This window comes from Helicobacter sp. (assembly GCF_014799995.1).
Classification (GTDB): Bacteria; Campylobacterota; Campylobacteria; order Campylobacterales; family Helicobacteraceae; genus Helicobacter_D.
On the sequence record NZ_JAAVGY010000040.1, the window covers coordinates 1 to 56,231 of the forward strand.

Below are 56,231 nucleotides of genomic sequence, written 5' to 3' on the forward strand. Positions count from 1 at the left end.
AGCACTCATTGCTGCTAATTCTGTGCGGGGGGGGGGCGAATATTTGCCTATTTGCAATTTTTTCAAAAAGTGCGTGAGCTAAGAAAAGAGTTTAAGGAGAAAAAGAAATGAGATTTCACTTGTCATTGCGAGGAGCGAATGAAATGAGTAACGAAGCAATCCATAATAAAGAATCTCACTTATTTATTTTGGATTCATTATTTGACTTACTTCAAGTGCATTATTATAGATTGCCACGCAAGTTTTGCAAACTTGCTCGCAATGACAAAATAGCATACGCTCTGATTCCTAGTCATTGCGAGGCTTTAGCCGAAGTAATCCATAATCCAACTTGTTTTTCAAAATTCTAATCATTTGCTTGCAATGGGAAATTTCAACATTTTTATTGGTTTGTTATGATTTAAAGCTTATAATCTCTCTTGCAAAAGTATTAGAAAGGCGCAAGGTTGCTAAGTCTTATTATCCCTGTATTTTATAAAAACGAGCATTCTTTTATTTATAAAAGAGCGGTAGAGCTGATAGAAAAGTTTAAAAACAAAGAGGGATTTGAAGCGATTTTTGCTGATTCTAGCAAAGCTCCTTTGCTCCAAAGCCCTTATACAAATATTAAAATTATTCATACTTTTATAAGCGAACAAATCTTTTCTCCTGCACACGCTAGAAACGAAGCCGCCAAACTCGCAACGCAAAAATATTTATTTTTTTATGATGTAGATATGGATTATGCCGCAGGTTTTGAAGCCTTGTTGTTACGACAAATAGAATCGCAATTAGAAAAAGGACATACGAAATTTCTCTCTCTTCCTTTTTTGTATCTTACCCAAGAGGGAACGAAGTTTTTTGAGAAAACAAGAGATTTGCAAGGTTTAAAGACTAGCTTTTTAAGAGGCGAAAATCATTGGGTGGAGAGTCTTTCTGCAAATAGTTCCGCTATCATTATAGAAAAGCGATATTTTGAATCTTTGGGAGGATTTAGAGAAGATTTTTTTGGACATGGGGGAGAAGATTTTGAGTTTTTGCATAGACTTGCTGCGCTCAATCCACATAGTATTAAGCCAGAGGATTATTACCTTGATGTGCGTCATCAGTTTTTGGGAAATGCTAAGGGCTTTAGGAAATACCTTGCTTATTATTCCTTACCCCTCTTTTTTAAAGACTTGATGTTGCTTCATAGATGGCATCCACGTCCGCTGACGAATGCCTTTTATTTCAGGCGCAAACCAAATGAATCCCTTTTAAAAGAAAAAATGCAAGCTTTTGACCAAGTAAATAAATCTGAAGTTTGGCTCTCTACTACCCCATTACAAGAATTTAAAAAATGGATTACTTCATTGATGCATCAATATGGCTATACACCTTTAGAATACACAGGATTTTTTAGTTTGGGTAAAGGTGTCAAACCCATTAAAAAACCAATAGGTAATAAGATAAGAAAATTTCTCACAAGACCCAAAGAATTTTTTAATGATATGCCATATTTGCGACGATTAAAAAATTGGCAGATTCTTAATACTTATATTTATCTTTGGGCTTTTTATCGTTTTTGGCAACCACAAAAATCTCGCTCCAATCAATTTTTAAAGGATTCTTTGCCAATTTTTCCAAGAAAATCAAAAATCACAAAAGATTCTGTGTTTTATGGTTGGGGGCGCAAAAAATCAGGATTTAATGCCATAGCATTAGCGAAGAAACACCATTGCAAATATTTATTGCTTGAAGATGGCTTTATTCGCTCAATCGGGCTTGGGGTGGAAAATTCTCCCACTTTTAGCATTGTGGAAGATGAGCTTGGAATCTATTATGACGCGACAAGTCCTAGCACATTAGAAAACCTCCTTACAACTTACGACTTTGATTCCAATCCCGCGTTGCTCGCAACTGCTAGGGAAGCAATGCAATTCATCGTGAGGCATAATATTTCTAAGTATAATTGCGCTAAGAATGTTCCTCAAGACTATTTTGCAAAGGATTCTAACAAGAAAAGAATCTTGATTATCGCCCAAACCAATCACGATTCTAGCCTATTGTATGGCTATGGGGAGGAATTTAGCACAAGCGAAATGATAGAATCCGCAAGGCTAGAGAATCCTAATGCTGCAATTTATCTTAAAATCCACCCCGATGTTTTAAGCGGCAAACGACAATCCGACATTGCCCTTGATGAGATTCCAGACTTTTGCGAAGTGATTCAAGAGGACTTTAATCCGATTTCTTTGCTGAAATTTTTTACCAAAGTCTATACTAAAACTTCTCAAATGGGCTTTGAGGCTTTGCTCTTGGGCTTGGAATGTGTGTGCTTTGGAATGCCCTTTTATGCAGGGTGGGGGCTGACACAAGACAAACAAACTTGCCCAAGACGAAATCGCAAATTAAGCTTGGAAGAGGTTTTTGCCGCAAGTTATATTCTCTATCCGCGGTATTTCAACCCTATTTATCAGAGGGAGAGTGATATTTTAGATACTTTGCACACGATAGAGCAATATAAGCATTTTTATGAGAAAACTGCGTGCAAAGCTTATTTGTTTGGTTTTTCAGCTTGGAAACATCATTTTATCAAGCCTTTTTTGCCAAATTATGCCCCAAGCAATCTTATTTTCATTAATGCAATTGGGAGAAGCCCGCTAGAGGCTGCACTCCAAAAGGGTTTGGATTCTAAGAGTGAGATTTTCATTTGGGGACGCAAAAGTTTCCCAGAAATAGAATCCTATGCTAGGGCAAACCAGTTAAAAATTACACGCGTAGAAGATGGCTTTATCCGCTCACTCTCTTTGGGTTCGGACTTAACGCGACCTTTTTCTCTCGTCTTTGATGACATTGGAATCTACTTTGATTCTACCGCACCAAGTCGCCTAGAGACAATCTTGCAGCAGACGCAATTCTCCCCCTCTCTTTTGCGGGAGGCAGAGGCTCTAAAAGAGCAAATTTTAAAGAACAAAATCAGCAAATATAATACCAGCTCCCACGCGCAACTCCAGCTTCCAAAGGATAAGCGAAAGATTCTAGTCAGCGGGCAAGTAGAAGACGATGCTTCCATAGCTTATGGTGCGCCCGGTCAAACCAATCTTTCCTTATTGCGACAAGTAAGAGAGGAGAATCCGCGAGCCTATATCCTCTATAAGCCGCACCCAGATGTCTTAAGCGGCAATCGTGTAGGGCATATCAAGCCACAAATTGCTTTAGGGTATTGCGATGTAATTCTTGAAAATGTGAGTTTGCCCTCTGCAATAGAAGCCGTAGATGAGGTACATACACTCACTTCGTTGAGCGGATTTGAGGCTTTGCTATATGGCAAAAGGGTTGTAACTTATGGAATGCCCTTTTATGCAGGGTGGGGGCTGACACAAGACAAACAAACTTGCCCAAGACGAAATCGCAAATTAAGCTTAGAAGAACTGCTTTGTGGGGCTTACATTCTCTATCCGCGTTATATTCGCCCGCAAACTTTAGATTTTTGCGCCCCAAATGTATTAGTAGAAGCCTTGGAGAATGAGCGGCAAAGAATCGCAAAGAATCCCTTGTATGCCTTGAGGATTCGGCTTTATTCGCTTGTTTCAAGAAAAATCCAAAGGCTTTTGAGAGCTTTTAAGCGGTAGTAAATACTTTTGTCATCACAAGCGAAAATTACGACTTTGCGTCATTGTGAGACTTTAGCCGAAGCAATCTATAATTCTGTAAAAAGCAAATGTTATAATAGAATCTTTAGGCGAGACTTTAGATTATGGATTGCCACAGCCCCTAACGCGGCTTCGCAATGACAAAAGAGCCGAATTTGCTTGCAAGGACGCAGTGGCAGAATTTGCCGATGATTGCCACAATTCCAAGAATAGAATCTCACAATAGTAGAACGGTAGAATCTTAGATTGCCACAACTTTTTATGCGCTTGTAAAGACAAAAGCAGAATTTGACTGCCAAATACCTAAAAATCTTTGCAAAGAATACTACTTCAAGATTCTAGGCAGAGTAATCCCTGTTTGGTTTTGGTATTTCCCACTTTTGTCTTTATAGCTTACTTCACAGGGTGCGTCTCCTTCTAAAAACAACACTTGCGCGATTCCTTCATTTGCATAGATTTTAGCAGGGAGTGGTGTAGTATTGCTAATTTCAATCGTGATATGCCCCTCAAATTCTGGCTCAAAAGGCGTAACATTGACGATAATTCCGCAACGCGCATAAGTGCTTTTGCCTAGACAAATTGCCAAAATATTGCGCGGGATTCTGAAATATTCAATCGTCCGCGCAAGTGCGAAAGAATTAGGAGGTACAATGCACACATCACCCACGAAATCCACAACATTTGCCGCGTCAAAATTTTTTGGGTCTACCACCATTGCATTGATATTGGTAAAAATCTTAAACTCATTGCTTACGCGAATATCATAGCCATAGCTTGATAATCCAAAGCTCACAACCCCTCGTCCCACTTGATTTTCACAAAATGGTTCAATCATTGCGTGTTTCTGCGCCATTTCACGAATCCATCGGTCTTCTTTTAATCCCATTTGATTCCTTATTTATTTTTTTAATTAGTTATGGTATTATAACAGATTAAACAAGCAAAACTCTTTGGAAAATCCAAAGGAATGTTTGAGAATCTACTTTTAAAAGGCTTTAAAATGAATTTTAAAGAGATAAAAGAGCTCATAGAAATCTTTGACGCAAGTAATCTGAATCGTTTAAGTATTTCGCAAGAAAATTCAAAGATTAAACTTGAAAAAGGGCAAAGTTGCGCCACAGCAGTAGTTGTAGAATCACAAAATACACCCCTTAACGCACCTATTCAAACCTCACAAAGCCTTCCACAAATTGCTCCTGTTGCGTCTGCACCTGCTGCGCCACTTCCAACGGGAGAGACAATTAATTCTCCAATGGTTGGGACATTTTATCGTTGTCCTTCCCCTGATACTCCTGCGTATGTGAATGTAGGCGATAAAGTTAAAAAGGGGCAAACATTGGGAATTATTGAAGCAATGAAAATTATGAATGAAATTGAAGCAGAATTTGATTGTATTATTAAGGAAATTATCCCTAGTGATGCGCAACCTGTGGAATATAATTCTCCTTTATTTGTGGTGGAGAAAATCTAATGCAAGACACACCAAAAGAGATTCAAACCATTTTGATTGCCAATCGGGGTGAAATTGCTTTAAGGGCTATTCGCACGATTAAAGAAATGGGAAAAAAAGCCATCGCAGTGTATTCCACAGCGGATAAAGACGCACATTATTTGGATTTGGCAGATGCAAAAGTATGTATCGGTGGAGATAAATCTAGTGAAAGTTATCTCAACATTCCTGCAATTATTTCTGCGGCAGAACTTTTTAACGCAGATGCGATTTTTCCGGGATATGGATTTTTAAGCGAGAATCAAAACTTCGTTGAGATTTGCAAGCACCATAAAATTGAGTTTATAGGACCAAACCCTGATGTAATGGCTCTAATGAGTGATAAGAGCAAGGCAAAAGAAGTGATGAAAAATGCAGGAGTGCCTGTGATTCCCGGAAGTGATGGCGCAGTTGCTTCCAAAGAAGAAGCCCTAAAACTAGCCAAAAAAATCGGGTATCCCGTGATTTTAAAAGCCGCAGCAGGAGGTGGCGGGCGCGGTATGCGTATCGTAGAAAAAGAAGAAAATATGTTTAATGCTTATTTGGCAGCAGAGAGTGAAGCTATTAGTGCGTTTGGTGATGGCACAATCTATATGGAAAAATTCATTGACAAGCCAAAGCATATTGAAGTGCAGATTCTAGCAGACAAGCACGGGAATGTTTTACATGTAGGGGAACGTGATTGTTCTTTGCAGCGGCGACATCAGAAATTAATTGAGGAATCTCCAGCTCCGACATTAGAGCCAAAAACGCGTGAAAAGTTATTGCAGACAGCCATTACCGCGACAAAGGCAATCAAATATGTGGGTGCAGGCACTTACGAATTTTTGTTAGATTCTAATCAAAATTTTTATTTTATGGAAATGAATACGCGTTTGCAAGTGGAACACCCTGTGAGTGAATTAGTTAGCGGATTGGACATTATTGAGTTGATGATTCAAATTGCAGAGGGACAGAGTTTGCCAAAGCAAGAGGAAATCAAATTCAGTGGTTGTGCAATGGAATGCAGAATCACAGCAGAAGACCCTGTGAAATTTTACCCTTCAGCGGGTAAGATTACCAAATGGATAGCACCCGGTGGAAACAATGTGCGCTTTGATAGCCACGCGTATGCGGGTTATGTTGTACCAATGTTTTATGATTCTATGATTGGCAAATTAATCGTTTGGGGGCGGAATCGTAAAGAGGCAGTCGCAAGAATGTCGCGAGCTTTAGACGAGTTTTGCGTAGAGGGGATTAAAACTACGATTGCTTTTCATCAAGAGATGATGAAAAACGATGATTTCAAGAGAGGAGTGATTCATACGAAATATTTAGAGCAAAAAATGGCAAATGATTCTGGGAAAAAATAAAAGTGGAACACAAAGTGCTTGTAATTTTTAAAAATTGCAAGGATGCAAATTCATTATTTAAGGAGATAAAATGAAAATTGGAAATGCACAAATCGCAAATGAAAGTTTGATTAGCTTAAACAAAGCAAAAAATGATGAAAAAGACGCACTCAAAAAAATCTCTTCTGCTCGTCCGATAGAGGCAACAGATGGTGCAAGTTTGGCTTTGGCAAATGTGCTTTTATCACAGGCAAATTCAATGTCTCAAGGAATCCGTAACGCAAATGATGCGTTAGGCGTGATGCAAATTGCCGATGCAACACTTTCTAATATCACAGATTCTGCAATGCGTATGAATGAACTTTCTGTTGCATTGGGGAATCCTGCATTAAATAATGAACAAAGGGCAATGATTGAGGGAGAAGCCAATGCGCTCACACAAGCAATGAGTGATGCGGCGAATCAAGCAATCTTTAATGGTAAAAATGTTTTTAGCGGGCAAATGAGTTTCGTAACCGGCAATGGAACAGAAAGCATTAATATGCAAGCCCCTAATGTTGCGGGATTGAGTGTGAATAACCAGCAAAGCATTTTGGATTTTATTAACAATGTTAATATGAGTCGTGCTAATATTGGTTCTGCGATGAATGGAATCCAATCAGGAGTTAATGCGAGTATGAACACAGTAGTCAATCTAAAAGCCGCAGAGGGTGGATTAATGAAAGATGATGTGGCAGAAAACTACAACCAACTAAATGCAGCAAAACTAAAAGAAAATGCCTCTCTTTATGTCGCGTCTTTTAATGCACAATATCTACAAAGTCGTTTAGACGCATTACTCGGCTAGTCTTTATTTAAGAAGGGGGATTCTCCTTTCCCCCCAATTCCACTAGAAGAAGTGGATTAATCTCAACATTGCCCCCACGCTTAAACAAATCAGCGAAACACCCCAAACCCAAAAGAAGCTTTTGCTAATGTGCTCTTTGATACTGACTCCACTGATTCCGCAGCCTAAAAGCGTTGCCGGGACAACAGGAGAAATAAAGGTTGCACAATTTCTAGCGACAACCATAATGATTGCGATACTCATCGGGTCAATTCCTAGTGCAGAGGTGATTCCAACGACAATAGGCATAATGCCAAAAAAGTAGGAATCTGTACAGAAAATTAAAGCCATAGGAACGGCACTAATTCCTACGATAAGAGGAATGAGGATTAAAGCCCAATCGGGTAAAATTTCTAAAATCACATTTGCCATTACTTTCATAATTCCGGTTTTATCAAAGACGCCAATAAGAATCCCAGCTCCAAAAAGTGTTGTTGCCATTAAAATCGCACTCTTGGAGTATTTGTCAATCAGTTTTTGCGCTACCTCTAACTTAGGGTAATTAATAAATAAAGCGAAGCAAAATCCAAGCATAAACAAAAAATAACTCGGAAAGATGTTTGCAATGAGAAGCACTAAAATGCTTAAGAGCAAGAGAATATTCAAAAAGAATCTATTGCTTGTGTGGTGCTCGCCAAGTTCTAGTTGGTGAAAATTCTCGTTGCTTGCGATATTTCCCGCTCCTCTTTGGATTTCTTGTCTTGCGAGGAGAATCGCAACACCCAGAGCCAAGAAAAGTCCCGTGATTTGAATCGGGATTAGTTGATGCCAAATTTCATTTGCTTCTGTATTAATGATAGTTGCCGCTCGCAATGTAGGACCACCCCAAGGGAGAAGATTCATCACTCCAAGTGAAATTGCCATAATCGTCATTAAGGTTGTTTTGCGCATTCCTAGTTTTTCATAAATGGGCAACATAGCGGGAATCACGATTAAGAAGCTAGAAGCTCCAGAGCCGTCCAAATGCACGACAACAGAAATAACCACCGTTAAAATGCAAATACTATACACATTGTTTTTGCTAAATTTTAGCAAATAATTAATCATCGTATTAAATACGCCTGCTTCATTCAAAAGCCCAAAAAACAGAATCGCAAAAATAAATAAAACCGCTGTGGAGCTTACACTACTGATTCCTTGCCGAATGAAATATTTGAGTGCATTAAAATCAAAAATGGGATTCTCCATCTTCGCAAAATATGCGATGTCAAACTTTTCTTTTAAAAGACTTCCGATTCCTAGATGAAAGTTTATTTCTAGCAAAACAAGCAGAATCGCACTTATGCCAGAAACGACAATAAATGCGACAGATGGGGTTGTTTTGTCTGTTAAAAGGAGATAGACGATTAAAATCAGTGAAGCAAAACCCACAAAAGCGAGAAAAAATTCCATAAATATCCTTTTGGAGAAAATCTAGCTATAATAATAGCAAACAAATAGATAGAATCGCAAACTAAATATTTTAAGGAAAGAAACCTTATGTATTGCCAAAAGCAATGTAGAGATTAAATTTCAAGGAGATGTTATGTTTTTTAGCAAATATTCCGCAAGTGGCAATGACTTTATCATCACGCATATTTTTGGTGCGCAAAAGCACGCATTTGATAAACTTGCACAGAGAATTTGCAATCGTCATCAAGGGGTGGGGGCAGATGGTTTGATTATCTTAAAGCCACACTTGGAATATGATTTTGAATGGGAATTTTATAATTGTGATGGCAGTGTGGCGCAAATGTGTGGTAACGGAAGTCGTGCAGCGGCAATGTATGCGTATCATTTAGGAATCGCAGGCGTCAAACAGAGATTCCTAACACTTGCGGGCGTGATTGACGCGACCATAGAAAACGAGGAAGTAGAGAGTGCGTTAAGCGGAGTAAAGATATTGCAAGAAAACATTTGCGAGTTTGGGAATACTTGGGTGTTAATTGATACCGGAGTGCCGCATTTGGTTTGTGAGAAAAAGGGCGAATTGGGCAAGGAGGACTTGCGTTTTTTGCGTCATAAATACAATGCGAATGTCAATATCGCTAGTATAGAGCAAGATAGAGTGATTGCGCGTACCTTTGAACGTGGGGTAGAGGACGAAACACTTGCGTGTGGCACGGGAATGGCAGCAATGTTTTATTATTTGTTTTATGCTGGCAAGATTCCAAATCCTTGCCTTTTTAATCCTGCAAGCAAAGAGGATTTGTATCTAAGAGAATACCAACAGAGGCTTTATCTCAAAGGCAAAGTGCATAAAATCTGCGATTTTGTGTTTAGCTGATTTGGCAGTGCGAGATTATGGATTGACCGCAAGTTAAAATTTGCTCGCAAAGACGAATCTTAATAGATTGCTACACCAATTAATCAGCTTGCAAGGGCGCAGTGGTAATTTGTCTAAACTTTTGGTATGATTTTGAAATTTTATTATTTTAAGGAAGTATTGTGAATTTTTGTATTTTATTTGGCGGAAAGTCCTATGAGCACGAAATCAGTATCGTAAGTGCGATTGCGATTAAAAAGCTGTTTCCGCAGTTGAAGCATTTTGTCTTTTTGGATTCCTCGCATAATTTTTACCTGATTCCAGCGCAAAATATGCAATCCAAATTTTTTAGCTCCAAAGATTATACAAAAGCACAGAGAATTTACCCCCAAAAAGACGGGTTTTATTTGCGCACATTCTTTGGAGAGAAGCCACTGCACCTACCGATTTTGATTAATTTGATTCACGGGGGAGATGGAGAAGACGGAAGCATAGCAAGCTTATTAGATTTCTATGGGATTCCTTACATTGGTCCGCGCAATCCTGCTTGTGTATTGAGTTTTGACAAGGAATTGACGAAGCTATTAGCCCAAAGTCGTGGAGTAAAAAGCCTTGAATATCGTGTGCTTTATCGTGAAGAGCCTATGCCGGAGGGTTTGACTTTTCCACTGATTATTAAGCCTGCAAGACTTGGAAGCTCTATTGGAATCAGCATTGTAGAATCACAAGAAAAACTGCAATATGCGTTAGAATCTGCCTTTGAGTTTGATGAGAAAGTCCTCATTGAGCCTTTTATTGAGGGGATTAAAGAGTATAATTTGGCAGGTTTTAAATCTAAAGAGGGAATGCAGTTTTCTTTTATTGAAGAGCCAGAAAAGAAGAGATTTTTAGACTTTGAGAAAAAATATTTAGACTTTTCACGCACAGGAAATGCAAAAGAAGCAGAGATTAGCGAGGATTTGAAATCCTCTTTGCAGGAGAATTTTAGCAGACTTTATCAGAATTTATTTGAGGGTGCTTTGATTCGTTGTGATTTTTTTGTCAAAGACAATCAATGCTATCTCAATGAGATTAATCCAATACCGGGAAGTCTCGCAAATTATTTATTCAAAGACTTTCAAGGTGCTTTACAAGAACTCTCTAAAGCACTTCCAAAGCCAAATGAAATACGCGTTGCCTATGAATTTTTACACCAGATTCAATTTGCAAAAGGCAAATAGTGGCGCAAAAGAGATTGGAGTATCAAGGACAAACTTTTACACTCTCTTATGAGATAAAAGAATCCAATGAAGAAAGTGCGCCCATTCTCGTTATTTTACACGGTTGGGGAGCTAGTAAAGCTTTGATGAAACAGGCTTTTGGAATGCTATTTCAAGGATTTAAACATTACTATATTGATATGCCGGGATTTGGTAATTCCCCCACTCCTCCTTTTGCGCTTAATACCTATGATTATGCCGAAATTTTAAGGATTTTTTGCAAACAACTTTCGCTCAATCCTCATCATTGCACGATTATGGGGCATAGCTTTGGAGGCAAAGTCGCGACTTTATTAGAGCCAAAGGAGTTGATTTTATTGAGCAGTGCAGGGATTTTAGTGCCAAAAAGTCTCAAAGTGCGCCTTAAAATTACGATTGCTAAATCTCTAAATCAATGCGCACCCAAGTTTAGCAGAATCTTCAAACATTTTTTGCGTTCTAAAGATGTAGAAAATATGGACGAGGTGATGTATCAGACTTTTAAAAATGTTGTAGATGAGGATTTTTCAAGTGTTTTTGCAGAATTTAAGAATCCAAGCTATGTTTTTTGGGGTGAAAGCGACCTTGCAACCCCTCTAAAATCAGGAAAAACAATCCACACATTGATAAAAAATTCTGAATTTTTTGTGCTAGAGGGCGACCATTTTTTCTTTTTAAAAGGCGCACAAGAGATTGAAAAATTGTATTTAAACACCAAAAATAAATAAAATTTATCTAAAATTCGCTAGAATTGCGTAATTTTTCTTTAAGGACTTCTTTTGCAAAGCATTGATATTTTTATTATGGCGACCCGCTGGATTTTTCTTATCGCATTAGGTTATTATGTAATGATAAATCTTCAGTGGTATCATTACAAAATCACGCGCGTATTATTTAGACATCACAAACAAAAATGGCATTTGTTCTATTTCGTGCTACCTGTGATTTATTTTATTTTGATTCCAAATAATCTTTATTTTCATCTTGGTTTATATCTTTACCTGATTTTATTGGGTATATGGGCTTTTCATCTTAATAAGCGGCTCGTTTTTACAAGTAGAGTTTTACGATTTTTTAGCCTCTATATTGCCTTTATTTTGTTTAATGCGTTGTTGATTTATAGGATTGAGGAATATTCGTTTTGGCTTCAAATCGTGCGTTTATTCCCGCTTTTTATCTCTATCGCGCTTTCGTCTTTGATAGAAAGAATCTTGTTGAGTCGCTATAAAAAACTTGCTTTGGATAAGCTAGAGAGTATGCCAAATCTCGTAATTATTGCAGTTACAGGAAGTTATGGCAAAACAAGTCTTAAAAACTTTTTATTCCAAATGTTGCAAGAGAGTTTCAAGGTTTATGCCACACCAAGAAGCGTGAATACGCTCACAGGAATCATCGCAGATGTGAATCAGCATCTTTCCCCCTTAACAGATATTTATATCGTGGAAGCTGGAGCTAGAGGGGCAGGGGATATTAAAGAGATTGTAGATTTGCTTTCGCCGCAAATTGCAGTAGTTGGAAAAATTGGTGAGGCACACATTGAGTATTTTAAGAGTATAGAAAATATTTATAGCGCAAAATACGAGATTTTAGAAAGCAAGGCATTGAGCCGTGCTTATATTTATGAGGGTAATGTTCAGCCCGCTAATAGTTTCGTTAAAATCATCAATTTCCCTCGTGATGCAAGTGAGATTGTCGCGACTTTAGAGGGAACGAGTTTTACCCTAAAAGTTAAGGGTAAAAAGTTAGAATTTAAAACCCGCATTCTAGGTGCGTTTAATGTGATTAATATTAGTGCTGCAATCGCAGTAGCAAAAGACTTGGGTGTCAGTGATGAGCAGTTAGTCAAGCGGGTGCAGAAGTTAGAGCCTATCAATCATCGCCTAAGCAAGATTATCGTGAATGAAAAAGTCATCTTAGATGATAGTTACAATGGGAATCTTGATGGAATGTTGGAGGCGATTCGTCTATCTTCTTTGCATAAAGGCAAAAAAGTCATTGTAACACCCGGTCTTGTTGAGAGCTCCAAAGAGGCTAATATTGCACTTGCTGAAGCGATTGATAAGGTGTTTGATTTAGCGATTATTACAGGAGAACTCAATTCAAAATTATTGCGTAAGCATATCTCTAAGCCTCAAAAAATTGTCCTTAAAGACAAGGCACATATTGAACATATTTTAAAAACTACCACAAACGATGGCAATCTGATTCTTTTTGCTAATGACGCACCAAGTTATATTTAAAAATAAGGATATGGGATAAATGGAATATTTGTATGCGCCTTGGAGAAGTGGTTATTTCACACAAAAGAATGTAGAATGTGTTTTTTGTGCGGTTTCTAAGGGGGTGCAATCTTCCCTTGATGTAGAATCTCTAAACTCTAATGCAGCAGGGGATTCTGCTTCTTTACCCAATCTACAACAAGCAGACCTTGCCAATCGTGTTTTTTATCGCGATGATAAAGTCTTTTGTGTGATGAATAAGTTTCCCTATACGCCCGGACATTTTCTCATTATTCCTCATACGCATACAAATTCTCCAGAACTCTTAGAGATGGAGATTTGGTTACATTTACAAAAGATTGCACATAAGAGCGTAGCACTTTTGAAAGAATTTGGAGCGCAAGGGATTAATCTAGGAATGAATATTGAGCGCGCAGGGGGTGCTGGGATTCCAGAACATTTGCATTTGCATTTGATTCCACGTTTCATTGGGGATACAAATTTCTTCACCACAATTGGAGATAGTCGCGCCTATGGGGTGGATTTTGATGTAATCTTTCAACGCATTTGCAAATTGGCACAGGTTTATTTGAAAGAAAATTAGTTAATTTGGTAAATATTTGGAATCTGTGTTTGGGATTCCAAGAAGGAGTAACGAATGGATAGAATCTCTAGTCTAGCTTTGGGTGTTTGTTTGATTGTGTGTAGCGTGGTGTTTGGCATAGGTGCGAAGTCTGTTGTCCAAGAATTGCGTGCAGGCGAACGTAGCGTGGTTGTCAAAGGGTTAAGCGAGCAAGAAGTTTTTGCCGATGTGATGATATTGCCCTTTAGGTTTAATGTCGCAAGCAATGATTTGCAGGCAATTTATACTCAAGTAGAATACAATTCTAAAAAAATCGTAGAGTTTTTAGAGAAAATGGGATTTGACAAGAAAGATATTACAATCGGTTCTCCCAATGTTTCGGATAGACTTAGCAATAATTATGGGGACGATAGAAAGGTAACTTATCGTTATTCTGCGCGTGGGGAAGTGATTTTATATACCCAGCAAGTAGAGCTTGGAAGACAAATATTTGGACGCATTCCCGAGCTTGGGCAAGAGGGAATCGCAATTAATATTAATGCTTATGATGTGGTGTATAGCTATACGCAACTCAATGCGATTAAGCCGCAAATGATTGAGGAATCTACTTTGAACGCAAGAGAGGCGGCGCAGAAGTTTGCCAAAGATTCTAATAGCAAGCTTGGTCAAATTAAAAAAGCGACACAAGGGCAATTTAGCATTACGAATCGTGATGAAAATACACCACATATTAAGAAAGTGCGTGTGGTCTCTACGATAGAGTATTATTTGGAAGATTGAAATTAATTTTTTAGCTTAAATTTGCGATAATTTCCAAACTAATTTTAAAAGGGCGCGTGATGATAATCAAAGGTGCGATGGTCTGTGATGCCAATGGAGAGCAAAGGGGTGATGTCCGCATTGAGAAAGGCAAAATTATTGCAGTAGAGCGGAGCATTATGCCAAAAAGTGGAGAAGAAGTCTTAGAGGCGAATAATTTAGTCTTGCTTCCGGGTGCAATTGATTTAAATACGCGCGTGAGTAATTCTATTTTAAGCAAAGAAAATCTCCTCAATCTTTCTTACAAGGCTGCGCTCGGTGGAATCTCGCAAGCGGTTTTGATTCCAGATTGTAAGCCAACCTCAAGCAGTGAATTGGGATTGGAGTTACTTAACGCATTAAAGGGAGACTTTAAAACACAGATTTTAGGCATTTCAGACGCCATAAATGCAGAGAATCCGAAAGCTTTAAATGAACTTGCGATTCTGCATAAAAAAGGCGCGAAAGGTATCTTTGCAAAATCCAATATTGACGGCAATTTATTGAGACGCGCGTGTGAATTTTCGCTGATGTTTGATGTGCCAATGTTTTTTTCTTGTGAGGACGAATCCTTAAGCGCAAATGGTGTGATGAATGACGGAGAACTTTCCTCACGACTTGGCTTGCCCTCTATTCCTACTTTAAGCGAGACAAAAGAAGTCGCTCAAATGAGTGAAGTAGCGAGATTTATGGGAATCAAGGCGATATTTTTGGCACTTGCCACAGAACGTAGTGTAGAAATCATTTGTGAGGCGAAAAATACGGATTTCAAATCCAAACCATTTAAAAGCAAGATTTCAAACCTCTTTTTGCAAACCTCTATTCACCACTTAATGCTTACAGAGGATTTGTGCAATCATTATAACACCGCAGCCAAAATCAAGCCTCCATTGAAATCCGAATCCACGCGCGCCAAGTTGCTAAAACGTGTCAAAAGAGGAGAGATTGAGCTGATTACTTCTCTGCAGTCTGCAAAATCTCAAGTGCAAAAGGATTTGGCATTTGAGGAAGCGGCTTTTGGCATAGATATGATTGAATGCTTTGTCCCTATGTGTTATACATTGTTTGTCAAAAATGAACGTATGACATTGAGTGAGTTAAGTAAGATTTTGAGTCTAAATCCAGCCAATGCGTTGGGCTTTGAGCAAAAAGGATTGATTCAAGAGGGATATGATGCTGACTTGATTTTGATAGACCCCAAAGAAACTTGCATAATGGACAATCCGGATTCTCCTTATAATGATTGGATTTTTTATGGGGCGGTAAAAGAAATGTTTGTTGATGGCAAGCAGTGTTTGGGATTTCACCCAAATCATTCTTAAGGAATAAGGAGTCAATCAATGGAAGCGAAGTTGTTATTAATCTATGAAAGATTTGAAAATTGGTTTTTTAGTTTTCTGCCAAACTTTATTAGCGCGTTGTTTATCTTAATCATTGGATATTATTTTTCTAAGATTCTATCAAGATATGTTTCAAGAATCGTAATCAAAGCAACTAAAGACGAAACTTTAGGAGAATTTCTAAAAAATGTCGTCTTTGTCGCAGTTTTGATTCTCACGGTGATTACAGCACTTGCGAATTTAGGCGTCAAAACAACCTCTATCATTGCCGTTTTAGGAACAGCAGGTTTGGCGATTGCACTTTCTTTGAAAGATTCTTTGTCCAATTTGGCAAGTGGAATCTTGCTCGTGGTTTTACGTCATTTTAACAAAGGAGACACGATTCTAGTCGGCTCTATTACGGGCAAAGTAGATTCTATTAGCCTATTTCAAACCAAGCTCACAACTCCAGATAATCAAATCGTAGTCTTGCCAAATTCTAGTATTGTGAGTGCGCCAATTACTAATGTTAATGCCAATGCAACGCGCCGTATGGATTTGATTTTTGGCATTGGTTACACAAGTGATTTAAAGAAAGCCAAACAAGTTTTAGAGGAAATTTTAGAAGAAGAGGAACTTATTTTAAAAGAGCCTGCACCTGTTGTGGGTGTTAATGCTTTAAATGCTAGCAGTGTGGATTTGATTGCGCGTTTTTGGGTGAAGAGCGAAAATTATTTCAAGGCAAATATCACAATGCAACAAAAGGTTAAAATGCGCTTTGATGCAGAGGGAATTGAGATTCCATATAACAAATTAGATATTAATTTAAACCAACCTCTAGAGGATAAGTCGTAATGCAAATCATTGGCGCGGATTTTGTAGTGCTTTGTGATGCAGAATTTCGCGTCATCAAAAAAGGCGGGATTTGTTTTGAGGCAGGGGAAATCTTGAGAGTGGATTCTTACCGTGTATTATGCGAGCAGTATCCTAATGCACGAAATTATTATTACGAATCTTGCGCACTCACGCCCGCATTGGCAAATCTGCATTTGCATTTGGAATTTAGTCAAAACAAAGGCACACTTCGGCTAGGAGACTTCGGGAATTGGCTTGATAGTGTCATTGAAAATCGCGAAACTTTAATGAATGCAGAGACATTAGAAATCGCAATGCAACAAGGCATTCAAGAATCTCTCCGAAGTGGGGTAGGCTTTGTAGGCGCAATTTCAAGTTATGGGTATGATTTAGAAGTCTTGGCTAATTCTCCTTTGCGCGTGCTTTATTTCAATGAGGTTATGGGCACAAAGGTAGAGGCTTTAGACATTTTATTTCAAAATTTCCTCGCACGCTTGCGGGATTCCAAATCTCTACAAAGTGAGCGTTTTTCTCCAGCAATCGCAATCCATTCTCCTTATTCTGTGCATTCGAAATTGCTTGAAAAAGTGCTCGAAATTGCTAGGGTGGAGAATCTACCCTTAAGTGTGCATTTTTTAGAATCTCAAGCGGAGAGGGAATGGTTGGAGTCTAGCACAGGGTATTTTAAGGATTTTTATCAAAAGTTTTTTGGAAGTAATACGCAATCTTTTTACAACATACAAAGCTTTTTAGAATTTTTTAAAGGCATTGAAAATACTTATTTTGTTCATTGCTTAGAAGCGGATTCTAAGGTATTAGAGAGCATTGCTGCTTTGTGTGGTAAAGTCATCACCTGCCCTAAATCTAATCGTTTGTTAAATTCTAAATTTTTGAATCTTAACGCATTAAAAGGGCATAAGATTCCTTTTTGTCTAGGCACAGATGGCAAAAGCTCTAATGACTCCCTCTCCTTGCTTGATGAATTAAAAATCGCTCTCTTTGCGTATCCTAGCGAGTCATTAGAGGAGTTTGCGAGAGAATTATTACTTAGCGTAACGCGCAACGCATTTTTGAATACGACTTTTAGACTTGGCACTTTGAGTGTTGGCAATCTAGCAGACTTTGCAGTGTTTAAAATACCAAAAACACCAGAGTTTTTGGCGCAAAATTTGATTTTATATGCCAAAGAGGCAAGCGCGCTTTATATTGACGGAAGAGAAGTTTTGGGAAATTTGGAGGAAAGGGAAGAATGCAAAAATTAGCGATTTTTAGAGAATATGATATTCGTGGGATTTATGGAGAGGATTTAACGCAAGAAAATGTCGTGCGCATTGGTTATCTTTTGGGATTAGAGTTGCAAAAAAGAGGGGGCAAAAATTTAGGTGTGGGATACGATGCGCGGGTGCATTCAGAAATTATCTTTGATTGGTTTTGTCAAGGAGTTTTTGCAAGTGGGGCAGTCGCGTATCATTTGGGTATGATTCCAACGCCTGTGGGTTATTTCGCTCTTTATAGTGAGTTTAAGACAGAATCACAGACTTTGCGACTTGATGGAAGTGTAATGATTACAGGCTCACACAATCCCCCAAAATACAATGGCTTTAAAATCACGCTTTGCAAAGAACCCTTTTTTGGGGAGGAAATTTACGCACTAGAAAGGGATTTTTACGCACTTTCTTATCAAGAAGTTGCTTGTAAGATTCCAGCAAATATAACGCCACAGAAACTCAATGCGTTAGATTTGTATGTGGATTATCTCACAAAAGCGTTTGAACACTTAAGGGGCTTGGATTTGCCTATTTCTATTGATTGTGGGAATGGAATCGCAGGAATTGGAATCACGCGGATTTTGGAACGTTTGGGCATTGCGTTTAAGGGTTTATTTTTAAATCCCGATGGTAATTTTCCAAACCACCATCCAGACCCTAGCGAAGAAAAAAACTTGCAAGAACTTAAAGAAGAAGTTGCAAGAAAAGGAGGCATTGGGTTTGCATTTGATGGCGATGGCGATAGATTAGCAGTTATCAAAAAAACACAAGAGGGCGAAAAAGTCTATAAAGGCGATGAGCTTGCGATTATTTTTGCACATACGATTCCAAATCCTATTGTGATTGGTGAGGTGAAATGCTCGTTAAATATGTATGAAAGCATTGATAAAATCGGGCAAAGCATTATGTATAAAACAGGACATAGCAATCTCAAAGTGAAGCTAAAAGAAAGTGGCGCACATATGGCGTTTGAAGTCAGTGGGCATATTTTTTTCAATGACAGATATTTCGGTTTTGATGATGCAACTTACGCGGCATTGCGCGTGCTAGAATTGCTTAAAACAAAGGGTTTAACCTTTGATAAGGTGTTAGAGTCTCTACCCAAACTATATTCCACAGATGAGATAAAAATCAAAACAAATGAGGAAGTAAAATTTGCTTTAGTAGAAAAGCTCAAGGCTCGTTTGGAATCTCCCTCCAAGCTCCCCCCAAATTTCCCTCCAATCGTTAAAATTATTTCTATTGATGGCGTGCGCGTGATTTTTGAAGAGGGTTGGGGGCTTGTGCGTGCGAGCAATACTACTCCTGTGCTAGTAACGCGTTTTGAGGCTAAGAGTGATGAGGCTGTTGCAACTTATCGAGAAGCACTTTTAGGATTGTTAGACTCTATTTCTAAGGAATGAAAATGGAACAAATCATTTTACAATCTCCCTTTGATATGCACTTGCATTTGCGTGATGGGGAGATTTTAGAAAGCGTTGCAAAATATAGCGCACAAAGCTTTAGTAGAGCACTCGTAATGCCCAATCTTAACCCTCCTATTGTCAATGTAGAGGCTGCACTCGCTTACCAGGAAAGAATCTTAAAGGCTTGCGGCAAGGAAAGTTTTAATCCTATGATGTCTTTATATTTGACAGAGGATTTAAACAGAGCGGAGCTTCAAAAAGCAAAGGAATGTGGCATTTTGTTTCTCAAGCTTTACCCTAAAGGCACGACAACAGGAAGTGAAAATGGTGTAAGCGAAATCCTCAATACACGAATTTTGGAGATTTTAGAGATTGCGCAAGAATTAGGAATGATTTTAAGCGTGCATGGAGAAAGTAATGGTTTCTCTCTTGAGCGTGAGGCGGAGTTTCATAGTGTCTTTGCAAGACTTGCAGAAACTTTCCCGCGTCTAAAGATTATTTTTGAACATTTGAGCGACAGACGCTCACTCGCAATGGTAGAAAAATACGCAAATCTCTATGCTACGCTTACTTTGCACCACATTAGCTTGAGTTTAGATGATGTGATTGGTGGTGCGCTGAATCCTCATTGCTTTTGCAAGCCAATTTTAAAAACTCCAAAGGATAGAGATGCACTTTTGCAAGTGGCTTTGAGCGCGCACGAGAAATTTTCCTTTGGGAGTGATTCTGCACCCCATTTACAAATCAATAAAGAAAACGCAAAAGGAGCCGCGGGGATTTTTAGTTCCCCGATTCTTTTGCCTGCCCTTGCGACACTTTTTGAAACACATAAAAGCCTAGAAAATTTAGAAAAATTTGTCAGCACCAATGCACAAAGAATCTATGGAATCAGCGCAACAGACAAGCAAATCAAGCTAATCAAGAAGCCTATGATAGTTCCACAAAGCATTGAGGGAATTGTCCCGCTTTATGCTGGAAAAACACTTGCTTGGAGTATGGCTTAATGTCAAAAATCGCAGTCTATCCCGGCACTTTTGACCCCATTACCAATGGACATTTAGATGTGGTGGAACGCGCTTGCAGGCTCTTTGACCAATTGATTATTGCAGTTGCGAAGTCTAGCAGTAAAAATCCATTATTTTCGCTTGAGGAACGCGTTAAAATGGTGAAAATGGCAGTAGAAGAGTCCAAAGATATTGCTTGTCAAGTTTGTGTGTCTCCTTTTGGAAACTTGATTGCAGATTTTGCTAGGGAAAATCAAGTAAAAGTTCTTGTGCGTGGGCTTAGGGCGGTGAGTGATTTTGAATACGAATTGCAAATGGGATATGCGAATGCGTCCTTGAATCGCGAATTAGAAACGATTTATCTAATGCCCTCACTCCAAAATGCCTTTATTAGCTCTACGGTGGTGCGTTCTATTCTTTTGCACGGAGGTGCGATTACGCATTTAGTGCCAAGCTCTGTCCAAGCCTATATTGCTAGCTTGCCTATTTTTGATAATGTAGAATCCAAGCCTTGCGATTCTGTGCCCAAAGGCGTTTGAAATGTATTGTGCAATAGAGGGGATTGATACGAGTGGTAAGAGCACGCAGATTGCTGCTTTAAAAAGAATCTTTAAAGAAGCAATTTTTACCTTTGAGCCCGGGGCGACAGAAATAGGTAAGGCAATTCGCAAGATTCTGCTTGAGTGCGATTCTGTGTCTTTGAGTGCGGAAGCAGAAATGTTGCTCTTTCTCGCCGATAGGGCAGAACATAGTGCGGAAGTGTTGCAACCTAATAGGAATCAATTCATCATTAGTGACCGCAGTTTGATTTCTGGTATGGCTTATGCGAGAGGTTTTGATTTTGAGCTTTTGAAAAGTTTTAATCTCTTTGCTACAAGGGGAATCTTGCCTGACAAAGTGGTGTTATTGGAATTAGAGCGAGAGATTTTACAAGAAAGGCTTAAGGCTAAGAGTGAGGATAAAATAGAAAAACGTGGAATCCCTTATCTCCTTGAGCTTCAAGAACGTTTAAAAGAAACAATTATGCGATTAGAAATAGAATCGCTACTTTTGCCCGCTCATTTGCCACAATCCACAATCACCGCAAAAATCGTGGATTTTATTCACGCATAATGCGCTGCTTGCTTTGTGGGGATTGGACATTTTCTACTCTTTGTAAAGATTGTTTGCAGAGCATTAAAATTACTCCAAGATGTAGAGAGCTTGGAACACTGAAAGTGTATAGTTTTTTCACATTTAGCGAGATTGAATATTTGTTGCACTCTAAATATCAAGTCATTGGCAGTAAAGTCTATGGAATCTTGGCAAAGAGAGCGAGCCAATATTTAAAGGACACTTTGGAGATTCCCTTTCAAGCCTATGCGGTTGGGGTTGATGATAAAGTGAGTGCGCAAGGCTACGCGCACAATGCTATTTTGTTGTATTATTTTAAACAAGCGGGGTTAAAGCCACTCTATCGGACATTGTATGCGCGTAATTTGGCATCGTATGCAGGAAAAAGCTTGAAGTTTCGTCAAGCAAATCCGCGCAATTTTTGTCTAAAACGCGAAGTGGCAGGCAAGGAAATCGTGCTAGTAGATGACATTGTTACCACTGGTTTGACATTGACAGAGGCAAAGGGATTCTTGGAATCCAAAGGGGCAAAAGTCTTAAATGCTTTTGTGCTAGCAGACGCTAGAAATTAAATTCTATTCGTCTGTATCTTTCATTAGGTTATCTTTGGCGATTTGAGGAAGTTTAGCCAAGAAATTTCCCATATTAAAATCCACTCCTTGATTGGTGGCTTCATTAATCAAGGCGATAGCTTTTTTGGAATTAAAAGGGCTTAGAGGTCTGTAAGGCTCAAAAAGGCAGTTTGTAACTGCTAAAGCATAGGCATTCTTTTTGATTTCTTGGGACGCAGCGTGTGGGTTTTCAATGTGAGTAATGCTTTGGATTAGGCTTTCGTCAAACTTCCAATGGTTAAATAAGAATCCTAAAAACGATATGTGGTCTATGCCGCAATATTGGTTTTCTAATTCGGATACATTTTGAAAGTTATAGGTTTGGTTTTCTTGCAAAAATTCTTTGTCTTTGCCAGACTTTAGAAGCATATTAGCAAGCAGAATCATTCCCAATCGTAAGAGCATTGCACAAGGGATTAATTCGTTTGAAAGTGCTTTGTCTTCCTCTTGAAGCCAAGTAGAGATGAAATCTACCTCATTGGAACAATTTGCCAAGAAAACCCCTGTGTCTAGCCCATAAGGAGAAACATCAATAGAGAAGTTAGACCGAATAGAGTTCGCTAGAACGACATTTTTAATATTACTAATTCCGAGCAAAGAAACGACTTGTTGGATAGTGGAAACTTGATGAGAAAATCCATAAAATGGAGAGTTTGCAAGACGTAGAAGCTCACCAATTAGCAAGGGGTCTTTAGAAATAATTGCAACTACCTTACTAATCTCTAAATCTGCCCCACTAGAATCAACATATTCTTGTAGCTCCATAACGGTTTTAGGGAGCGGCGGGAGGTCATTAATAGTCTCTAAAAGTAAAGGATTCATTGAAAACTTCCTAAGTTTGTTTTGTGATTAGTTTTTTATTTTATAGTATTTTTATTAAAACATTACTTTATAAAGAGATTAAATTTCAAAAAATGACAAAAAGTATCAATAAGTGGTAAAATAATGAGAAATTTTGAGGAGATTCTATGCGCTTTGGCAAAATTGATTATCTTAATCTTTTACCTTTTGAAGTTTTTGTGCGTTCTTATCCGAAGCCATCGCATTTCCAACTTTTCTATAATAAAAAAAAATCTTATCCTGCTAAATTGAATCGTGAGTTTTTATTTGGGCGCATTGACGCGGGATTTGTTTCGTCTATCACTGCTTTAAGGGCGAGAAAAGAACGTTTCAAGGCTTCACAAGTTGGAATCGTGGCGCGTAAAGAGGTTTTGAGTGTGATTTGTTTGCCAAAGGAGAGGGGCGAGGATTACCAATCCGCGACTTCCAATGCTCTTTTGAAAGTTTTGAGATTAAAAGGGCGCGTGTTGATTGGAGATAGAGCACTTGTAGAAGTATTGCAACAAAAAAGCGAAAAGAAAAAAGATTATATAGATTTGGGTAAATTTTGGGTAAAAAGGGAGCATTTGCCTTTTGTCTTTGGGAGATTGTGTATCAAAAAGAATCAAGTGTTTTATCAAAAATTAATCCAAGCTTTTTATAAAAAGCACGTGAGGATTCCACATTTTTTGCTAGTCAAAGCGGCACACAAAAGCGGAATCTCAAAACAAGAGATTCTAAATTATTTACAAGTTCTCTCTTATAAAATAGACAAAAAAGCTCATTTCGGTGTAGAACGATTCTATCGAAATCTAAGGATTTTAAGAATTAAAGCTCCAGCAAGATTTTGATACTCTTATGAAAGAATCACTGATAATTTTATAATTGCCGCGATTCTTTACGGAATCTCGCAATGACATTTTCTACTGCGTCCTTGCGAGGAGTGCAATGACAAAGCAATCTATAATTTAGAATCCTGCACTTTCTGATTTCATTTTTGCAGTATTATAGATTGCCACGCGTTATAAATAACGCTCGCAAGGACAGCCTAATAATGGATTGGCGATTTGCAAAATTGCGCAAAGATAATTTGATTATTTGGCAAAGAATTTCAAGGCGCGTTCCAAGTCTTCCTTGGTGTCAATACCAAAAGATTGCGATTCTACCTTTGCCATTACAATTGTTTTAGAATGTTCAATCGCGCGGAGTTGCTCTAGTTTCTCTAAGGATTCTAAAGTGGATTTGGGTAAATTACAAAAGGCTTGCAGGCTTTCACCGCTGAAAGCATAGATTCCTAAGTGTCCCAAGTATTGTTTGGATTCCATAATGTTTTCTCTGTCATAAGGAATCTTGGAACGTGAAAAGTAAATCGCTTCACTCTTAGCGTTGAGCACAACCTTAACGAGATTGGGGTCATCGGCTTCTTCTTTGGTGATTGGCTTAGCGCAACTTCCCATAAACGGAATCTCACCACGACTTTTTGCTTCCCCCTCCATTAAATGTTTTAAACGCAAAATCACTTCTTGTTCTAAAAAGGGTTCATCTCCTTGCAGATTGATAATAATTTCCTTTTTGGGGAGATTGAGAATGCGTGCGCATTCCGCGATTCTATCTGTCCCACTCTCGTGCGTATTGCTTGTGAGGACGGAGCGCACACCATAACGCGTGCAAACTTCCGCGATGATAGGCTCATCACACGCGACTACGACATCATCGACTGCTTTTGCAAGCTCTGCGGTGCGCACAATCATTGGGATTCCGTGAATTTGTGCTAGGACTTTATTGGGGAAGCGCGTAGATTTCAGTCTTGCAGGAATAATAATCATAGAGGCAACTCCTTGAAAATTGATAAGAGATTATAGCATAGACAAAGCGAATCGCATTTTAAGTCAAATAAGCAAATAATCCAAAGCGTCCGCATTGGGGATTCCTGCGATAAGAAAAATAAGTAGAAGCGCAACAAGTGCAATGGGGCGAGAGATGATAATTTGTAATGTTGGCTTCTTGGAATTGTGCTTGAATAATGGCAATCAAATCCAAATAAATTTTTTTCTCACGCACGATTTTGCCTGCTTCTAAGATAGAATCGCTAAAGACTTCTTCGCCAACCTCATAACAACATACGCGGATAGAGGGTCCGACATAGGCAAACAAATCCAAAGGTTGCGTGTCAAATTCTGCCTGCATTTGCGCTAGCGCGTTAGGGATAATGCCCTTTTGTAAGCCCGCTCTCCCGCCGTGCAGTAATGCTAAAACTTGATGTTTCATATCAAAGAGTAAAATGGGATTGCAATCTGCTACCATTATTAGTCCTATGAGATTCTTTTGCGCAAGCAAAATTCCATCGCCATCACCTAGTAATCCCCCTTGATTTGCCTTGAGAATCTTTTCACTATGCACTTGGTTGCAATAGGCGAGCGATGAGAGGGGAAAGGGCGCAATGCAGAGGGAGCGATTGGATTCTATTGTTTCTTTGGAATCTCCTCCTGCGTGAAAGGCAATATTGAGTGGAGCACGGCTCAAAAAGGCTTGGATTCCTCTTGGAGTTGGGATATTTTCAAGGAAGCAAGGAGAACCCATTATAAACTTTTTTCATAAATTTCATAATTTTGCATAATCTGCCACACGCCTTTGGAAATGTCCAAAAGCGGGTCTGGCGAGAGGTGGATTGTCATATTGAGTTCTTTTGCTAAAAACTCTTGAATACCCGGAATTAAAGCTAAACCTCCGGTAAGCGTTGCGCCATCTTCAATTAAGTCTGGTGCGATTTGTGGTGGGGCATTGTGAATCGCCTCAATGATAACGCTTTTAATTTTGTAAATGCTATTTAAGATGACACTTTTAAACTCTTCTAAGTCTAATTCACATTCTATGGGCATACCATTGGCAAGACTCTTTGCGCCAATGTATATCACGGGATTTTTTTCAAAGACATTGATTCTACGTTTAAGATTCTCTGCCATTTCTTTGCTAATGCCAATGTTTTTGTTATGACGACAGTATTCTACAAGAGAATAATCTATAAAATCCCCCGCTTCTTTGGTGAAAGCACTCGTAATTAATCCATTTAGAGAGATGATACTGACTTCTACCAAGCCCCCCCCCGCATCAATAATCATTTTTGCGCGTGCGGTGCTAATGTCTAACCCCGCTCCCACACTCGCACTAAAGGGGTCTTCTATCAATAAAACCTCTTTTGCTCCTGCTAGGATTGTTGCTTCGTGAAGAGAATGTCGCTCGACTTGCGTGAGATTTTGAGGGATACTAATGCCAACGCGAGGAGACAATGAATTTGCCCCGCCTTTTTGCAAAATTGCTTGCATAAAGATTTTGGTTGTTTCAAAATCACTAATTGCCCCGTGTAAGAGTGGATTAATGACTTCTATTTCATTTGGCGCGCGTCCTAACATCTTTTTAGCTGCATCGCCAATCGCAATAATACGGCGGGAGGCAAATTTGTTTTCAAGTGCGATACAAGTAGCTTCGCAAAATAATGTTTCTTCCATATTATTCCGCACGATAGTATTCACCGTGCCTAAATCAATCGCAATATCATTTCGTTCAAAGAGTCCCATATCAAATCCCAGATATTATAAATGTAAGCTTTTATAAATTATACATTATTAAACAATAATTTTAGGCATACTTTTTGTTATAATGCGCAAAAATTTGAAATTTTATTTCCTAAAAAGGCTTAACTCAATGCTATTGATTCTTTGCTATGCTTTGTTTTTTAGTATTCCCAAACTCCTTTTATCGCTCTTACAACTAAATTTTTTAAGGCAGGAGAAAACCAAGTCCCCCTATATTTTAGAGCCTCGCGCGTTCTTGAGGGCAGCGGATTATGCAAGTGTGTGCGAAAAAATTTCAATGTGTGGAATCCTCATAGACTATTTATTGGTGAGTTTTTGGATTTTGTTTGGATTCTCTATGTTGGATTCTCTGCTAGAGTTTCCCCCGCTTCTAAAATCCGTCATTTTCGTACTTAGTTTCCTTGTGATTCAGGCATTTGTAAGCTTGCCTTTAGAAGCTTATCAAACTCTAGTGATTGACAAAAAATATGGTTTTGCCAAGGGTGGCATAAAGCTCTTTGTCCTAGATACATTGAAATCTTTTGCTTTATTACTCATAATAGGAGGAATTTTAATTTTTGCTTTTAGTTGGATTATCTTAGAAGTGCGCTCTTGGGAAATTTATGTTTTTGTTTTTGGGGTTGTTTTGATTGTCGGGGTGAATTTCTTGTATCCTATTTTGATTGCGCCGTTATTTAACAAATTTACTCCGCTAGAAAATGCAGAATTAAAGGAATCCATTCATTTGCTCTTAAATCGTGTGGGATTCCAAAGCAAAGGCGTGTTTGTAATGGACGCCTCTAAGCGCGATGGACGACTAAATGCGTATTTTGCAGGATTGGGACGCGCTAAACGCGTGATTTTGTTTGATACTTTGTTAGAAAAAATCCCTAGCGATTCTATCCTTGCAGTCTTGGGGCACGAATTGGGGCACTTTAAGCATTATGATATTTATAAAATGATGGCATTGGTGCTTGGATTCTTTGGCGCACTCTTGTTTGTGGTTGCAAATTTGCCAGAATCTTTGTTTGTCAGTGCAAATGTAGAAAGAAGTGCGCATACGCTTATCGTGTTTTTGTTGCTTTTAAGCTCGCCCATTGGGTTTTATTTTATGCTTCTCGTGAATTGGAGAAGCTGTCAAAATGAATTTGCAGCTGATAAGTTTGGTGCGGATTTGACAAGTCCAGAATCCCTTGCAAATGCTTTGTTGGTGCTCATCAAAGAAAACAATTCTTTCCCTCTAGCGCATTCTTTGTATATGCGTTTTTATTATAGCCACCCACCCTTAATGGCACGACTCATCGCATTAGGCTGTGAGAGGCTTGCCAACACGGCGCAGAAAGCTTGATGAATACGAAATCACAAGACCATTCTGTGTGGAATATTAAGCAAGCTTTAGAATATGGGGCAAAAAAACTAAAAGAATGCGGCATAGAACGTCCGGTTTTGGAATCTGAAATCTTGCTTGGATTTGTGTTGAAGCAATCTAGGGTTGCTTTGCATTGTAATTTTGAAACAATCTTGGATTCTTTTTGGTTGGAATCTTTTAAAAGATTGATTCGGCGCAGAAGTCTGTATGAGCCCATAGAATATTTAACCGAGTGCGTGAGTTTTTATGGAGAGGAGTTATACATTTCGCATGGCGCGTTGATTCCACGACCAGAGACTGAAATTTTAGTGCAAAAGGCGTTAGAATTCATCGCGCATAAATCCTGCACTAAAATCGCAGAAATTGGGGTTGGTAGCGGCGCAATCAGTGTTTTACTCGCACATTTGCTTAAAGATTGCGGGCTAGAAATTCACGCAAGTGATATTTCTCCTGAAGCCCTGTTTAACGCTTATGTGAATAAAGTGAAATTTCAAGCAGATAACTTGACTTTGCATAGAAGTGCCTATTTGGATTTTAATCAAGAATCCAAAATTTCTTTTGACTTGCTTCTTTCGAATCCGCCTTATATTCAAGAGGGTGAGATTCTGCCCCCATCTCTTGGATTTGAGCCTAAAGCAGCCCTCTTTGGTGGTAAAAGAGGCGATGAGGTTTTGTTGCATATTATCCAGCTTGGCTTGGATTCCAAGATTCCGTTTCTTATCTGCGAAATGGGCTGTAATCAGAGGGAAAGTGTGGAATCCTATCTGCGCTCCTTGCCCCATAAATCGCTTGCGTTTTATCAAGATTTAGCAGGGCTCGATAGGGGATTTATCATAGAGTTTTAAGGAAGTAGCTAAATACTTTTTAAGCAAATAATTCAATTTTGCTTGCGTGAAGTCTATTCTTGCAATCACGCAAGGAATCCTAACGCAATAAATTACAAAAATCCTTATTGATTTTTGCCAATTATCATCTTACTTATGTTAAAATCCGCGCTATTTATCTTTTTAAAGAATGAAATAAGGTTGATAAATGCTACGATTTGCTCCCTCTCCAACAGGTGATATGCACACGGGAAATTTACGTGCCGCGGTGTTTAATTATATTTTGGCAAAGCAAAGAAATGAGAAATTTCTCTTGCGCATTGAGGATACAGACACGGCAAGAAACATTGAGGGCAAAGATAAGGACATTATGTTTTTGCTCAATCTCTTTGGAATCACTTGGGATAATCTCGTGTATCAAAGCAACAACTTCCCGCGTCATCGCCAACTTGCAGAATATTTGATTGCCAAAGGTGATGCGTTTTATTGCTATTGCACGAAAGAGTTTTTAGAACAAAAACGCGAGGAAGCAAGGGCGCGGCAGGAGGCTTTTCGTTATGAAGACTCTTGGGCAGAGTTAGAAAAGGCAAGCAATCCTAAGCCTGTCGTGCGCTTGCGTGGCTCTAAGACAAAAATGAAATTTACAGATTGCATCAAAGGAGAAATTGAGTTTGCACCTAATGAAATAGATAGTTTCGTGATTTTAAAAGAAGATGGAATCCCGACTTACAATTTCGCTTGCGCGGTAGATGATATGCTCTATGATATAGATTTTATCGTGCGGGGTGAAGACCATGTCAGCAACACTCCTAAACAAATGTTAATCCACAAAAGTCTGAATTATGATAGAGAAATAAAATTTGCCCATTTGCCTATTTTGCTTAATGATGAGGGCAAAAAAATGAGCAAGCGCGACAATGCCTCTAGCGTGCAATGGTTGCTAGATTCCGGGTTTTTACCGCAAGCCATTGTAAATTATCTGATTCTAATGGGCAACAAAACCCCTTGCGAAGTTTTTACATTGCAAGAGTGCTTGCAATGGTTTGAGATTGGCAAGATTGCAAAAGCCCCTGCACATTTTGATATTGACAAGCTAAAGTTCTTAAATCGTGAGCATTTCAAACGATTCAATGAGCAAGATTTGGCGGTGCTTCTAGGTTATAAAGATTCCACCATTGGCGCATTGGCAAAAATTTATTTGCAAGAAGCAAGCACTCTAAATGAAATGAGAGAAAAAGTTGATAGAATCTTTGCTAATAAAGCATTGCTTCTCAATCAAATTGAAAAAAATGCGCAAGAGATAGAATCTCAAAGTAAGGAAATTTTGGAGTTTCAAGAGGAAATTGTGAGCCTGCAAAAAGTTATTTTAGAAATGCTAGAACAACAAGATTGGACAAGAAGCGAATTTGACGCTTTCAAAGGGCTTGCAATGGAAAAAAGCAGCCTTAAGGGTAAGAAGTTTTTTAAGCCTTTACGCTTTTTACTCACGGGTTTCGCACATGGTCCTGAATTGAGCGATTTATTCCCGATTTTGCGTTTTTATTTGAAAGATATTGTAAGGAGTTAAAATGGTTTTGAGTACATTAATTGAAGCTCTTGCGCAAATTTTAAGTATGGTAATAAATATTTATATTTGGGTTGTGATTATTGCGGCTCTTATTACTTGGGTGCGTCCAGACCCTTATAATCCTATCGTGCAAATTCTTTATAAGCTAACAGAGCCTGTGTATGCCAAGATTCGCAAAATCATTCCTACGCTTCTTGGAGGCATTGATATTGCGCCAATCCTTGTGATTTTGGTATTAAAATTTATAGATTTATTTGTGGTGAGATTGCTTTTTGGATTGGCAAATAGTTTATAACATTGTAAGGAAACGAATGAAAAATGTTTTATTTTTATTAATTTTTATCGGCGTGCTTTTTGCGCAAAACACACAAGAGCACAAGCCGAATTCTAAGCAAACTTCAAGTCCGCAAGCAAAACAAACTACAAACAAGAAAGAATCCAAAACACCAAAAACCAAAGCCAAGCAAGAAAACACTAAGACGACTTTAAACCAAAGCATTACCTTAGACTATCTCAAAAAGCAGCCCGCTGGGATTTCGCGCGATTTTTATATTTGGTTGTTTTTGCAACAAAACATTAGCCCAAAAGAAGCCAAAGAGGCTTATGACCTTGCGGTGAAAAAAAATGCAAAACTTTTTGGGCTCTACTTCAAAAAAGGCAGTAATAAGACGCTTTCGCGTAAAACAATTTGTGAGCGAATGAGTTTAGAAAAACTTCTCAAAGAAGATAGCAAATGTATCGCACTCGCATTGACAACCAAAAAGGCAGAATCGTTAGACAAAAAAACATTGAAAAAGCTTTCACAAAATGTGCAGCCCCATAACCAAAAACTCTCTAAAAATCTGCAAATTTTAGCGGCTAAAGACCCCTTTTCTCATCTTATCACGCAAGACGCAAAAACCTTTGGAGATTTTTATTTTGCGATTTCACCAAACTACCGCAATCGTTTGAACTTTGCGATTTCAAAAGAAACGCTTGTCAAACTACTAAAAGAACATAATGCTACCTTTAATCGCGCACTTAAGGGTATGATTATGAATACTTATTTAGAGAAATTTAATCATTCTCTCACTGCACTTGAACCAAAGGAAGTGCTAGGCTCATTAGACGCGGAGATTGCATTTTATCTTGGATTAAATGCAATGAAATACCACAAAAATGAGCAAGCGTTAGTTTATTTTGTGTATTCGCGAGACAAAGCAAAGCACGCATTTAATAGGAATCGTGCGACTTTTTGGGCGTATTTGGCAAGCAAAGATAAACAATATTTGCAAACTCTCAATGATTCTAAAATGGTAGATATTTATGTGCTTGCAAGCCTTGAAATAACGGGAGCTAAACCTAAATTTAATCTTGTTTATGATATTCCCACACAGCAAAAAAAGGCAAGTTGGAATTTTAAGAATCCTTTTGAATGGGAGCACATTCGCAATTCTTTTAAATCTCTCAAAGGCAAGGACGCAAATTCTCGTCGCCAACAATTACTTGCAAGAGTGGATAGTGATGAGACAAAGCCACATTTCATTTGGCTTACGCATTCTAAGGATACAGAGTATTTCTTAATGCCTTATAAGGAAGTGTTTTCGCGCTTTACGCAAGACAAGCAAGCCTTGCTCTATGCGCTTGCAAGGCAGGAGAGTTTATTTATCCCCACAGCCATTTCAACCTCCTATGCGTTAGGAATGATGCAATTAATGCCTTTTAATGTCAAAGCAATCGCCAAAGAATTAAAAGAAGAGGATAAAGTGGGGTATTTTGATATGTTTGACCCCGCTGTGAATGTGCCTTATGCGGAATATTTCACGCGTCCTCTTGTGCGGGAATTTCATCACCCGCTTTTCGTGGCTTATGCTTATAATGGCGGACCGGGCTTTACGCGTAGATTGCTTGGAAAACATCATTTGTTTAAGAAACAAAATCCCCTAGACCCGTGGTATAGTATGGAAATGATTCCTTATGAGGAATCGCGAGTATATGGCAAAAAAGTATTGGCAAATTATGTGATTTACCAAAGGCAACTTGGGAAAGAAATTAAAATGCTAGATTTGTTACAACAAAGTTTGGTGTATTAAATTTATAAATTTAAGTTTAGTATTGCAAAATTTGATTATAATACTGACAAAATTTAAAGGAGTTAATATGGATATTACAAGTGTTAGCAGTTATTCAGGTTATTCAAATTATGGTAGTTCAGAATCTCAAAATTCTGCACAAGCGCAACAAGCCCAAGATACAAGGGTTCAAAACGAGCAAAATACCCAAGCGCAAGCACAGGCTCAAGCACAACAACAAGCAGGAGTTGCTGACTATTCTAATGGCTTTAACATTATGGCATAAGTCTTCTTCTCGCCTTGTGGCGAGATTTGCTCTAAGGGCTTCGTCTATTTTTAGATTTGCAATTAAATAAATTTTTCTCTCAAGATTCCGCCTTTACAAACTCTTTAAATATTGCAAATTGTCTCATCGTTAGATTTTGTTTTTTGCTTCGTCTGACTCTTTGCAATACAATGAAGCAATTTATAATCTTATCAACCTATAATTTTGCTTTTTTGTCCTTGCGAGGAGCGAACATAGTGAGTAACGAAGCAATCCATAATCTTGCATTGAAGTAAATCAAACAATAGAATCACAAAATCATCTGTGAGATTCTTTTATTATAGATTGCCACGGCCTTTTACAAAGGCTTCGCAATGACAAATAATCAAATGATAGATATGCCACATTATGGATTGCCACATAGAATCTCGCAATGACTGAAATGGAATATTACAAGTAATTTTAAGATTACAAATTGCTTCGTCATTCGCTTTACTCATTCCTCGCAATGACACAAGGCAAGATTCCAATATCTTTAAGCTTAACTCTTGCCCCCCCCCCCCCATTATCTGCTATAATTCTTATCTTTTTTCTTTGCTTTTTAAGAATATTTCATAAACAAAGGCTTTAAATGGTTTTTAGCTCTTTTCCTTTTCTTTTAGGTTTTTTACCTCTGATGCTTTTAGGATTTTATTGTTTAAGATATTGCAAGCAAGATTTTCTTGCAAAAGTCTTTTTGGTGCTAGGAAGTTTATTCTTTTATGCCTTTTGGAATCCCTCTTATCTCTTTTTGTTGTTGGGGAGCATTGGGGTAAATTTTATCATTGGAAAAAAGATTCTAAATACTTTTGCAGTAATGCCTTCTAGGGTTTCTTTGTCAATTGAGCGGGGGGGGGGGCAAAATAATCTTTTAGTAGAATCCCTTTCTCCTACAAACAATTCCTTTTCTCTTTCTAATCCAAATCCTTTAAATCCCACTTCCTCTAAAACCCCCACAAATCCCAAATGCTTTTTAATCCTTGGCATTGTCTTTAATCTCGCTCTACTTGGATTCTTTAAATACACTGATTTTTTCTTAGAGAATTTCAATGCTTTCTCTAAGATTCTCTCTTTAGACTTTAATATTCCCTTGCCACACATTCTTTTGCCTCTAGCGATTTCATTCTTTACCTTCCAACAAATTGCTTTCTTGGTGGATTGTTATAAAAGAATTGATACGCAAGATTTGCAAGAGGAAGGGAAAGCATTAAATTTCTTAGATTATTGTCTGTTTGTGTGTTTCTTCCCTCAACTCATTGCAGGTCCTATTGTGCATCACAAAGAGATGATGCCCCAATTCCATACTTTGTTTGCAAAAGGTTTTGATTCTAAAGTTTGGGAGAGGGGAGCAAAGGGAATCTTTATCTTTTCACTTGGACTCTTTAAAAAAGTCGTGATTGCAGATTCCTTTGCTAAGTGGGCAAATGCAGGATTTGCAGTCGTAGAGCAAGGAGGGAATCTCAATATCTTTGAATCGTGGGCGACTTCTTTGAGCTATACCTTTCAGCTCTATTTTGACTTTAGCGGATATTGTGATATGGCAATCGGGCTTGGATTATTCTTTGGGATTATGCTGCCTATTAATTTTGATTCTCCCTATAAGTCTTTAAACATTAGTGAGTTTTGGAGAAAGTGGCATATTACTTTAGGGAGATTCTTAAAGGACTATCTTTATATTCCGCTTGGGGGAAATCAAAACAAGAAATATCAAGATTCTAAATCTTATGCAATCTTAAACAAAATCTTCACCCTTAGGAATCTCTTCATCGTGGCTTTCTTAAGTGGTATTTGGCACGGAGCAGGGTTTGGGTTTATTCTATGGGGGAGTTTGCACGGGCTTGCGATGTGTGTGCATAGAATCTATGGGTTTATCCTAGAGAGATTCCAACTCCAAAGTGCAAGATTTTTAAAGAGTAAAGTCTATCAAGTGCTTTGTTGGTTTGTAACCTTTAATTTCTTGAATTGCACTTGGATATTCTTTAGGAGTGAAAATGTGCAAGGGGCAATCAATCTGCTTAAGGGAATGTTTGGGATTGTGTGGGTGGAGTTACCGCAAAAAATAAGATTGCCTAAGCTTCTTGCAAACATTGATGGGCGCAATGATACTTTGATTTATATTATTTTAGCCTTTATCGTGTGCTTGTGCTTTAGTAATTCTCTCAAAAGATTAGAGCGGTTTTCACCTAATCTTTGGAATGCCATTCTTACAGGAGTATTTTTCTATTACTCGCTCATAATGCTTGCCTCTACACCCTACACAGAATTTATTTATTTCAATTTCTAAGGGGAAAGAATATGTGGAATCTTAAAAATAAATGGAGTCAAAGTATTTTAAATAAGAATCTTGGGGAGAGGGGGTTTATTGTTAGTGCATCGTTGATTCCTATACCATTTATTGTGCTTCTTGTCATTAATCTCTATCTGTATGACCCTGCACAGATTTTTCATAAACCTTATTTCAGGAAAATAACCTTTTTTGATGATATGCGGGTTGCAGCTAGGGGAATTATCCAGCATTATCATTTTGATTCATATATTTTAGGCACTTCTATGCTAGAAAACACTTCAGCGAAAGAGGCAAAGAAAAAGCTAGGGGGAGAATGGGTAAATATTTCATTGAGTGGTTCTACTTTTAATGAAAGGGCGGTAGTGCTAGAATATTTATTTAAGCACCAATCACCTAAACAGATTTTATATAGTTTGGATTATTTGGTGAGTGTGCAGACTAGAAATGATATGCCAATCAAGCTATACAATGATTCTAATGCTGATGATTTTAGTTTTTATATCAATGATAGATTTGTTGTATGTTCCCTTATATGGTCAAAAGATAAAGGTTGTGTAGGCAAGAGTGATAGTGGGGCAAGACTTGAGGATTCCATCGTGCGTTGGATTGATTTTAAGGACTACATAGGAAGATTTGGAGGAATTGAGAATTGGGTAAAGTTTAAGAATCACGAACAGCTAAAAGAACCTTTGCGAATTTTATCCCAGTACGAAATTCAGAATCTTAAGGAAAATTTCATTGCAGAGGACTTAAATGCGAAAATACGAGAGAATATAACTGAGAATATTTTAAAGTTTGTGAAGCAAAATCAGCAAACACGATTTTATTTCGTGATTCCACCTTATAGTCGTTTGAATTATAAGTTAAATAGTAGGTTTGGAGGTAATTTTTTGCAATTCCAATCTACTTTATCATGGTTTGTTTTAGAGTTAGAAAAATATCCTAATGCCACGCTTTATGGGTTTGATAACTTAGATTATGCAGATGAAATCGCAAACTATAAAGACTTAACACATTATAATATTGATATGAATTCAATGCAGCTAGACGCAATTAGAGAGAATACACATAGACTGACACAAGAAAACATTGAGGGGTATCTTAAGGCTATGGAATCCAAGATTCAAGAATACGAGATAGAATCTTTGATAAAAATTGTCAAAGAGGCGTTAGGAGAGTAACTATTACGCATTTAGTTGTTGTCATTGCGAGGAGCGAACATAGTGAGCAACAAAGCGTCTGTTGCGAAAGCAACCGACCCACATTTGCGAATCTATAATCTTGGATTTTGCGATTCTATTACCGCGTCATTGCGAGCAAAGCGAAGCAATCCATAATCTTGCAAACATAAAATCTACAAAGGCGAGATTCCAAATTATAGATTGCCACGATTTTATTGCATAGAATCTCGCAAGGACGCATTAGGAATAAATTAAATATCATTTAATAAAAAATGCAGGTTATTTTTAATATAATAATCCCCTTATATTTTATATTTGCCCAAAGAATTGGGTTTTAGGAGTAGCAATGGAGCAAACATTATCCATTATTAAACCTGATGCAGTGAAAAAAAATGTCATTGGGAAAATCATTGAACGTTTTGAGAGCAATGGCTTAAGAATCGCAGCAATGAAAAAGATTAGACTTAGCCGATGTGATGCGAAAGACTTTTATGCTGTGCATAAAGACCGCCCATTTTTTGGTGAATTGGTAGATTTTATGGTAAGCGGACCTGTGGTTGTGATGGTGCTTGAGGGATTAAACGCAGTGGCAAAAAACCGCGAATTAATGGGTTCAACCAATCCAAAAGAAGCAGCACCGGGCACAATCCGCGCAGACTTTGCAGAGAGTATTGACGCAAATGCAGTGCATGGAAGTGATAGCCTAGAAAACGCGAAAAAAGAAATTGCATTTTTCTTCGCAACAAAAGAAATTTGCTAATTAATGCATAAAATAGCTTTTGCAAAAGCTTTTCAATCTTGTAAAAATGGAGAAGAGATTCCATTTTGCATTGAAAAAGATGAAGCAAAGCTAGAAGGGATTTTGTCTTATAATAAAAGCCACCCCAATTTACTGAAGCTAAGAGGAATCCTAAGCGGAACAATAGTTCTTGTGTGTGATTTTAGCGGAGAAGAATATATTAAGACATTAGAGGAAACTTTGGAGTTTTATCTTAGTGATGTAATAGTAAATTTGGACAATGAGCATTTTGAAGAAATAGTAGAATGCGAAAAAGGCTTAATTGATTTTGATGAAATTTTGCATAGCGAATTAGAGATGATTCGTTGTGATTATCATACTAAAGAATAAAAGGAGTAAAAATGGCAGTACCAAAAAGACGTGTGAGCAAAACGAGAGCAGCAAAAAGACGAACACATTATAAAATTACATTGGCAGTTCCAGTAAAAGATAAAGACGGAACTTGGAAAATGCCTCATCGTGTAAATAAATTTACTGGAAAATATAAAAATAATTAACTCGGAATATTGAAATGAGAATTGCCGTTGATGCAATGGGGGGAGATTTTGGTTCTTCTCCACTCGTGCAAGGTGCTTTGCAAGCACTAAAAGAACGTGATTTTACACTTGTGCTTGTAGGAGATGAGCAAGTCATTGCTCCGCTTATCCCTGCGGAATATAAGCAAAAAATAGAAATCGTGCATTGCACAGACTTTATTACAATGAAAGAGGGTGCAACTTCTGCTTTAAAACGTAAAGAAAGCTCTATTTATGTTGCGATTGAAATGCTTAAATCCAAACAAATAGACGCCGTAGTTTCTGCGGGGCATAGTGGGGCAACGATGAGCCTTGCAACATTAAAAATCGGGCGGTTAAAGGGTGTTTCTCGTCCTGCAATCTGCACACTTATGCCACGTATTGACGCACAAAAAAGCCTCGTTGTAGATGCGGGAGCAAATGTGGATTGTAAGCCAGAGAATCTCTTTGAGTTTGGGATTATGGGACACGAATATGCGACTGCGATTCTCAATTATCCTAAGGCACGGATTGGCTTATTAGCAAATGGTGAGGAGGAGTGCAAAGGCAATGAAATAACAAAGGCAGCTTTTGAACTCTTGAAAAAACACCCAAGTTTCATTGGTAATATTGAGGGCAATAATATCTTTGACGCCAATGTAGAAGTGATTGTGTGTGATGGATTTGTGGGCAATGTTGTGCTAAAGACAAGCGAAGGGGTGGCAGATTCTATTGTGTTTTTGTTGAAAAAATACATTAAATCCTCTCCTATTGGAATCTTTGGTTCATTGTTTATGAAAAATGTGTTTAAAAAACTTAAAAAGCAAATTGATTATGCAGAATATGGTGGAGCACCGCTTCTAGGCGTAGATGGTAATGTCATTATCTGTCATGGTAAAAGTAATGCAAAAGCGATGAAAAATGCAGTATTTCAAGCGATTTTAGCGGTTGAAAATAATGTCAATGATAGAATCCTAGCCGCTTTGGAGAAATATAAAATTTAAAGAGAATCAATGGAAACACCAATCTATGCAACTTTAAGTTCTATTGGCGCGTATGTTCCTAGCAGAATCATTACAAATGATGATTTGTCCCAAATAGTTGAAACAAGTGATGAATGGATTACCAAGCGCACAGGCATTAAAGAAAGGAGATTTGCAGAGGATAACGAAGCGACAAGTGATTTGGCTACAAAGGCGGCAAAGATTGCGATAGAAAGGGCGAAGATTGATGTGAATGCGATTGACGCGGTAATTGTCGCAACGATTTCTCCAGATTTTTTTTGTATGCCCTCTACCGCGTGTGTGGTTGCGAATAATTTAGGGATTCTTAATAAGCCAGCCTTTGATATTTCGGCAGCTTGTAGTGGATTTATTTACTTGCTTTCTCTTGCAAAATCCCTAATAGAATCTAAAACGCATCAAAACATTTTAATCATTGGAGCAGAAAAAATTTCAAGTATCCTAGATATGCAAGATAGAAGTACTTGTGTTTTGTTTGGTGATGGGGCAGGAGCTGCAATTATCAGCGCGACAGAGGATAAAAGCCTTAGTATTTTAGATGTGCATTGTGCTTCCAATGGGCAATACCAAGACCTTTTAATGACGCCGGGTTGCGGAAGTCGTTGTCCGGCAAGTCCAAGAGTGCTACAAGAGCATTTGCAGTTTATCAAAATGAAAGGCAATGAAACCTTTAAAATCGCAGTCAAAACCTTAACCAAAGATGTCATAGAAATTTTGGAAAAGAATCATTTGTCTAAAGATGACATTGATTTTTTTATCCCACACCAAGCCAATTTGCGTATTATTTCAGCGGTGGGTGAGACATTGGGTTTCTCAAATGAAAAAATTGCTCTTGTGGTACAAAAATATGGTAATACTTCTGCTGCTTCTATTCCTATGGCGATGAATGATTTGTATGAAAGCGGTAAGATTCAGCAAGGTTCAAGATTGCTTTTGGACGCTTTTGGGGGTGGTTTGACTTGGGGTTCTGCGATTCTTACCTTTGGCGGTAAATAATCTTTTTAAATCACAAAATTGAAGTGGAGAGATTCCATTAATTTGGCTTAGCCACCTCTCCCTTTAACTCTTTATCATAATCTGCCTTTTTATAAAACAGCCTTATTCTCTTATTATTAAATTTATCTGATAAAGGGTCTTTTGTCTCATCATAATCTTGCACATTAATTTGCGCCAATCCACACAATAGATGAATCAAATCATCGCTCATAAAGGGTTTATCTTTGGCTGCTTGAATCTTTTGGGCGGTTTCTTTGTGATTCTTGACGAATTCTTCTGTCATCATTATAATCAAAGGCACTTCGGCGGTGAATCTTGAAGTGAAGCCGTGCCCTAATTTGCCTTTGTATTCATAGAGACTTTCCCCGTGGTCGCTGACATAAACAATAATCGCATCAGTCTCTTGATAGATTTTAAAGATTTCATTCAAGACATAATCCCCATACAAAATTGCATTGTTATAGTGTGCGATAATTTCTTTTTGTTTATCATCAATATAAGAGGGATAATGAATGTCTTGGGCGTTGAATTTCTCAAACTCTTTAGGATAGCGATGTTCGTATGCAAGATGTTGTCCTGCTAAGTGAATAATATCCAAGTTAAATTCTGCTTGGTTTTGCTTCAAGGCGGATTGTATGAAAGGCAAAAGATTTTCATCATATCCATTGCTTTTGTCTATAATTTCGCCAGATTCTGTAATGAACTTACTCAAGTGTGTTTGATAATCTGCGAAAAAAGCCATAGAACTAAAAGCCGGTAGTTTCCAAGAAACTTCTTGATTAGAGAAAGTGTGTGTTTGATAGCCCGCAAGTGAAAAGAGATTGATTATATCTAAAGAATTATTCCATTTCTTATTATTATCGTTGTTGGAGAAGTTTAATAAGGTTTTGAGGGTTAATGCAGTGAGAGAAAAAGGCGCAATCGTATCACTAAAGAGGACTATCTGCCCCCCCCCCCCACATTATTTATAAGAGCATTCAAATAGGGAGTATTGAGAAGTGGATAACCATAAGCATTTAAAAAATTCCTTTGTGCAGATTCACCAATGACAAGCACAATGTGCTTAGGAGAATCTTTACTCTTAGAAATCTTGCCTTGATAAGATTCTCTAATAGCTTGATAATTGGCAATTGTTTCTTGCATATCTCTAAAGGAATGATAGAATTGAATCAAGGAATAAGGAATGCGTGTAAGCGAATATCGCATTAATGTATTTTCAAATGATGAGGGTCTATGTCTTACAAGAGCAAGATAGGATTTATTGGCAATCAAAAAAATACTTATTATAAGCAAGGAATAAACAAAGATTTTATTCCATTTTGCTTTGATGCAGAATCTTTTAGGATTGGTGGTAAAAAGCTTAAAATAAACAAAGCTAAGCAAAATAAATCCACAGACAAGTCCAAGTATTTTTAGATTGATAAAGGTAATGAGAAATTCTTTGGCTTCTTTTGGATTGGTTTGCACTAACACTTCTATAATATCAGGTGTGATGAGAGCGGAATAATATTTTACTAAAAAGATTTCTACTATAAATAAAAATGTGCCCACAAAACAAAGGAAATATAAGATATATCGTGCAAATCTATGAAAAATATAGAAAACTAAACATAAAATAAGAATTTCTAATAAAGCTCCAGTGAGGAAAGCCTCTAGGCATTTTTTAACAAAGTCATTACTAGAATAAGTGAAGTAATACCAATACATTGAAGGAATAGTACTACAAGCAAAGAGATAACACACACTTGGTAGATTCTGCCATAAGAAATCAAGAAAGTGTTGATTCGCTTTTGTTGTTTGTTGCTGCATTTTTACTCCTTAAAATAAATTTAATCAATAATCATTCCCTTGCTCTGCCAACCAATCGTGCCACCAAAGCCAAAGAATCTTGCGTGCGCTGAATGAGCGTCTCTTCATAAAATAGAATCTCTAAATCCAAAAAAGCGTGTAAAAGCTCGTTTTTGTGCAATAAATGACTAGAATCACTCGCAAAAGCATTTTGGGATTCTCTCTCGCTTTTGGCAAAGGTTTCAAATACTAGGATTCCACCTTTTTTAAGCCCCTCACGCATAAAGGGAAAAAGCCTGCGCTCTAAAAAATAACTATTGCAAATCAAATCAAAGCTTTGAGGTGGAATCTTAAAAGTATCCAAATCCGCGCAAAAAGCGTGGATGTTGCGTTCATTTTGCAAAGAAGTAATGGCAAAATCCGAAATATCTACACTCTCTACACAGAATCCACAATCCCGTATAAAGCGCGAATTACGTCCCATACCACACGCAATATCTAGGGCTTTAGGATTTTCTTTTGGTGCAATGTGCGTGATGTATTTCTTTAGAATCTCTAAAGGTTCTCCAACGACTGGATTTTCTTGATGTCTAGTATCCCATTTGACTTGGTCGCTCTGCATTAGTCGCAATATCTCTTTAGAATATCTTGATAGGAATCAATGCGTCTATCACGCAAAAAGGGCCAAATTCTACGCACTTCCTCGCTTCTTTGCTTGTCCCATTCAAAGTATAAAATCTCTTCTTTTTCTATGCTTCCAAGTGCTAATAATTCGCCTTGCGCTCCATAAGCAAAGCTAGAGCCCCAAAAGTTAATCCCCTCTAGCACTCCGCTGCTATCCTTTTCAAAACCTACACGATTGATAGCGACAACAGGGATTCCATTGGCGACACTATGTCCGCGTTGCACCGCCATCCACGCCTCTCTTTGTCGTTCTTTTTCGTCTTGCTTATCGCTATTAAACCAACCAATCGCAGTGGGATAAATAAGAATCTCTGCGCCCTTTAATGCCATAATGCGCGCGGCTTCGGGATACCATTGGTCCCAACATATAAGCACGCCAAGTCTGCCTAGACTTGTAGGAATGGGAGTGAAGTCCAAATCTCCTGGTGTAAAATAAAATTTCTCATAGAATCCCGGGTCGTCTGGAATGTGCATTTTGCGATATTTTCCCGCAATGCTTCCATCGCGTTCAAAGACTACGGCAGTATTATGATACAATCCCGCGCTCCTGCGCTCAAAAAGCGAAGTTACAAGCACAATTTTATTGTTTTTCGCAATTTGGCTAAAATACTCACAATCTGCTTCAAAGCTTAGGGCATAATCAAAAAAATCTACCTTTTCGCTCTGACAAAAATATTCGTTGGTATGGAGCTCTTGTAGGAGAACTAATTGCGCACCATTTTTGGCTGATTCTTTAATCATTCTTGCACTCACTTGCTGTGTAGCTGGTTTAGTGCCTTTGTAGGATTGCTGGATTAAGGCTACTTTGATTTTGGATTCCATTTCAGCTCCTAGTAATCTTCGTCCTCATAGTCGCCATCGCTATTATCATAGTCATCTTCGTCATAGAGGAATTTATCGCTGTCTTCGTAGTCTGAACTATAACCATCGTATTCTTCGTCCTCAAACTCTTCGCACTCTTCTTCGCTATCAAAGGGTTTTGAATAAATTTGCATTGTTACTCCTTGTTTAAAATAATTGTAATTGCTTCGCTTGCAAGACGCAACCCAAAGCTAGCCGTTACCCCGCTAAAACTTCCAAGCTCCTTGCATTTTGGCTCTTCTGGGCTAAAAGCCACCATAAAATTTCCTTTGAAATTTTGTTTTTTTAGCCCCTCACGAAATTTTCTAGCAAACTTATCCCCATAGCTTTTCCAAATAGGTGCAAATTGGATTTGTGAGGGGTCTAGCTTTTTGGCACTTCCCATAGAGGAGAGCAAAAGGGGTTTGATAGAATCAGAATCCTCTGATTTGCTTGCGATTTTGAGTGCAAGTGCGATTTTAGCCTCTATATCATCAATTGCATCAAGTACAATATCATAAGGGCTAAAGTCAAAGGTATCTATAAAAGCTTGCGTAACTTTAGAATCTATCGCAATCACTCCTTTGTAGGTATCAGCCAAGACTTCAACTTTTTTGCGTCCAACCCCATTAAATGAGCCAATTTGGCGGTTTTGATTGCTTGGTTCAAAACAATCATAATCTACAATGCAGATTTCACCGATTCCTGTGCGGTATAGACAGTCTAGCGCGAATCCCCCCACTCCACCTACGCCGAGTATTAAAACTTTGGCATTTTGGAGTTTAGAGAAACCCTCTTCTTTGAATAAGGGCAGAGTTCTAGCGAAACGTTTTTGATTTATCAAGCCAATCCCCCATTCTCCAAGTTTGCATTCACCCAATTTTCTAAGGTGCGCAAGCGATTCCTCGCAGTGAAATCCAAAGTAATAGGAGTGATAGAGACATAACCATTTTTTGTCGCTTCAAAGTCAGAAGTTTCATTGTTTTCGCGCTCATTCCAAGCAAGTGGATGAAGCCCAAGCCAATAATATTCCTCTCCACGTGGATTGCGATGCACATGCGCGTCATTGCCATAAGTTCGGATTCCAAGCTCTGTGATTTTAAAGCCCTTGCAGTCTTTGGGCGGAAGTTGCGGAATATTGACATTTAAAAATTCGCGTGCCTGTAAGGGATAGGCGTTTTCTAGGATTGCTTTTGCTAATTTGTAAATGCTTTGTTTTGCTAGAGCAAAATCAAATCCAAAATGATTTTTATCCCGCAAGACTTGTGAGATAGCAATAGAGGGAATCCCGTGCAATACACCCTCCATTGCCGCGCTTGCTGTGCCAGAATAGCTAATGTCCTCGCCCATATTAGAGCCGATATTAATGCCACTAACGATTAAATCGGGCATAAATCCCTCTTGATAGAGCGCATTTAGGGCTAGGTAAATGCAATCTGTGGGGCTGCCGTCTTCTAGTTTATAAAAGTCATCTTCTAGCTTTACGAATCGCAAAGGACGCGTCAAAGTCATTCCGTGCCCGCAGGCAGATTTTTCGCTTGCAGGCGCGACAATCATTAAGTGCCCTAGTGTGCTTAGAGATTCTTTTAATGCCAAAAGACCGGGCGATTGGTAGCCATCGTCATTGGTAAGTAAAATGCGTTTCACCTTATCCCTTTAAAAAGTAAAGTAATCACTCAAAAGCTCGTTTAAAATTTTGTTTGCTCTAGGATTTAAGCCCTTGAATTGTTCTAAAATAGAATCCGCCAAGCTTTTTGCTTCTTTCTTTGCGTTTTCTAGCCCCAATAAATTGACATAGCTATTTTTCGTGCTGTCTTGATGTGTAGGTTTGCCAGCTTCTTGGCTGCTTTGTGTCGCGTCAATCATATCATCTCGGATTTGAAAAAACAATCCCAAATCCAATCCTAATTGGTAAAGAGCCTTGCGGGTTTTCTTGTCGCATTCTGCAAGGATTCCACCCATTTGCAAGCTTGCTGCAATGAGTTTAGCTGTTTTGTTTAAATGGATAAATTTTAGTTTCTTTAGCGGAAGTTGTTGGTTTTCAAAATAGCAATCTAACGCCTGCCCTAGCACCATACCATAGATTCCCCCATTATAACTTAAGCATTGAATCAACTTAACTTTGGTTTTTGGTTTTAATTTTGCCTTAGTTATCAGATAAAATGCCTGTGTGTTAAGCCCATCGCCTACTAAAATCGCGCCCACTTCATCGTATTTTGTATGGAGTGTTTGGCAGCCCCTGCGCAAGGAGGCGTTATCCATTGCAGGTAAATCATCGTGAATGAGCGAATAAGTATGCAGAATCTCTAAGGCAAGTGCAGGAGCGAATGATTTTTCTAACATTCTAGGTTTATAGCTTGCGACAATGCTTAGCAGCAGTTTAGGACGGAATCTCTTGCCGCCATTTTGCACCATTTCCCATAGCGCAGCCTCAAAGTAGGGGTGAAAGCTAGCAACTTTTGGGGCTTGTTTGATGAGGTAATGCTCAAATCTATCAAAAACTAAAGGTAGAGAGTTCATTTAAGAGTCCTTGCATTAGGCTGTCTTGTGTCGTTTGCGGACGCGATTTTTGATTGACATTGATAAAGAATTGGAAATCATCACGTGAAATCAGCCATTGTTGCGTTTTGTCTGGATATTGACCGAGCAAATGGATAATTGCATCATAGCCCTTAGGAACAGTGTGCTGATTGACGCGTAAAACCTTGTCCCCAACTCTTAAACGTTCAAATCCGTCTTTGGCGTAAGGCGCAACAGAGGTAACCACAAAGTCGCTATTGACTTCAATCCCAACGCGCCCTAAGAAATCTTCTTTTAAGAGCATTCCGCCGCGTCTCCTATCCACGCGCACTTGCAGTTCTATAATAGCACCATTTCGTGATACACGTACAGGCACGATTTCTCCCTCTTTTAAATCAAATACGACACGATTAAAATGCGCTACATTGGGAATCGCTTCGCCATTAACCATCATAATAATGTCGCCATACCTAAAGGGATTGGCAGTGAAAAAGGGGTCAATGAGATTTACTTCTACTCTATCGTTGTTGTTTTGAAAGACACGCACGCCAATATCGCCATAATAAATGGAATCACTCTGAATAAAACGTTCTAGGTAAGCCTTTTCAATAAACGCATTTTTGCCGATTCCGATTCCATAAATATGGTCGCAAATCGTGCTAATAAGGCTGTTTTGAAATGTTGGAGTGTTGAGTGTCGCAAAATCAATTGGGCTTTGCATTCGTGTTTGGATTTTGCCACTTACGCCCTCTGTCGGGAGGATACTTGCCATTTCATCTTCTAGGATTTCTTGATTAATGGAGCGCAAGGAAATTGGCAATAATTTGCCTTTGGATTCTAATAAATACATTCCTACAAAAGGGTCGTGTTTGAGGATTTTATAGCCTTTGGGTGTGGATTGTGGAGAATAGACGAAGAGAGCGACTTTTGAGGGTATTAAAGTTTCGGATTCTTTTATGGAATCCCCTAGAGGTTTGATAGCGATTCCATAAGTATTGCCCACGCGCTCCATTGAGAGATTCGCCTTTTGTCTGCAAGCCTCAAAATCATAAGCAAAAAGCGACAAACTAAAAAATATGATTCCACACCCAATCCAACAGAGCTTTTTAAATTTCGTTAAACCAAACATTACATCCCCTTAAATGGAAAATCTCCTAAATTGCCCAACATACCCATTGCCATATTTTTGCGGTTTGCTTCTATGCTTTTAGAGACATCATTAAACGCGCTCATAAGCAAAATTTGTAAAGATTCCTTATCTTCTAGTAAAGAATCATCAATGTTAATGTCAATGACTTCTCCCTCGCCATTGGCACTGATACTTACTAATCCCCCACCGCTTTTGGCATTGAATGTCAAGTTTTTGTTCTCTTCTTGTGCTTCTTTTAATTTTTCTTGTAAGCTACCAAGTGTCTTGGCAAGCTCTTGTGGGTCAAACATTTTTTAGCTCCTTTTTAACCGTAATGATTTGATTTTTTTCATCTACTAGCACAACTTTTGGTGCGTAATGTAAGAGCTCTTCTTGGCTATATTGCGCATAAGCCATAATGATAATTTTGTCCCCTACTTGCACTTTACGTGCTGCTGCGCCATTTAAACAGATTTCGCCCTTTTTGCCCTCTATCACATAAGTAGAAAACCGCTCTCCGTTATTGATATTGACAATATCTACTTTTTGTCCCTCTCTAAGCGCGGCAGCTTTGATGAGTTCAATGTCAATCGTGATAGAACCTACATAGTTTAGGTTGGCATCACTCACGCTTGCGCGGTGGATTTTGCTGTATAACATAGTTAAATTCAATCTAGGTATCCTTAAAAAGTTTTAGAATTTAAATCTTTGTAAATTTTAAGAATTTTAACACATTTTACGCAAAATAAAACTTCCTCGCCAAGAATTTTGGATTCTTATAAATCTAAAAGTGTATAAAGTGGGGCAACTTTGCGTAAATTTTCTGCGCCTTTTAGAGATTCAAGATTTAAGATAAAGCAAGCCTCTACGCAGTTTGCTCCTGCTTGTTGGATAAGATTGACTGCGGCGATTGCAGTGCCACCTGTGGCAATCAAATCATCTACCAAAAGCACATTTGGAGTTGGTTTGTTAGAGTTTTTAAACGCGTCAATATGGATTTCAATTTCACTAAATCCATATTCTAAAGAATATTTTTCGGAAATGGTTGTATGGGGGAGTTTGCCTTTTTTGCGAATGGGGACAAATCCGACACCGAGTGCAAAAGCGAGAGCAGCACCAAAGATGAAGCCGCGACTTTCAATTCCAGCGATAAAATCAATGCTTAAAGATTCGTAATGTGCTTTAAGGTGAGAAATAGTAAGTGCAAAAGCCTGTGAATTGTTCAAAAGTGTTGTAATGTCATAAAACAAGATTCCTTGTTGTGGATAATCTGGAATCGTGCGAATGGAGTCAAGCAGAAATGTTTTTTGTTCTTGGCTTAGTTGATTTGTTGGCATATTTTTCCTTAAACTCAAAATTTGCGGAATCTTAACGCGTTTTGTGTGATTGTGTCAAGATTGTTGTTTTTTATTGGGCTAAAATTTGATAAAAAGTAGAAGTTTGCTACAATTTTAGGCAAAGATAGAAATTGTTTTTAAAGGCAGAATCAAAATGCAAAAGATAAAACATTCTAAAATTCTTTTGATGATTGGTTTAGGGGTGTGTTTAGTCGGGTTAGAACTTTTTGCCTTTGCGACACCTCCGATTAACCGACAAGCCATTGTGAAGCATATTTTCGCTCCTACACTCTTTAGCGTGTATAGCAAGGATTATGGTATGCTTTATTGCCAACTTTATGGTATTGCAGGTGTGAGCAAGAGCTTCAAAAACGACACTTGCGAAGTGGATAAAAGAGCGGTAAAAGAAATGCGTCATTTTGCGATGCAATACACGCGCAATAAGATTTTCCTAGAAGAGCAATATCGTCTAGGTTATAAAAGTGGTTGGTGTTTTTTGCAACGTGGGGGGAATCTCTTTAATGCCGAGCTCGTACGTGATGGTTATGCGGTCGTGCAGTATTTTGACATTACAGAATCTGCAGTCTTAGCAGATTTGGAAGTCTTAGAAAGTATTGCTAAAGCCGAGAAGCGCGGATTGTGGAAAGAGTGGGGCAAAGAAATGGAATGCCTCAAAAAAACCTTACAAGAAATTGCGAAAGAAACATTGAGTGAGTAGGGGCGTGGAATCCTTTATGGAGATAAATTATCAAAGAAATTCGCATAGTGGCTTCTTACAAGGACGCAGAAGAACTTTTGGTATAATGTAGGGCAGATTGAGAGAATCCCTATTAAAATGATTTAGGATTAAAATGCTTTTGACAAGTTTGTATATTATAGGAATCACTGCGGAGGGAATGAGTGGGGCATTGGCAGCGGGAAGGCATAATATGGATTGGTTTGGCGTGGTGTTTATTGCCTGTGTAACTGCCATTGGCGGAGGTTCAATCCGTGATGTGCTCTTTGGGCATTATCCACTGACTTGGGTAGCGCACCCAGAATACTTAGCACTTGTGTGTTTTGCGGCGATTTTGACGACAAAGATTCCTTATTTTGTCGCTAGATTTGAGCGAACCTTTTTGGTGCTAGACGCAATGGGGCTTGCAGTTTTTAGCGTGATTGGTGCGCGCGTGGGATTGGATTTGCATCCAAGCGGAGCAATGGCGGTAACAGGCGCAGTGATTACAGGCGTTTTTGGAGGCATTTTGCGGGATATTTTTTGTGCGCGGATTCCCTTAGTGTTTCAAAAAGAGCTTTACGCTAGTGTCTCTTTGCTTGTGGGTAGTTTGTATGTTCTTTGCGATTGGATTCATACGCAATATTTTGAGCTCAACGCGAATTTTATCCTTATTGCCTGCTTGTCTGTTGGCTTTATTGCGCGTTTGGTTGCAATTCGTTATCATCTTGGTTTGCCAACTTTTAAATATACTCCCAAATAATGAGATGATTTGTAGGTGAATCGCAAAGAATTTATAATCTTTTGGCGATGAAAAGAGTGCAGACATTAGCAGAAAATGCTTTGGTATAAAGAGGTGTAAATCCCGCTTCTTGTAATTCTGCGTTGAGTTTGTCGGCAGTTAAAAACTCTTCAATGGAATCAGGCAAATAACGATAGGCACGATAATTTTTAGAAACAAGTCCGCCGATGAAAGGCAAAATGTTTTTGGTATAAAATCCCATTAATTGCTCTGAAAATGAGGGATTCTCACATTTGGTAAATTCTAAAATAACCAAGATTCCGCCTTGTCTAATCACCCTTGCAAATTCTGCCAATGCGCCTTTTCTTTCTACTACATTGCGGATTCCATAGGCGATACTTAAAATATCTTTGCTCGCATTGTCTAAGGGAAGTTTGGTTGCCTCGCATTGCACAAATTCAACTTGAGGTAGTTTTTTGCGTGCGACATTGAGCATTCCCTCGCTTGGGTCAAGCCCTACAATGCTTTGGATTTGCACATTTTCTTTTTGAGCGTTTTTGTGCCAATGGTTTATCATATCTCCTGTGCCGCAGGCAACATCGGCAATTTGCAAGTTACCTAACGCCTCTTTGGGTAAATTAGCAAAAGCAAGTTTGCAGGCTTTTTGCCTCCAAGCAACGTCTATCCCGCAACTCATCACGCGATTAGCCAAATCATAACTTCCTGCAATGTCATCAAACATTGCAATGATTTCTTGTTGCTTGTTTTGCATTTAGGATTCCTTGCCACTCTCTTGCAAAGAGGCTTTTGCAAGTTTCAACCAAGCCTCTAGGCTTTCAATTTGTGTAAGGGTTGCTTGTGTGGAAGTGCCACCATAGGAATTTCGGCTATTCATAGACTTTTCCAAATCTAAACTTTGATGCGCACTTGGTGGAATGCTAGAATCCACACTGCATAATTCCTCTTGTGTCAATTCGCTCAAGTCTTTGCCTAAAGATTCTGCATAAGCGACTGCCTTGCCTGTGATATGGTGTGCCTCTCTGAAAGGAATCCCACAATTTTGCACCAAAAAGTCCGCAAGGTCTGTTGCGCTCAAATGCCCTCTCTTGCAAGCTTGTAGCATAGAATCTGTATGGATTGTCATCGTTTTGAGGGCATCATTAAGGATTCTTAGGCAAATCTCTAAAGTCTCAAAACTATCAAACACCCCCTCCTTGTCCTCTTGTGTGTCTTTATTGTAGGCGAGTGGCAAGCCTTTCATTACCACTAAGAGAGAGACGAGATTACCATAGACACGCCCGCTTTTACCGCGCAAAAGTTCGGGGACATCGGGATTCTTTTTCTGTGGCATAATGGAGCTTCCCGTAGAATACGCATCACTTAGAGTAATGAATCTAAATTCATAACTGCTCCAGAGCACGAGCTCCTCTGCGAGCCTTGAAATGTGCATTGCAATCATACTGCAATCATAGAGAAAATCTAGCGCGAAATCCCTATCACTCACGGAATCCGTTGCATTTAAAGTCGGGGAAAGGAATCCTAAAGACTTCGCACTAAAGAATCTATCTGTCTTATAAGGAGTACCTGCAAGCGCAGCTGCGCCTAAAGGACAAAAGTTATTGCGCTTAAAAGAGGATTCTAACCTCTCAAAATCCCGCATAAACATATTCACATAGGCGCACATTAGGAAGCCAAAATTAACGGGCTGTGCGTGTTGTAAATGAGTCATACCCGGCAAAATGGTGCGTGTGTGGTGCGTTGCGATTCCTAGCAATGTCTCCATTAACTCTAAGAGAAGTGTGCGAAGTGCGCGATTAGAATCTAGTACAAAAAGTCTAAAATCAAGCGCAACTTGGTCATTCCGACTACGTGCAGTGTGGAGCTTCTTGCCCACTTCGCCAATAATTTGTGTCAGACGTTTTTCTACCGCCATATGAATGTCCTCATCACTCAACACAAATGCAAACGCCCCTTGCTCTATTTCTGCTTTGACTTGCTCTAATCCTTTGCAAATTTTTTCAGCTTCTTCTGTGGTTAAGATTCCGCAGGTTGCGAGCATTTTAGCATGGACTTGTGAGCCTAAAATATCTTGTTTATAGAGTTTTTTATCAAAGGGCAAGGAGGCGTTAAATTGGTCTAAAATTTCCGCTGCACTTGCACTAAACCTCCCTCCCCAAAGTTTTTTGTTTTCCATTGTTTGCCTTTAGAAAGGTTTGAGAATTACCAAAATTGTAATTGCGATAATTGCGAGGGTTGGCACTTCATTATAGGCGCGGAAAAATTTGCCACTTTTAAAGCAGCGATTTTCTCTAAAAGCAATCAAAAAACGATACAAGCTATAATGATAAACCACTAAGAACACGATAATAAGAATCTTAGCGTGTAGCCAACCTCCTGTAAGCCAAGAGGGTTCTAATGCGATGAGCCATATACCAGAAATGAGAGTGCAAAGAATCGCGGGATAGCCGATGAATTTGAAGAGTTTTTCTTCTTGAACCTTGACGACTTCTACAAACCCAGCATTATCCAAATGCTCCGCGTGATACACATACAAGCGCGGGAGATAAAATAGCATCGCCATCCACGATACAAACGCCACAATATGAAAAATCTTCACATATAAGTAAGCCATAGATTGCCCTTTTTTAAGTTATAAAAGTCAAAATTGTAGCAAAACAGACTTAAAGTTGCGAGAAAAATTAATCATCTTTTTTGTATAATCCGCACAAAATTCTAAAATAAATAGTTTTCTATACTTAAATGAGGATTTGGCTTGCACGAGTTGTTTTTGAATCTTGATTTTGTTTTTATCAAAAATGCGATTCCGACTTTTATCAAGGCTTTGTGGCTCACATTGCACTTGTCGTTTTTTGGAATCGTGTTTTCTGTGATTTTGGGATTCTTGATTGCTTTGGTGCAATACTATAAACTGCGCTTTTTAACTACACTTACGCAAGGCTATATTGAGCTTTCACGCAATACTCCTTTGCTCATTCAGCTTTTCTTTTTGTATTATGGATTGACGCAAGTAGGATTGAGGTTAGAGGGTTATACTTGCGCGCTTTTGGGGGTTGTATTCTTGGGTGGAAGTTATATGGCGGAATCTTTTCGTGCGGGGTTGGAATCTGTTGGCAAGATTCAACTAGAATCGGGGCGGAGTTTGGGGCTTAATGAGTTACAACTCGTGCTTTTTGTCGTGTTGCCTCAAAGTCTAATGGTGAGCTTGCCTTACATTAGCGCAAATGCGATTTTCTTGCTCAAAGAAACTTCGGTAGTAAGCGCGATTGCGCTTGTAGATGTGTTGTATGTAACGAAGGATTTAATCGGTAGTTACTATAAAACCAATGAGACTTTATTGCTTCTCGTGCTTTGTTATTTGGTCGTGCTTTTGCCTTTGTCTGTGGCATTTTCGCTGCTAGAGCGACACTACAAGCGGTTTGTGTAGGGGGAAGATATGAGAAGCAGGCAAAGACAATCTGCAAAAAGCAAAAATAGCATTATGCAATCTGGTCTCAAAAGAAATCTAGGGCAGTTTTTTAGTCCTAAGATTCTTGTGGAACAATGCACTTCTTTGATACAAAACAAAAATGGGAGACTTTTAGAACCAAGTTGTGGGAATTTAGCTTTCAAAGAATGTTTGAAAGAAAATGCAGTTTTTATTGAGATTGATAAGAGTTTGATAGAGGATAAAAGAGTTCTAAATATGGATTTTTTTGATTATTCTATGGAAGAGAAATTTGACACAATTATAGGTAACCCACCTTATGTGGATAATAAGTTTTTAAACATTACTCATCAAACAAATATCAATGTAGAGGCAAATTTATATCTTTATTTTATTGAAAAATGCTTTCATCATTTAAAAGAGCGTGGCGAGTTGATTTTTATTGTCCCGCGAGATTTTATTAAGCTTACCTCTGCAAGATATACGAATCAGCTACTTTTAGATAATGGAACGATTACGCATTTTTTTGACTATGGTGATAAAAGACTCTTTCGTGAATCTTGTCCTAATGTCTGTATTTTTCGCTACGAAAAAGGTAATTTTTCTTACCAAACCCAAACTTTCAATGGCAAGAAGCATTTGTTAATTCAAGATGGTATTATTTCTTTTAGTCAAAGTCTCAAAGTAAAATCACTCGGAGAACTTTTTGATATAAAAGTAGGAGCAGTTAGTGGCAGAGATGAGGTTTTTATTAGTGAATGTGGAGAGGAGTTTGTCTGTTCGCAAACAGCAAAAACAGGCAAACTGAAAAAAATGATTTATGAGAGATATGATTTAGGGCTTGAAAAATATAAAGAAATTTTGCTAAATCGTGGCATTAAAAAGTTTAATGAGGAGAATTGGTGGGCTTGGGGGCGTTCGGTAAACTTTAGAGAAAATGAGCCTAGAATTTATGTGAATTGTAAAACAAGAAATAAAAAACCATTTTTCATTCATCAATGCAAAAAGTGGGACGGCTCTGTTTTGGCACTTTTCCCAAAGATTCCTTTAAATTTGGAGAGAGCAGCAGAGCAATTAAATACATTGAATTGGGAACAAATGGGATTTGTAACGGGTGGCAGATATATTTTTGCTCAAAAGTCCTTAAAAGAGGCAATGGTAGATGACGCAATATTTAGAAAACATCGTTGATTTTTTGAAAAATCACCCGCTTGTATTGAGTAACGAAAATGATGATGGCAGATTGGATTCTGCTACAAATGAAGAAATGATTTTAAAAAAATTGCTTGAAAAATTCAAAGAAATCAAAACTCCAAGCATTAGAGAATGGTATGATTTTAGAATCTGTGATAAAGAAGAGATTTTTGTCAATATTAAAATTTCAGATTTAAACAATGGCGCGGCGGATAACTGCTCATCAAAATTAGGTATGGGTTATGCTTTAAGCGGAGTTAGAAATATGCCTTTAGTGTGGGATAAATTTCATAGTATGCTAGTAGATGAATTAAAAATAGGCTATGATTATTACTTTTTGGTAATTAATAAAAACGACACGCAAGATTGCTTTTATACATCACTTAAAAGAATCCAAACGCTCGTGCCAAATGGTAATAATTTGCCTTTTCAATGCGATTGGTCTAAAAATAGAGAATTTTCAAATAGAACCGAAATAGAAGCTATGCGGTATATTTTGGATATTTATATAAAAAGTTGGGATAAAAAGGTTAAGAGATACCCTTTTACGCTAAAAGAAATGCTGGTGAATCATAGAATTTTGGAGACTGAATAAATAAAATATATAGGTATTTTGAATTAGGATAAATAATGGAATTACTCTTTTTGCCTCAAAATCTTTTAAGAATCGCACAAGGAGTGCTAACAACACTCCAGATTGCATTCATTGCGATTCTGTTTTCTTGCCTATTTGGCTTCATTTTGGGTTATGTGATGACTTTACGCTCTCGGATTTTGCGTAGCATTTGCAGGCTTTATTTGGAATCCATTCGCATTATTCCGATTCTCGCGTGGTTGTTTATCGTCTATTTTGGCTTTTCAAGTCTCATAAATCTAAGCGGGGTGAGTGCGTGTATCTTGGTTTTTAGCCTTTGGGGAATCGCAGAGATGGGGGATTTGGTGCGGGGGGCGATTTCAAGCCTACCTCCACATCAAGCGCAGAGTGCTAGGGCTTTGGGTTTGAGCGAGTTTGCGGTACAATATTATATTGTGTTTCCGCAGAGCTTCAAACGTCTTTTGCCTAGTCTCGTGAATCTCTTTACAAGAATGATAAAAACAACCTCTCTTGCGGCACTCATCGGAGTGAGTGATATGCTAAAAGTCGGGCAGCAAATCATTGAAGTGAATCTCATTGCTTATCCGACAGCAAGTTTTTGGGTCTATGGGGGAATCTTTATGATATACTTTGCCTTATGCTATCCTCTCTCGCTTTGGAGTAGAAATTTAGAAAAGAAATTAACTTAAATTTAAGGAAATCAATGAGCCATCAACCGATTCTTTTAAGGTTAGAAAATATCACTAAAAAATATGGAGAAAATCTCGTCTTGGATTCTGTGAGTTTGAATGTTACAAAGGGCGAAGTTTGTGCGATTTTGGGACCTAGTGGTTGCGGCAAAAGCACATTTTTGCGGTGTATTAATGGCTTGGAATCCATTCAAGGCGGCAAGATTTTTTTTAAAGACACACAAATTGGCGGAGAGAATATAAAGGTGCAATGGACAAAGATTCGGCAAAAAATTGGTATGGTGTTTCAAAACTACGAGCTTTTTCCACATTTAAGCGTGTTAGAAAACATTATTTTAGCACCGATGAAAGTAGAGAATCGCAAGAGAGAAGAGACGATTTCCCAAGCTCTTGGGCTACTCAAACGCGTAGGCTTGGAGCAAAAAAAGAATGTCTATCCCAAAGAATTAAGTGGAGGACAGAAACAACGCGTTGCGATTGTCCGTGCTCTTTGTATGAATCCAGAGATTATGCTTTTTGATGAGGTAACCGCTTCGCTAGATCCAGAAATGGTGAAAGAGGTGCTAGATGTGATTAAGGAGCTAGCAGGTGATGGAATGACAATGCTACTCGTAACCCACGAGATGAAATTTGCCCAAAATGTTGCAGATAGAATCGTGTTTTTTGACCATGGTAGAATCGCTGAAATTGCAAGTCCGCAAGAGTTTTTTAAGAATCCAAGCAGTGAGAGAGCCAAGAAGTTTTTGAGTGTTTTTGAGTTTTAGAGAGGAATCATATCTTTATGGCTTGACATAATCCTTAATAAACTTATCAATTTTCTCTCCCGTTTTAATCCCTAAAAGCCTTAGAGCAAAGAATCTCCCTACCAAAAAGCAAGGCAGGAGAACAAAAGCACAAGCCACTAGCCCAGAATAATCGCCTTTTGAAAAAAATGCAAGCAAGCTGATGAGAAAAGCAGCAATAAGCACGATACTACAAATTGTTAAGAATCTAAGATATAGAGGGTTGTCTTTAATGTAGGAGAGGTGATAGTCTTTGCTTAAATTTTTCAATGCCTCTACTTTATAAAATCCTGTTTTGTCTTTAAAAGCTGCTATAATCACTTCATCTCCACTTTCAAGATTAATCTCATTGTGAATATTATTTGGGTTTGTCGGTTCTGTTAAAGGGAGAAATGGGGAGAGTGCGTTAAAGACATAAAAATCAAAAGTAAAAGTTTTATCACCCATTTTAAATTTATTCCGTCTTTGAATAAGGTCAGCCATCCTCTGTATATTATTATTTATCCC

Annotated in this window: 63 protein-coding genes (1 of these 63 running past the window's edge); 41 read left to right on the forward strand and 22 right to left on the reverse strand. The window is 38.3% G+C overall.

Going from position 1 to position 56,231, the window contains the following annotated elements; all coding sequences use genetic code 11:
- Window positions 1-107 precede the first annotated feature (107 nt).
- The 3 genes from HDT10_RS05400 (at window position 108) to HDT10_RS05410 (ending at window position 3,755) form a co-directional block, all read left to right on the forward strand.
- Window positions 108-350 (forward strand): hypothetical protein, encoded by a 243-nt coding sequence (locus HDT10_RS05400; protein WP_290880879.1) that lies wholly within the window; start codon window positions 108-110, stop codon window positions 348-350.
- A gap of 96 nt (window positions 351-446) precedes the next feature.
- Window positions 447-3,593 (forward strand): galactosyltransferase-related protein, encoded by a 3,147-nt coding sequence (locus HDT10_RS05405; protein WP_290880881.1) that lies wholly within the window; start codon window positions 447-449, stop codon window positions 3,591-3,593.
- Between the two features lie 9 nt (window positions 3,594-3,602).
- Window positions 3,603-3,755 (forward strand): hypothetical protein, encoded by a 153-nt coding sequence (locus tag HDT10_RS05410; RefSeq protein ID WP_290880883.1) that lies wholly within the window; start codon window positions 3,603-3,605, stop codon window positions 3,753-3,755.
- Window positions 3,756-3,939: 184 nt separating this feature from the next.
- Here the strand turns inward: HDT10_RS05410 and dcd are convergent, their stop codons facing one another.
- Window positions 3,940-4,500 carry a dCTP deaminase gene (gene dcd / locus HDT10_RS05415; RefSeq protein ID WP_290880884.1) on the reverse strand — a complete coding sequence of 187 codons (561 nt, stop codon included), beginning with the start codon at window positions 4,498-4,500 and terminating at the stop codon, window positions 3,940-3,942.
- 114 nt (window positions 4,501-4,614) lie between these two features.
- On the opposite strand from dcd, the gene accB reads away from it, so the two are divergent.
- The 3 genes from accB to HDT10_RS05430 all read left to right on the forward strand — a co-directional run bounded on the left by accB (window position 4,615) and on the right by HDT10_RS05430 (window position 7,281).
- Window positions 4,615-5,085 carry an acetyl-CoA carboxylase biotin carboxyl carrier protein gene (gene accB / locus HDT10_RS05420; protein ID WP_290880885.1) on the forward strand — a complete coding sequence of 157 codons (471 nt, stop codon included), beginning with the start codon at window positions 4,615-4,617 and terminating at the stop codon, window positions 5,083-5,085.
- Window positions 5,085-6,455: an acetyl-CoA carboxylase biotin carboxylase subunit gene (locus HDT10_RS05425; RefSeq protein ID WP_290880888.1), complete on the forward strand. Its 1,371-nt coding sequence runs from the start codon at window positions 5,085-5,087 to the stop codon at window positions 6,453-6,455. Before accB ends, HDT10_RS05425 begins: the two co-directional genes overlap by 1 nt.
- Before the next feature lie 70 nt (window positions 6,456-6,525).
- A complete protein-coding gene (locus HDT10_RS05430) occupies window positions 6,526-7,281 on the forward strand; it encodes a flagellin (protein ID WP_290880890.1) in 756 nt (251 codons plus the stop codon).
- A 42-nt stretch (window positions 7,282-7,323) separates the two neighbouring features.
- Here HDT10_RS05430 and HDT10_RS05435 read toward each other — a convergent pair whose 3' ends face one another.
- On the reverse strand, window positions 7,324-8,712 hold the full coding sequence (locus HDT10_RS05435; RefSeq protein ID WP_290880893.1) for an SLC13 family permease: 1,389 nt from the start codon (window positions 8,710-8,712) through the stop codon (window positions 7,324-7,326).
- Window positions 8,713-8,845: 133 nt separating this feature from the next.
- On the opposite strand from HDT10_RS05435, the gene dapF reads away from it, so the two are divergent.
- The 14 genes from dapF (at window position 8,846) to HDT10_RS05505 (ending at window position 21,940) form a co-directional block, all read left to right on the forward strand.
- Window positions 8,846-9,586 carry a diaminopimelate epimerase gene (gene dapF / locus HDT10_RS05440; protein ID WP_290880894.1) on the forward strand — a complete coding sequence of 247 codons (741 nt, stop codon included), beginning with the start codon at window positions 8,846-8,848 and terminating at the stop codon, window positions 9,584-9,586.
- Between the two features lie 161 nt (window positions 9,587-9,747).
- On the forward strand, window positions 9,748-10,785 hold the full coding sequence (locus tag HDT10_RS05445) for a D-alanine--D-alanine ligase (RefSeq protein WP_290880896.1): 1,038 nt from the start codon (window positions 9,748-9,750) through the stop codon (window positions 10,783-10,785).
- Complete coding sequence (locus tag HDT10_RS05450) at window positions 10,785-11,531, forward strand: alpha/beta fold hydrolase (protein WP_290880897.1); 747 nt, start codon at window positions 10,785-10,787, stop codon at window positions 11,529-11,531. The genes HDT10_RS05445 and HDT10_RS05450 overlap by 1 nt, the downstream gene beginning before the upstream one ends.
- A 51-nt stretch (window positions 11,532-11,582) precedes the next feature.
- Entirely contained in the window at window positions 11,583-13,043 is a 1,461-nt protein-coding gene (locus tag HDT10_RS05455; RefSeq protein WP_290880898.1) for a UDP-N-acetylmuramoyl-tripeptide--D-alanyl-D-alanine ligase, read from the forward strand.
- Window positions 13,044-13,062: 19 nt separating this feature from the next.
- The gene (locus HDT10_RS05460; protein WP_290880900.1) at window positions 13,063-13,626 is read left to right on the forward strand and encodes an HIT domain-containing protein; all 564 of its coding nucleotides are present in this window, start codon (window positions 13,063-13,065) and stop codon (window positions 13,624-13,626) included.
- A gap of 54 nt (window positions 13,627-13,680) precedes the next feature.
- A complete protein-coding gene (locus HDT10_RS05465; protein ID WP_290880902.1) occupies window positions 13,681-14,385 on the forward strand; it encodes an SIMPL domain-containing protein in 705 nt (234 codons plus the stop codon).
- Window positions 14,386-14,444: 59 nt separating this feature from the next.
- Window positions 14,445-15,725, forward strand: coding sequence for an amidohydrolase family protein (locus tag HDT10_RS05470; protein WP_290880903.1), 1,281 nt, complete (start codon window positions 14,445-14,447; stop codon window positions 15,723-15,725).
- Window positions 15,726-15,743: 18 nt separating this feature from the next.
- Window positions 15,744-16,577 (forward strand): mechanosensitive ion channel domain-containing protein, encoded by an 834-nt coding sequence (locus HDT10_RS05475; RefSeq protein WP_290880904.1) that lies wholly within the window; start codon window positions 15,744-15,746, stop codon window positions 16,575-16,577.
- Complete coding sequence (locus HDT10_RS05480; protein ID WP_290880905.1) at window positions 16,577-17,839, forward strand: aminofutalosine deaminase family hydrolase; 1,263 nt, start codon at window positions 16,577-16,579, stop codon at window positions 17,837-17,839. Before HDT10_RS05475 ends, HDT10_RS05480 begins: the two co-directional genes overlap by 1 nt.
- Entirely contained in the window at window positions 17,827-19,248 is a 1,422-nt protein-coding gene (locus HDT10_RS05485; RefSeq protein WP_290880907.1) for a phosphomannomutase/phosphoglucomutase, read from the forward strand. The genes HDT10_RS05480 and HDT10_RS05485 overlap by 13 nt, the downstream gene beginning before the upstream one ends.
- Window positions 19,249-19,250: 2 nt before the next feature.
- Complete coding sequence (gene pyrC / locus HDT10_RS05490) at window positions 19,251-20,255, forward strand: dihydroorotase (protein ID WP_290880909.1); 1,005 nt, start codon at window positions 19,251-19,253, stop codon at window positions 20,253-20,255.
- Window positions 20,255-20,794 carry a pantetheine-phosphate adenylyltransferase gene (gene coaD, locus HDT10_RS05495; RefSeq protein ID WP_290880911.1) on the forward strand — a complete coding sequence of 180 codons (540 nt, stop codon included), beginning with the start codon at window positions 20,255-20,257 and terminating at the stop codon, window positions 20,792-20,794. Before pyrC ends, coaD begins: the two co-directional genes overlap by 1 nt.
- A 1-nt stretch (window position 20,795) precedes the next feature.
- Window positions 20,796-21,368: a dTMP kinase gene (tmk, locus tag HDT10_RS05500; RefSeq protein ID WP_290880912.1), complete on the forward strand. Its 573-nt coding sequence runs from the start codon at window positions 20,796-20,798 to the stop codon at window positions 21,366-21,368.
- Window positions 21,368-21,940 carry a ComF family protein gene (locus tag HDT10_RS05505; RefSeq protein WP_290880913.1) on the forward strand — a complete coding sequence of 191 codons (573 nt, stop codon included), beginning with the start codon at window positions 21,368-21,370 and terminating at the stop codon, window positions 21,938-21,940. Before tmk ends, HDT10_RS05505 begins: the two co-directional genes overlap by 1 nt.
- Window positions 21,941-21,943: 3 nt before the next feature.
- On the opposite strand, the gene HDT10_RS05510 is transcribed toward HDT10_RS05505, so the two are convergent.
- Window positions 21,944-22,801 (reverse strand): HDOD domain-containing protein, encoded by an 858-nt coding sequence (locus HDT10_RS05510; RefSeq protein ID WP_290880916.1) that lies wholly within the window; start codon window positions 22,799-22,801, stop codon window positions 21,944-21,946.
- 146 nt (window positions 22,802-22,947) lie between these two features.
- On the opposite strand from HDT10_RS05510, the gene HDT10_RS05515 reads away from it, so the two are divergent.
- The gene (locus tag HDT10_RS05515; protein WP_290880919.1) at window positions 22,948-23,649 is read left to right on the forward strand and encodes an MqnA/MqnD/SBP family protein; all 702 of its coding nucleotides are present in this window, start codon (window positions 22,948-22,950) and stop codon (window positions 23,647-23,649) included.
- A 243-nt stretch (window positions 23,650-23,892) separates the two neighbouring features.
- Here HDT10_RS05515 and kdsB read toward each other — a convergent pair whose 3' ends face one another.
- From kdsB to HDT10_RS05530, 3 genes are read right to left on the reverse strand one after another with little or no spacing between them, the layout of a single operon-like run.
- The gene (gene kdsB, locus HDT10_RS05520) at window positions 23,893-24,624 is read right to left on the reverse strand and encodes a 3-deoxy-manno-octulosonate cytidylyltransferase (protein ID WP_290880922.1); all 732 of its coding nucleotides are present in this window, start codon (window positions 24,622-24,624) and stop codon (window positions 23,893-23,895) included.
- A gap of 58 nt (window positions 24,625-24,682) precedes the next feature.
- On the reverse strand, window positions 24,683-25,378 hold the full coding sequence (locus HDT10_RS05525) for a polyphenol oxidase family protein (protein ID WP_290880923.1): 696 nt from the start codon (window positions 25,376-25,378) through the stop codon (window positions 24,683-24,685).
- Window positions 25,378-26,373, reverse strand: coding sequence for a rod shape-determining protein (locus HDT10_RS05530; protein WP_290880924.1), 996 nt, complete (start codon window positions 26,371-26,373; stop codon window positions 25,378-25,380). The genes HDT10_RS05525 and HDT10_RS05530 overlap by 1 nt, the downstream gene beginning before the upstream one ends.
- Before the next feature lie 127 nt (window positions 26,374-26,500).
- On the opposite strand from HDT10_RS05530, the gene HDT10_RS05535 reads away from it, so the two are divergent.
- The 13 genes from HDT10_RS05535 (at window position 26,501) to HDT10_RS05595 (ending at window position 39,264) form a co-directional block, all read left to right on the forward strand.
- Complete coding sequence (locus HDT10_RS05535) at window positions 26,501-27,718, forward strand: M48 family metallopeptidase (RefSeq protein ID WP_290880927.1); 1,218 nt, start codon at window positions 26,501-26,503, stop codon at window positions 27,716-27,718.
- Complete coding sequence (locus HDT10_RS05540) at window positions 27,718-28,584, forward strand: HemK/PrmC family methyltransferase (RefSeq protein ID WP_290880930.1); 867 nt, start codon at window positions 27,718-27,720, stop codon at window positions 28,582-28,584. The genes HDT10_RS05535 and HDT10_RS05540 overlap by 1 nt, the downstream gene beginning before the upstream one ends.
- A 187-nt stretch (window positions 28,585-28,771) precedes the next feature.
- Entirely contained in the window at window positions 28,772-30,130 is a 1,359-nt protein-coding gene (gene gltX / locus HDT10_RS05545) for a glutamate--tRNA ligase (RefSeq protein ID WP_290880931.1), read from the forward strand.
- A gap of 1 nt (window position 30,131) precedes the next feature.
- Complete coding sequence (locus HDT10_RS05550; RefSeq protein WP_290880933.1) at window positions 30,132-30,425, forward strand: YggT family protein; 294 nt, start codon at window positions 30,132-30,134, stop codon at window positions 30,423-30,425.
- Window positions 30,426-30,441: 16 nt separating this feature from the next.
- Complete coding sequence (locus HDT10_RS05555) at window positions 30,442-32,202, forward strand: lytic transglycosylase domain-containing protein (RefSeq protein ID WP_290880935.1); 1,761 nt, start codon at window positions 30,442-30,444, stop codon at window positions 32,200-32,202.
- Window positions 32,203-32,269: 67 nt separating this feature from the next.
- Complete coding sequence (locus HDT10_RS05560) at window positions 32,270-32,467, forward strand: hypothetical protein (protein ID WP_290880937.1); 198 nt, start codon at window positions 32,270-32,272, stop codon at window positions 32,465-32,467.
- Window positions 32,468-33,077: 610 nt separating this feature from the next.
- Window positions 33,078-34,769: an MBOAT family O-acyltransferase gene (locus HDT10_RS05565; RefSeq protein WP_290880939.1), complete on the forward strand. Its 1,692-nt coding sequence runs from the start codon at window positions 33,078-33,080 to the stop codon at window positions 34,767-34,769.
- An 11-nt stretch (window positions 34,770-34,780) separates the two neighbouring features.
- Complete coding sequence (locus HDT10_RS05570) at window positions 34,781-35,953, forward strand: hypothetical protein (protein ID WP_290880941.1); 1,173 nt, start codon at window positions 34,781-34,783, stop codon at window positions 35,951-35,953.
- Between the two features lie 346 nt (window positions 35,954-36,299).
- Entirely contained in the window at window positions 36,300-36,713 is a 414-nt protein-coding gene (gene ndk / locus HDT10_RS05575; RefSeq protein WP_290880944.1) for a nucleoside-diphosphate kinase, read from the forward strand.
- A 3-nt stretch (window positions 36,714-36,716) separates the two neighbouring features.
- On the forward strand, window positions 36,717-37,082 hold the full coding sequence (locus HDT10_RS05580; RefSeq protein ID WP_290880947.1) for a hypothetical protein: 366 nt from the start codon (window positions 36,717-36,719) through the stop codon (window positions 37,080-37,082).
- A gap of 11 nt (window positions 37,083-37,093) precedes the next feature.
- A complete protein-coding gene (rpmF, locus tag HDT10_RS05585) occupies window positions 37,094-37,249 on the forward strand; it encodes a 50S ribosomal protein L32 (protein WP_115551219.1) in 156 nt (51 codons plus the stop codon).
- A 14-nt stretch (window positions 37,250-37,263) separates the two neighbouring features.
- Complete coding sequence (gene plsX / locus HDT10_RS05590; RefSeq protein WP_290880950.1) at window positions 37,264-38,250, forward strand: phosphate acyltransferase PlsX; 987 nt, start codon at window positions 37,264-37,266, stop codon at window positions 38,248-38,250.
- Window positions 38,251-38,259: 9 nt separating this feature from the next.
- Window positions 38,260-39,264: a beta-ketoacyl-ACP synthase III gene (locus HDT10_RS05595; protein WP_290880952.1), complete on the forward strand. Its 1,005-nt coding sequence runs from the start codon at window positions 38,260-38,262 to the stop codon at window positions 39,262-39,264.
- Between the two features lie 37 nt (window positions 39,265-39,301).
- Here the strand turns inward: HDT10_RS05595 and HDT10_RS05600 are convergent, their stop codons facing one another.
- From HDT10_RS05600 to apt, 12 genes are all read right to left on the reverse strand, one after another.
- Window positions 39,302-40,207: a phosphoethanolamine transferase gene (locus tag HDT10_RS05600; protein WP_367159065.1), complete on the reverse strand. Its 906-nt coding sequence runs from the start codon at window positions 40,205-40,207 to the stop codon at window positions 39,302-39,304.
- Window positions 40,204-41,073: a phosphoethanolamine transferase domain-containing protein gene (locus HDT10_RS05605; protein WP_290880955.1), complete on the reverse strand. Its 870-nt coding sequence runs from the start codon at window positions 41,071-41,073 to the stop codon at window positions 40,204-40,206. The genes HDT10_RS05600 and HDT10_RS05605 overlap by 4 nt, the downstream gene beginning before the upstream one ends.
- A gap of 31 nt (window positions 41,074-41,104) precedes the next feature.
- Window positions 41,105-41,674, reverse strand: a complete 570-nt coding sequence (locus HDT10_RS05610; RefSeq protein ID WP_290881209.1) for a methyltransferase domain-containing protein — start codon at window positions 41,672-41,674, stop codon at window positions 41,105-41,107.
- Window positions 41,674-42,558 carry a carbon-nitrogen hydrolase gene (locus HDT10_RS05615; RefSeq protein ID WP_290880957.1) on the reverse strand — a complete coding sequence of 295 codons (885 nt, stop codon included), beginning with the start codon at window positions 42,556-42,558 and terminating at the stop codon, window positions 41,674-41,676. Before HDT10_RS05615 ends, HDT10_RS05610 begins: the two co-directional genes overlap by 1 nt.
- Before the next feature lie 8 nt (window positions 42,559-42,566).
- Window positions 42,567-42,731, reverse strand: a complete 165-nt coding sequence (locus HDT10_RS05620) for a hypothetical protein (RefSeq protein ID WP_290880959.1) — start codon at window positions 42,729-42,731, stop codon at window positions 42,567-42,569.
- Window positions 42,732-42,733: 2 nt separating this feature from the next.
- Window positions 42,734-43,417: a ThiF family adenylyltransferase gene (locus HDT10_RS05625; protein WP_290881211.1), complete on the reverse strand. Its 684-nt coding sequence runs from the start codon at window positions 43,415-43,417 to the stop codon at window positions 42,734-42,736.
- Window positions 43,417-44,223, reverse strand: a complete 807-nt coding sequence (gene surE, locus HDT10_RS05630) for a 5'/3'-nucleotidase SurE (RefSeq protein ID WP_290880962.1) — start codon at window positions 44,221-44,223, stop codon at window positions 43,417-43,419. Before surE ends, HDT10_RS05625 begins: the two co-directional genes overlap by 1 nt.
- A gap of 9 nt (window positions 44,224-44,232) precedes the next feature.
- On the reverse strand, window positions 44,233-45,096 hold the full coding sequence (locus HDT10_RS05635) for a polyprenyl synthetase family protein (RefSeq protein ID WP_290880964.1): 864 nt from the start codon (window positions 45,094-45,096) through the stop codon (window positions 44,233-44,235).
- Window positions 45,071-46,225, reverse strand: a complete 1,155-nt coding sequence (locus tag HDT10_RS05640) for a PDZ domain-containing protein (RefSeq protein ID WP_290880966.1) — start codon at window positions 46,223-46,225, stop codon at window positions 45,071-45,073. Before HDT10_RS05640 ends, HDT10_RS05635 begins: the two co-directional genes overlap by 26 nt.
- The gene (locus HDT10_RS05645; RefSeq protein ID WP_290880969.1) at window positions 46,225-46,536 is read right to left on the reverse strand and encodes a YbaB/EbfC family nucleoid-associated protein; all 312 of its coding nucleotides are present in this window, start codon (window positions 46,534-46,536) and stop codon (window positions 46,225-46,227) included. Before HDT10_RS05645 ends, HDT10_RS05640 begins: the two co-directional genes overlap by 1 nt.
- Window positions 46,529-46,897, reverse strand: a complete 369-nt coding sequence (panD, locus tag HDT10_RS05650) for an aspartate 1-decarboxylase (protein ID WP_290880972.1) — start codon at window positions 46,895-46,897, stop codon at window positions 46,529-46,531. The genes HDT10_RS05645 and panD overlap by 8 nt, the downstream gene beginning before the upstream one ends.
- A gap of 104 nt (window positions 46,898-47,001) precedes the next feature.
- Window positions 47,002-47,562: an adenine phosphoribosyltransferase gene (gene apt, locus HDT10_RS05655; RefSeq protein WP_290880975.1), complete on the reverse strand. Its 561-nt coding sequence runs from the start codon at window positions 47,560-47,562 to the stop codon at window positions 47,002-47,004.
- Window positions 47,563-47,716: 154 nt separating this feature from the next.
- Here apt and HDT10_RS05660 point away from each other — a divergent pair, with 154 nt between their 5' ends.
- Window positions 47,717-48,280, forward strand: coding sequence for a thermonuclease family protein (locus HDT10_RS05660; protein WP_290880978.1), 564 nt, complete (start codon window positions 47,717-47,719; stop codon window positions 48,278-48,280).
- A gap of 133 nt (window positions 48,281-48,413) precedes the next feature.
- Window positions 48,414-49,040 (forward strand): trimeric intracellular cation channel family protein, encoded by a 627-nt coding sequence (locus HDT10_RS05665; protein ID WP_290880980.1) that lies wholly within the window; start codon window positions 48,414-48,416, stop codon window positions 49,038-49,040.
- A 31-nt stretch (window positions 49,041-49,071) separates the two neighbouring features.
- Here HDT10_RS05665 and ubiE read toward each other — a convergent pair whose 3' ends face one another.
- The 3 genes from ubiE to hemJ are packed head-to-tail and all read right to left on the reverse strand — an operon-like array spanning window position 49,072 to window position 51,651.
- Entirely contained in the window at window positions 49,072-49,791 is a 720-nt protein-coding gene (ubiE, locus tag HDT10_RS05670; protein ID WP_290880982.1) for a bifunctional demethylmenaquinone methyltransferase/2-methoxy-6-polyprenyl-1,4-benzoquinol methylase UbiE, read from the reverse strand.
- On the reverse strand, window positions 49,792-51,213 hold the full coding sequence (gene argH / locus HDT10_RS05675) for an argininosuccinate lyase (RefSeq protein ID WP_290880985.1): 1,422 nt from the start codon (window positions 51,211-51,213) through the stop codon (window positions 49,792-49,794).
- A gap of 9 nt (window positions 51,214-51,222) precedes the next feature.
- Window positions 51,223-51,651 (reverse strand): protoporphyrinogen oxidase HemJ, encoded by a 429-nt coding sequence (hemJ, locus tag HDT10_RS05680; protein WP_290880988.1) that lies wholly within the window; start codon window positions 51,649-51,651, stop codon window positions 51,223-51,225.
- A gap of 141 nt (window positions 51,652-51,792) precedes the next feature.
- Here hemJ and HDT10_RS05685 point away from each other — a divergent pair, with 141 nt between their 5' ends.
- Genes HDT10_RS05685 through HDT10_RS05705 form a run of 5 tightly spaced genes read left to right on the forward strand, consistent with a single transcriptional unit; the run spans window position 51,793 to window position 55,706 of the window.
- Window positions 51,793-52,464, forward strand: coding sequence for an amino acid ABC transporter permease (locus HDT10_RS05685; protein WP_290880991.1), 672 nt, complete (start codon window positions 51,793-51,795; stop codon window positions 52,462-52,464).
- Between the two features lie 9 nt (window positions 52,465-52,473).
- Window positions 52,474-53,655: a class I SAM-dependent methyltransferase gene (locus HDT10_RS05690; protein WP_290880993.1), complete on the forward strand. Its 1,182-nt coding sequence runs from the start codon at window positions 52,474-52,476 to the stop codon at window positions 53,653-53,655.
- Window positions 53,627-54,253, forward strand: coding sequence for a restriction endonuclease (locus HDT10_RS05695; RefSeq protein ID WP_290880996.1), 627 nt, complete (start codon window positions 53,627-53,629; stop codon window positions 54,251-54,253). The genes HDT10_RS05690 and HDT10_RS05695 overlap by 29 nt, the downstream gene beginning before the upstream one ends.
- A gap of 35 nt (window positions 54,254-54,288) precedes the next feature.
- Complete coding sequence (locus HDT10_RS05700; RefSeq protein ID WP_290880998.1) at window positions 54,289-54,942, forward strand: amino acid ABC transporter permease; 654 nt, start codon at window positions 54,289-54,291, stop codon at window positions 54,940-54,942.
- A 14-nt stretch (window positions 54,943-54,956) separates the two neighbouring features.
- Entirely contained in the window at window positions 54,957-55,706 is a 750-nt protein-coding gene (locus tag HDT10_RS05705) for an amino acid ABC transporter ATP-binding protein (protein WP_290880999.1), read from the forward strand.
- A gap of 15 nt (window positions 55,707-55,721) precedes the next feature.
- Here HDT10_RS05705 and HDT10_RS05710 read toward each other — a convergent pair whose 3' ends face one another.
- On the reverse strand, window positions 55,722-56,231 hold the 3' portion of the coding sequence (locus HDT10_RS05710; protein ID WP_290881001.1) for a hypothetical protein. It continues 345 nt past the right edge of the window; the window shows 510 of its 855 coding nt (coding positions 346-855); its start codon lies off the right edge, out of view; its stop codon occupies window positions 55,722-55,724.

Bases quoted from the DNA above. Each gene is read 5' to 3' on its own strand.
- dcd (WP_290880884.1), bottom strand. From the start codon at position 4,500: ATGGGATTAAAAGAAGACCGATGGATTCGTGAAATGGCGCAGAAACAC.
- HDT10_RS05400 (WP_290880879.1), top strand. From the start codon at position 108: ATGAGATTTCACTTGTCATTGCGAGGAGCGAATGAAATGAGTAACGAA.
- HDT10_RS05565 (WP_290880939.1), top strand. From the start codon at position 33,078: ATGGTTTTTAGCTCTTTTCCTTTTCTTTTAGGTTTTTTACCTCTGATG.
- kdsB (WP_290880922.1), bottom strand. From the start codon at position 24,624: ATGATTATTATTCCTGCAAGACTGAAATCTACGCGCTTCCCCAATAAA.
- HDT10_RS05430 (WP_290880890.1), top strand. From the start codon at position 6,526: ATGAAAATTGGAAATGCACAAATCGCAAATGAAAGTTTGATTAGCTTA.
- HDT10_RS05530 (WP_290880924.1), bottom strand. From the start codon at position 26,373: ATGGGACTCTTTGAACGAAATGATATTGCGATTGATTTAGGCACGGTG.
- HDT10_RS05425 (WP_290880888.1), top strand. From the start codon at position 5,085: ATGCAAGACACACCAAAAGAGATTCAAACCATTTTGATTGCCAATCGG.
- HDT10_RS05605 (WP_290880955.1), bottom strand. From the start codon at position 41,073: ATGCAGCAACAAACAACAAAAGCGAATCAACACTTTCTTGATTTCTTA.
- HDT10_RS05690 (WP_290880993.1), top strand. From the start codon at position 52,474: ATGAGAAGCAGGCAAAGACAATCTGCAAAAAGCAAAAATAGCATTATG.
- dapF (WP_290880894.1), top strand. From the start codon at position 8,846: ATGTTTTTTAGCAAATATTCCGCAAGTGGCAATGACTTTATCATCACG.
- HDT10_RS05645 (WP_290880969.1), bottom strand. From the start codon at position 46,536: ATGTTTGACCCACAAGAGCTTGCCAAGACACTTGGTAGCTTACAAGAA.
- HDT10_RS05580 (WP_290880947.1), top strand. From the start codon at position 36,717: ATGCATAAAATAGCTTTTGCAAAAGCTTTTCAATCTTGTAAAAATGGA.
- ubiE (WP_290880982.1), bottom strand. From the start codon at position 49,791: ATGCAAAACAAGCAACAAGAAATCATTGCAATGTTTGATGACATTGCA.
- HDT10_RS05480 (WP_290880905.1), top strand. From the start codon at position 16,577: ATGCAAATCATTGGCGCGGATTTTGTAGTGCTTTGTGATGCAGAATTT.
- HDT10_RS05610 (WP_290881209.1), bottom strand. From the start codon at position 41,674: ATGCAGAGCGACCAAGTCAAATGGGATACTAGACATCAAGAAAATCCA.
- HDT10_RS05535 (WP_290880927.1), top strand. From the start codon at position 26,501: ATGCTATTGATTCTTTGCTATGCTTTGTTTTTTAGTATTCCCAAACTC.
- HDT10_RS05705 (WP_290880999.1), top strand. From the start codon at position 54,957: ATGAGCCATCAACCGATTCTTTTAAGGTTAGAAAATATCACTAAAAAA.
- plsX (WP_290880950.1), top strand. From the start codon at position 37,264: ATGAGAATTGCCGTTGATGCAATGGGGGGAGATTTTGGTTCTTCTCCA.
- HDT10_RS05525 (WP_290880923.1), bottom strand. From the start codon at position 25,378: ATGGGTTCTCCTTGCTTCCTTGAAAATATCCCAACTCCAAGAGGAATC.
- coaD (WP_290880911.1), top strand. From the start codon at position 20,255: ATGTCAAAAATCGCAGTCTATCCCGGCACTTTTGACCCCATTACCAAT.
- ndk (WP_290880944.1), top strand. From the start codon at position 36,300: ATGGAGCAAACATTATCCATTATTAAACCTGATGCAGTGAAAAAAAAT.
- HDT10_RS05665 (WP_290880980.1), top strand. From the start codon at position 48,414: ATGCTTTTGACAAGTTTGTATATTATAGGAATCACTGCGGAGGGAATG.
- HDT10_RS05515 (WP_290880919.1), top strand. From the start codon at position 22,948: ATGCGCTTTGGCAAAATTGATTATCTTAATCTTTTACCTTTTGAAGTT.
- HDT10_RS05485 (WP_290880907.1), top strand. From the start codon at position 17,827: ATGCAAAAATTAGCGATTTTTAGAGAATATGATATTCGTGGGATTTAT.
- accB (WP_290880885.1), top strand. From the start codon at position 4,615: ATGAATTTTAAAGAGATAAAAGAGCTCATAGAAATCTTTGACGCAAGT.
- HDT10_RS05560 (WP_290880937.1), top strand. From the start codon at position 32,270: ATGGATATTACAAGTGTTAGCAGTTATTCAGGTTATTCAAATTATGGT.
- HDT10_RS05470 (WP_290880903.1), top strand. From the start codon at position 14,445: ATGATAATCAAAGGTGCGATGGTCTGTGATGCCAATGGAGAGCAAAGG.
- HDT10_RS05640 (WP_290880966.1), bottom strand. From the start codon at position 46,225: ATGTTTGGTTTAACGAAATTTAAAAAGCTCTGTTGGATTGGGTGTGGA.
- HDT10_RS05465 (WP_290880902.1), top strand. From the start codon at position 13,681: ATGGATAGAATCTCTAGTCTAGCTTTGGGTGTTTGTTTGATTGTGTGT.
- HDT10_RS05540 (WP_290880930.1), top strand. From the start codon at position 27,718: ATGAATACGAAATCACAAGACCATTCTGTGTGGAATATTAAGCAAGCT.
- HDT10_RS05595 (WP_290880952.1), top strand. From the start codon at position 38,260: ATGGAAACACCAATCTATGCAACTTTAAGTTCTATTGGCGCGTATGTT.
- HDT10_RS05695 (WP_290880996.1), top strand. From the start codon at position 53,627: ATGACGCAATATTTAGAAAACATCGTTGATTTTTTGAAAAATCACCCG.
- HDT10_RS05555 (WP_290880935.1), top strand. From the start codon at position 30,442: ATGAAAAATGTTTTATTTTTATTAATTTTTATCGGCGTGCTTTTTGCG.
- tmk (WP_290880912.1), top strand. From the start codon at position 20,796: ATGTATTGTGCAATAGAGGGGATTGATACGAGTGGTAAGAGCACGCAG.
- HDT10_RS05460 (WP_290880900.1), top strand. From the start codon at position 13,063: ATGGAATATTTGTATGCGCCTTGGAGAAGTGGTTATTTCACACAAAAG.
- gltX (WP_290880931.1), top strand. From the start codon at position 28,772: ATGCTACGATTTGCTCCCTCTCCAACAGGTGATATGCACACGGGAAAT.
- HDT10_RS05660 (WP_290880978.1), top strand. From the start codon at position 47,717: ATGCAAAAGATAAAACATTCTAAAATTCTTTTGATGATTGGTTTAGGG.
- hemJ (WP_290880988.1), bottom strand. From the start codon at position 51,651: ATGGCTTACTTATATGTGAAGATTTTTCATATTGTGGCGTTTGTATCG.
- HDT10_RS05435 (WP_290880893.1), bottom strand. From the start codon at position 8,712: ATGGAATTTTTTCTCGCTTTTGTGGGTTTTGCTTCACTGATTTTAATC.
- rpmF (WP_115551219.1), top strand. From the start codon at position 37,094: ATGGCAGTACCAAAAAGACGTGTGAGCAAAACGAGAGCAGCAAAAAGA.
- HDT10_RS05620 (WP_290880959.1), bottom strand. From the start codon at position 42,731: ATGCAAATTTATTCAAAACCCTTTGATAGCGAAGAAGAGTGCGAAGAG.
- pyrC (WP_290880909.1), top strand. From the start codon at position 19,251: ATGGAACAAATCATTTTACAATCTCCCTTTGATATGCACTTGCATTTG.
- HDT10_RS05550 (WP_290880933.1), top strand. From the start codon at position 30,132: ATGGTTTTGAGTACATTAATTGAAGCTCTTGCGCAAATTTTAAGTATG.
- apt (WP_290880975.1), bottom strand. From the start codon at position 47,562: ATGCCAACAAATCAACTAAGCCAAGAACAAAAAACATTTCTGCTTGAC.
- HDT10_RS05570 (WP_290880941.1), top strand. From the start codon at position 34,781: ATGTGGAATCTTAAAAATAAATGGAGTCAAAGTATTTTAAATAAGAAT.
- HDT10_RS05635 (WP_290880964.1), bottom strand. From the start codon at position 45,096: ATGAACTCTCTACCTTTAGTTTTTGATAGATTTGAGCATTACCTCATC.
- HDT10_RS05700 (WP_290880998.1), top strand. From the start codon at position 54,289: ATGGAATTACTCTTTTTGCCTCAAAATCTTTTAAGAATCGCACAAGGA.
- argH (WP_290880985.1), bottom strand. From the start codon at position 51,213: ATGGAAAACAAAAAACTTTGGGGAGGGAGGTTTAGTGCAAGTGCAGCG.
- HDT10_RS05505 (WP_290880913.1), top strand. From the start codon at position 21,368: ATGCGCTGCTTGCTTTGTGGGGATTGGACATTTTCTACTCTTTGTAAA.
- HDT10_RS05510 (WP_290880916.1), bottom strand. From the start codon at position 22,801: ATGAATCCTTTACTTTTAGAGACTATTAATGACCTCCCGCCGCTCCCT.
- HDT10_RS05615 (WP_290880957.1), bottom strand. From the start codon at position 42,558: ATGGAATCCAAAATCAAAGTAGCCTTAATCCAGCAATCCTACAAAGGC.
- HDT10_RS05475 (WP_290880904.1), top strand. From the start codon at position 15,744: ATGGAAGCGAAGTTGTTATTAATCTATGAAAGATTTGAAAATTGGTTT.